Below are 54,825 nucleotides of genomic sequence, written 5' to 3'. Positions count from 1 at the left end.
GCCGGGGTCGAGGTCGCGGCTGATCGTGCACCCCAACCGGTCGCCGGGCTCGGAGGTGGGCTGGAAGCACCCGAAGCCCGGATCCGTGGACCCGGGGGGCCTGGCGTAGGCCGCGTAGTGGACGCTCGGGGAAGCGCCCACGAGCGGGTCCCAGCTGACGTGGATGCCCTGGGATGCGGTCTCGGCCCGGACGTTGGTCGGCGCGGCCAGCCCGTCCGCGCGGGCGCTCCGGTTCCCGGCCCACATCTGCGCGGCGCCGACGCTCGCAACGTCCGCTGCGGCAGGGGCTGCCGGCAGCCCGAACGCCGTGACGCACGCGAGAACCGCGGCAGCGCGCCGCAGACGACGGTGAGGTTTCCGTGACCCGAGCCGCTGTCGCATGAGTCCCCCGATCGGCAGGATCTGGTGCTCAGATGAGCCCACAGGGACCACGTTAGCCACATGTAGGACCGAAACTTGACAAATGCCATGAAATAGCCGATCCAGCGGTTTCATGAACGAACCTCGCATCAGTTGCCCGCTGATCTGGTGCGGCGCGTGCGGCCGGGTCATCGGTACCGGTGTTCGGCGAGGCGGACGAAGGAGCGCACGCGGCTCAGTAGGCTGTCTCGCGTGGTGGTCCGCGACCTGCCCTGCCGTCAGGCCGTACGGGCATGCAACGGCAGCCGGGCTTGCCCGGCACCGAGCCGCCCGGTCGACGATGGTGGGTGAGCGAGACGGACGGGAAGGCGCGAGGCGGCGATTCGGTCATCGGCTTCCGCCCCAGACGGATGTGGAGCTGGGTCACGCGGCGCTTGGCGGTGCGGGCGTTCGGCGGCGGCGTGGACCTGTCCGACCTGTCCCGGCTGCCGGACTCCGTGCTGTGGCCGTTGCGCCGCGACGGCCTGGATCCGGTCCCGGAGCTGTCACGTCGCCGCGAGCAGGAGCCGGTCAGCCCGTTGCCGCTGCCGTTCGGGGTGCGGGCGTGGCTGGTCACCGGCTACGACGAGGTCAAGGCGGTCCTCGGGCACGTCGACGGGTTCAGCAACGACTTCGCCAACCTCGCCGGGATCGGTGCGCGCCACGACCCGGGCGGGCTGGGTTTCGCGGACCCGCCGGTGCACACCCGGCTACGCCGCCTGCTCGCTCCGGAATTCACGATGCGGCGGTTGCGCCGCCTCGCGCCGCGCATCCAGACCATTGTCGACGAGGTGCTCGACGCGATCGAGCCCGGCGACGCCCCAGTGGACCTGTGGCGATCGTTCGCGCTGCCGATACCGTCGCTGACGATCTGCGAGCTGCTCGGTGTGCCGTACGGCGAACGCGAGCATTTTCAGCGGCTGGCCACCGCCCGATTCGATCTGACCGGCGCCGCCGGCGGCTCGTTGACCGCGATGAGCGAGTCGCTGTCGTACCTGAGCGACCTGGTCACCCGGCAGCGCCAGGCGCCCGGCGACGGGCTGCTCGGCATGCTCATCCGCGAGCACGGCGACGCCGTCGACGATCGGGAGCTCGCCGGGCTGGCCGACGGCCTGCTCACCGGAGGCCTGGAGACCACGGCGAGCATGCTCGCGCTCGGCGCGCTGGTCATCGCCCGCGAACCGCGCGCGAAACGCCTGCTCACCGGCGTCGACCCCGGCGACCACGGCTCTGTCGGCGGCGGTCCGGCGGGCCCGTTCGTCGAAGAACTGCTGCGCTACCTGAGCGTGGTGCAGGTCGCGTTCCCCCGGTGCGCCGTTCGCGACATCCAGCTCGGCAACGTACGGATCGCCGCCGGCGACTTCGTGGCGTGCTCGCTGAGCGCGGCCAACCGCGCCGACGTCTTCGGCGCCGATCCGCAGGCTTTCGACCCGGCCCGGCCGGCCCGCCCGCATCTGGCCTTCGGCCACGGCGCCCACCGCTGCATCGGCGCAGAGCTGGCCCGCATGGAACTGCACGCGGCCTACCCGGCGTTGGTCCGCCGGTTCCCCCGCATGCGCCTGGCGATCGACCCCGGGCAGCTGTCGTTCCGGGACGCCTCCATCGTCTTCGGGTTGCAGGCGCTGCCCGTCCTGGTGACCTGACGGAGGCGTTCACCCCCACGTGGGCTGTCGCCGACGGCCTCGGCTACTTCGGCAATTCGCCGGTTTCTGCCAGTTGCTGGGCGACGTCAGCGAGTTTGCGGTTCAGCCGCTGGGACACGCGCCGCAGCAGGTCGAAGGCGGCGCCCGCGGGCAGGCGCTGGCGTTCCATCAGAATGCCCTTGGCCTGCCCGATGACGTCGCGGGTGCTCAGTCCTCGATGGAGGGCGGCTTCGCGCCGGTCGACCTCGTCGCGGCGATGGGCCATGGCGACGGTGACGGACACGTACGCGGCCAGGATCGACGTGAACTCCTGGTCTTCATCGCTGAATGCGTCGGCGGTGGCACCGTAGAGGGTGAACGCACCGAGCGCCGACCACTGGGCCCGCTGGTGGACGAACAAGCCCTGCGACAGGGCGCTGGCCGCGCCGAGCTGCGCGGCGGTGGCGGCCAGCACCGGCCAGCGCGACGATTCGGCCAGCTCGGGCGCGTACGCCGCGTTCATGGTGTTCATGGCTTCCGGACCGGGGCCGATCCCGGTGGCGAACTGGATGTCGTCGAGTTCGGCGGCGACCGGGGAGGTGGTCACCTGATCGACGACCTGTTCATGGCGGTACAGGGTGATACTGGCCCAGTCGCACCCGGCCACCGCATCGACGGTGAACTTCAGGACCTGCGGGAGCATCTCGCTGAGATCGTCGGAGCCGCACAGCTGGCGGGCGAGCTGGGCGAAGCTGGCCACCAGCATCGGCCCGTACACCTGCGGTCCCCACGTCACCGCGGCGCGGGCCCGATCCTGCGCGGCAGCATGCCGGCCGGCGGCGGCGCTCTCGCGTTGACGCGCGTCGTGGGCGCGCCGGCGCGCGTACACGTCCGGAACTCGCGGCGCTCGGTGGCCGGCTCGTCGCCGCTGCTCGACACCGCGCTCCCGGTCCATCGACTCGCGCTCACGGTCGTCGGCCTGGCGTTCGCGCGCGCCCGCGGCCTCATCGCGCTGGTCGGCGACGTCGTCGCGTTGATCAGCCCGGTTGTCGCGTTCGGCGGCGACGAAGTTGCGCCGATCGGCCAGCCATGCGTTCTCCTCGGCGTCGAGCGTCTCCCCGGCCTGCTTGGCCGCGGCGGCCCGATCCCGGGTGGCGCTGCGGCGTGCGGCGCCTGCCTGGACCCGGGCGGCGGCCTCCCGGGCGCGTCCGAGCTCCGCCTCGGCCCGCTGCACCGCCGCTTCGGCGCGGTCCAGCGCTGCCTGCGTCGCGGCCTGCTCCGCCGCATCGTCCGCGTCGCCGGCCGAGGTGGCGTCCGTGAGCCAGGCGGTCTCCCGCCGGTCCAGCGTCTGGTCCTGCCGATCGGCGAGCGCTTCCCGTTCGTCGGCCAGCGCTTCGCGTTCGTTGGCCAGCCGTTCGCGTTCGTCGGCCAGCCGTTCGCGCTCATCCGCGCCGGCTTCCCACAGATCGGCGCGTCTGACCTGCTCTTGCAGCGGAACACTGCGGTCCGGCGACGCCGCCTGCCCTCCCGTTTCGGTCATCGGCATTCCCTCCGGAATCGGCGTCCAGCGCGCTGCAGGCGACGGTCTCCTCCACGCCCAGCAGACCGAATACCCGCGCCGGCATGCCGTGCAACCCGTCGACGCGCAGATCTCGGCCGCGCGATCTCGCCGCCACCCACGCGCGGATGATCAGACCGGTGCTCTGGGCATCGATGAAACGCACACCTGACAGGTCGAGCACGATCGTGGCGGCGGCGCCGGACTCTGCGACTCGCCGCAGGCACTCGCGCCACTCCGGGACCGTCGACAGGTCCAACTCGCCGGTCACATCGACAACGATGCGACCATCGACGTGCCGTTTCGTCCAACCAAAACGGTGCGGCCCGCAGACCTCACCATAGGATATTCCGGACACCAGCCATCCCCTCCCCGAGGATTGGCTGGATCATCAACCAACGGTCATTCTTACCCCTCACCCCGCCCCTGGCAAACCAGGCAGTCCGGGCCACTTCATGAGTACGGTCGGGGCGCGGCCACCTGGCAGCGCCGGGGACATGATCGCCGTCGGCGCGCGGTGTCCGGTTGATTTCCGGGTTCGGGCCGGTGCCGTCGAATCGGCGTAGATCATGATCTGATGGTGGTCCGGTGGCTGCCGGCATTCCGGTCGGGGCGGGCTCGTCGGCTGCGGCTGAGGCTGTGGGATGTCGTACGGCATCCGGCCCGGCTGGTGGTCCTCGGCTTCGCCGTGGCGGTGCTGGCGGGGTCGGCCCTGCTGTTGCTGCCGGTCGCCACGGAGAGCGGGCGGAGCGCGCCGATGGTGACGGCGGTGTTCACCGCCACCTCGGCGGTGTGCGTGACGGGGCTGGTCGTCGTCGACACCGGCACGTACTGGTCGGGATTCGGCGAGGCGGTGATCCTGGGCCTGATCCAGATCGGCGGGTTCGGGATCATGACGCTCGCGTCGCTGCTCGGCTTGCTGGTGGCGCGGCGCCTGCGGATGCGGATGCAGTTGGGTGCGCAGGCGGAAACCAAGGCGATCGGGATCGGAGAGGTACGCCGGGTCGTACTCGGCGTGCTCCGGGTGAGCCTGATCGTGGAGGTGCTCGTGGCGGCGGTGCTGACGTGGCGGTTCGCGGACGGCTACGGCGAGCCGTGGGGCCGCGCCGCGTACCTGGGGGTGTTCCACTCGGTGTCGGCGTTCAACAACGCCGGCTTCGGCCTGTTCTCCGACAGCCTGATGCGCTTCGTCGCCGACCCCTTCGTGTGCCTGCCCATCGACGCGGCGGTGATCATCGGCGGGCTCGGCTTCCCGGTGCTGTTCGAGTTGCGCCGGGAGCTGCGTACACCGCGGAGCTGGTCGCTCCACACCAAGATCACGGTGGGGACGACGGCTGGGCTGCTCGCCGCCGGGTGGGTGGCGATCAGCGTCGCGGAGTGGTCGAACCCGGGCACCCTCGGCGCCCTTGGACCGGGTGGCAAACTGCTGGCCGGGTTCACCACCGCGGTGATGCCCCGTACCGCCGGTTTCAACAGCCTCGACGTCGCCCAGTTCACCGACGTCACCCTGCTCGTACACGATGTGCTGATGTTCATCGGCGGCGGCAGCGCCGGCACCGCCGGCGGCATCAAGGTCACCACGTTCGCATTGCTCGCCCTGGTGGTCCTCGCGGAGATCCGCGGCAACCCGAGTGTGCACGCGCTCGGCCGCCGGCTGCCCGCGGACGTGCAACGGCAAGCGCTGACGGTCGCGCTGCTCAGCATGACCACCGTCACCGCATCCACGGTCGCCCTGCTGGCGATGACTCCGTTCCGGCTGGACCAGGTGCTGTTCGAGGCCGTGTCGGCGTTCGCCACGGTCGGGCTGACCACCGGCATCACCGCGCAACTCGGCACATCGGGGCATGTCATCCTGATCGTGCTGATGTTCGTCGGCCGGCTCGGGCCCATCACCGCCGCCGCTGCCCTCGCGCTACGGGAGCGGACCCGCCGATACGAACGACCGGAGGAGCGACTCATCGTTGGCTAGGAGACCCGCCACCGTCAACCGCATCGCCGTGCTCGGCCTCGGCCGCTTCGGCGGCTCGCTGGCCCTCGCGCTGATGCGCCAGGGCTGGGAGGTCGTCGGCGTCGACGCCGACCCGTCGGTCGTGCAGGAATACGCCGACCAGCTCACCCACGCCGCGGTCGCGAACACCACCGACGAGGTGGCGATGCGCCAGCTCGGCGTGCAGGACATGGCGCACGCCGCCGTCGGCATCGGCATCAACCTGGAAGCCGGCATCCTGACCACCGGACTGCTTGCCGACCTCGGCGTCCCCAACATCTGGGCCAAGGCGATGAGCCACCGGCACGCCGCCATCCTGCAGCGAGTCGGTGCGCACCACGTCGTGCTGCCGGAGCATGAGATGGGCGAACGCGTCGCCCATCTCGTCACCGGGCACAACCTCAACTTCATCGAATTCGAGGACGACTACGCCATCGTCCAGACCCACGCTCCGGCGGAGGCGTTCGACAGGACGCTCGCCGACGCGGCGCTGCGCGCCAAGTACGGCGTCACCGTCGTCTCCATCAAGCATCCCGGTGCGGAATTCACGTACGCCACCGCCGACACCACCGTCCACGCCGGCGACACCCTGATCGTGGCCGGCAGGACCCGTCAGGTCGAGGCGTTCGCCAGCCTGAGCTGACCGACCTGCGCCGACACAGCACATTCGGCATCCATCGCCGGCTGGCCGGCGTTATCCGACCAGCTGCGCGGTGCCTTTCCCGAGCGCATTGGCCTTCAGCTGCTCGTACTCGCTTGCGCTGATGGCGCCGGAGTCGAGCAGTGCCTTCGCCGATGCGATCTCGTCGGTGGCGCTGCCTTTGCCGTTCGACGCGGCGACCGACTTGATGTAGGCATCCTGCCGCTTCTGCATTTCGGCCTGGGTGGCGAGTGCCCGCTCGGTCATGCCGTTGCCGCGTGCCATCAGGTAGATCAACATGCCGAGCAGCGGCAGGAAGATGAGGAACAGCGACCACAGGGTCTTGGCCCCGCCACCGAGGTCCTTGCTCCGGAACAGATCTCCGAAGATCCAGAACAGGCCCATGAACCACGCGAGGAAGATGAAGAACTCGAAGACAGCCAGGAGGAACGAGCCGTTGTTGTCGAACACGGTGGGTGCCCTTCCGGATCGCCGCCGACGTCGTCGGCGGCACAGGGATCAGCGTCGCTCCATTGCACCGCGTTCGCGTCGCCCCGGCCTCATCCGCTGTGGGCTACTTCTCCTCCTCCCACGTCGCCGCGGCCGTCGGCGGCTCGAACTCCTCGAAGACCAGCAGGGTCCGCGTATTGACCACCTCGGGCATGCCCTGGATCTCGTCGAGCACGAGGCGGCGCAGGTCGGTGTTGTCCTTTGCCCGGACCAGCATGATGACGTCGAAGTCGCCGCCGACCAGGGCGATGTGCACGACGCCCGGCAGGGTCCGCAGCCGTTCGCCGACGATGCGCCATTCGGCCTGGCGCAGGTTGACCGTGACGTACGCCGACGTGCCCATCCCGGCGGCGACGTGGTTGACGTCGGCGCGGAAGCCTCTGATCACGTCCGTCTCCCGCAGCCGCTGCACGCGGGCGTACGCGTTGGCCCGGGAGATGTGCAGCGTCTCGGCGAGGGTACGGATCGACATGCGGCCGTCGCGGTTGAGTTCGACGAGAATCTGCCGGTCGATGTCGTCGAGTGTGCTGGCCACCTGTCTTGATCTCCCCTCTCCGGGTGGGACGCCCGCGGGACGTTTGGCCTCCGAAAGCCCCGGTTTGAACGCCATCTTCTCGTTCTTTGCCGTAGTGTGGAACACGAATGGCGGCGGTCACACAATTCCTCCATGACATCTGACCCCCGTCGGCTGTTGCCGTCCGAGGACCCGGTCACCCTGATCGATGCGCAGGGGCGGCCGGCCGACAGCTCGTACCCCGTCCCGGACGATGCGGACCTGCTGCGGTCGCTCGGGGCTCTGATCACCGCCCGCCGGCTCAACGACCAGGCGTACGCGCTGGTCCGGCAGGGCCGCCTGGCCGTCTACCCGTCCTCGCACGGCCAGGAGGCCTGCCAGGTCGCGGCGGCGCAGGTTCTCGACACCGGCGACTGGCTGTTCCCGACCTACCGGGACACCGTCGCGGCCGTGGTCAAAGGCGTCGACCCGGTCGAGGCGCTGAGCCTGCTCAAGGGCGACTGGCACTGCGGCTACGACCCGTACGAGCACCGGGTCGCCCCGCACGCGACGCCGCTGGCCACCCAGTTGCCGCACGCCGTCGGCGTCGCCCACGCGGCCCGGCTGCGCGGCGAACCGACCGTCGTCATGGCGATGTGCGGCGACGGCGGCACCAGCGAGGGAGACTTCCACGAGGCACTGAACTTCGCCGCGGTCTTCCGGGCCCCGGTCGTCTTCTTCGTACAGAACAACGAGTACGCGATCAGCGTCCCGCTGTCGCGGCAGTCCGCGGCGCCGTCGCTGGCACACAAGGGCGTCGGCTACGGCATTCCCGGCGAGCGGGTCGACGGCAACGACATGGCCGCGCTGCTGTCCGTGCTCGGCGCGGCGGTCGACCGGGCCCGCGCCGGTGAGGGCCCGCAGCTCATCGAGGCGCACACGTACCGGATGCAGGCGCACACCAACGCCGACGACGCGACCCGTTACCGCGACGACGCCGACGTCGCGGCGTGGGTGCACCGCGATCCGATCACCCGGCTGCAGACCCACCTGCGCGACCGCGGCCTGCTCACCGACGAGGCCGAGACCCGCTTCACGGCCGAGGCCGAGCGGGTGGCCACCCACCTGCGCGACGGCCTCAACAAGGACATCACCCCCAACCCCGACGACCTTTTCGCGTACGTCTACGCGGAGCCCACACCGCAGCTGCGGGAGCAGGCGGCGCTGGTGGCCGACGAGCTGAGCCGAGAGGGAGCGCACTGATGACGGTTCTCGACACCCGGCCCGTACCGAAGACAGAGGTCCGCACGCTGTCGATGGCCCAGGCACTCAACCAGGCGCTGCGTGACGCGATGGCCGCCGACCCGACCGTGGTGATGTTCGGCGAGGACGTCGGCGCGCTCGGCGGCGTCTTCCGGATCACCGACGGGCTGACCGCGGAGTTCGGCGACGCGCGCTGCTTCGACACGCCGCTCGCCGAGTCGGGGATCGTCGGCATGGCCGTCGGCATGGCGATGAACGGTATGCGCCCGGTCGTGGAGATGCAGTTCGACGCGTTCGCCTACCCGGCGTTCGAGCAGATCGTCAGCCACGTCGCGAAGATGCGCAACCGCACCCGCGGCCGGGTCGCCCTGCCGATGGTGATCCGGGTGCCCTACGCCGGCGGCATCGGGGGCGTCGAGCACCACTGTGACTCGTCCGAGTCGTACTGGGCCCACACACCCGGCCTGCACGTGGTCGCACCGGCCACCCCGGCCGACGCGTACGCGCTGCTGCGCGACGCCGTCGACTCCCCGGACCCGGTCGTGTTCCTGGAGCCCAAGAAGCTGTACTGGAGCAAGCAGGAGGTCGAACTCCCGGTCCGGGCGCCCGGCATCGGCACGGCCGTGGTGCGCCGCGAGGGCACCGACGCCACGCTGATCGCGTACGGGCCGGCCGTGCCGGTCGCGCTGGAGGCCGCCGAGATCGCCGCCCGTGAGGGCCGCAGCCTCCAGGTCGTCGACCTGCGGTCGATCGTGCCGTTCGACGACGAGACCGTCTGCGCCGCGGTCCGGTCCACCGGCCGTGCCGTGGTGGTCGCCGAGGCGGCCGGGTTCGCCAGCGTCTCCTCGGAGATCGTCGCCCGGGTCACCGAGCGGTGCTTCCACTCCCTGGCCGCGCCGATCCGCCGGGTCGCCGGCTTCGACATCCCGTACCCGCCGCCGAAGCTGGAGCACTTCCAGCTGCCCGGCGTGGACCGGGTGCTCGACGCCGTCGACGACCTGCAGTGGGAGCAGTGATGGCCGCACAGACGTTCCGCCTGCCCGACCTCGGCGAAGGGCTCACCGAGGCGGAGATCGTGCAGTGGCTCGTGGCCGAGGGCGACGAGGTGGTCGTGGACCAGAGCATCGCCGAGGTGGAGACCGCGAAGTCGGTGGTCGAGGTGCCGTCGCCGTACGCGGGCCGGGTCGCGGTGCTGCACGCCGCGGCGGGTACCACGCTCGCGGTCGGCGAGCCGCTCATCACGGTCGAGGCGGTGGAACCGGCGGCCGCGGCGTACCGCGAGGAGGAGAAGGCCGGCTCCGGCAACGTCCTCATCGGGTACGGCACGTCGGGCGGCCCGGCCACGACCCGTCGCCGCCGCGCCCGTACCGTGGCTGCCGCGCATGGGGAGCCCGGAACGCAGCGGGTGCCGAAGGTCATCTCGCCGCTGGTCCGCAACCTGGCCCGCAGCAACGGCATCGACCTGCGTACGGTCGAGCCGACCGGCCTCGGCGGTGTGATCACCCGGGCGGACGTCGAGCGTGCGTTGGCCGGATCCGCGCCTGCCGCATCGGCGTCATCCGCGCCGCCTGTTGCGTCCGCGTCGCTCGCTGCCGTCGCGCCATCCACGTCGCCCGCTGCGGTCGAGTCCTCGGCGGCGGTCGCGGGGGAGCGGCGTACCCCGCTCAACGGGTTCCGCAAGGCCGTGACGGCCGCGCTGACCCGCAGCCGCGCCGAGATTCCCGAGGCCACCGTGTGGGTCGACGTGGACGCGACCAAGCTGTGGGAGCTGCGGGAGAGCAACCCCGCCGGCCCGGGGCTGCTCGCCTACATCGCCCGCTTCGTGGTCGCCGGTCTGCGCGAGTTTCCGGTGCTCAACGCCCGGTTCGACGCCGACCGGCAGGAGATCGTCGAGTTCGACCGCATCAACCTCGGCATCGCGGTGCAGGGCGACCGGGGCCTGGTGGTGCCGGCCGTGATCGGCGCGGACGCGATGACCACCACGCGGCTCGGCGAGGAGATCAAGCGGCTCACCGCCACGGCCCGTGAGGGGCGGGCGACCGCGCAGGAGCTGTCGGCCGGCACGTTCACGCTCAACAACTACGGCGGGTTCGGGGTCGACGGCAGCGCCGCGATCATTAACTATCCGCAGGTGGCGATTCTGGGCTTCGGCCGCATCCTGGATCGGCCGTGGGTGGTCGACGGGCAGCTCTGCGTCCGTAAGATCACGCAGATGAGCTTCGTGTTCGATCACCGTGTGTGCGACGGCGGGGTGGCGGCCGGCTTCATGCGCAGCGTCGCCGACGCGATCGAGAACCCGGCCTCGGCGATCGCCCGGCTGTGACGACGGTTCTCCTCGACGAGGAGACGGCGGGTGGCCCGGCGCACGATGTGGCGCTCGGGCCGCTGCTGCTGCGGCACGGCGTGGGAGAGGCCCGCGACATCCTGCGGATCTACTCGCCGGAGCCGACCGCGGCGTTCAGCCGCCGCGACACGCGGCGGCCGGGCTACCCCGCGGCGGCCGACGCGGTACGCCGCTTCGGCTTCGCGCCGGTGGTCCGCCCGCAGGGTGGCAGCCTCGCCGCCTACCACCAGGGCAGCGTGGTCGTCGATCACGTGCACCGGGCCGAGCAGGCGGCCCCCGACCCGGTCGCACGGTTCCGGCGGTTCGCCGAGATGCACGCCGAGCTGCTCGTGTGGCTCGGCGCTCCCGCGCGGATCGGCCCGGTCGCCGGCGAGTACTGCCCCGGCGAGTACAGCATCAACGCCGGCGGGATGAAGATCGTCGGCTCGGCGCAGCGGGTGACCCGCGACGGCTGGCTGTTCAGCACGGTCATCCAGGTCACCGGCTCGGGGCGTCTGCGCGAGGTACTGAACGGCGCATACCGTGAACTCGGCTACGACTTCGAGCCGGCCACCGTCGGCGCCGTGGACGACGTCGTGTCCGGCGTGACCGTGCAGGCGGTGACCGCGGCGGTCCGGGCGGCCTACGGCCTGACCGGACCGGTCGTGCCGGTCCCCGCGGCACTGCAGGCGGGATCGAGCTGACCGGCTGACCTCAGGGGTATCCGGCCGTGGCCGATGCTGACGGTGCCAAGTGGCGGCCGGTCGACGGAGGGGGACCCATGGGCTCGACGTCGATGCTGCCCGCGCCCATCCTGTCCGCAGGACCGCTGGCGCCGCTGCTGGCAGCCCACGTGCACGACCTCTACCTGCAGGCCAGCTACGACGAAGCCCTCGACATCGCCGACGAGTACGAGTGGATCGCCCTCGCGTTCCACGACCGCGCAACCGCCCGGGGCGTGTTGCAGGCCCGCCTCTATGTGCTCACCGAGATGGGCCGCAACACGGAGGCCGAGGCGTTCGGGCGGGCGTTGCTGGGCCGCGCGGTGTCCCGGGTTGCCCGGGCGAAGGCGAGCGCCGATCTGGCCGACGTACTGGTCCGGCTCGGGCGCCTGGAGGACGGCCTGCACCTGCTCGCGGTGGCCATGAACATTCTGGAGACGTGCCCGCGGGACTGGCGCTACTACTCCGCGATGTCCTCGGTCGTCGAGCCGGCCCGCTGGGTCGAACTGTACGAGCTGGCCGAGCAGGCGTCGGTCGCCGACCCGCGGTTGCTGGCGGATCCCGAGCGGCGCGCCATCCATGCGGGCCAGCGCGCCGAGTCGCTGCTCGAATGGGCGCTGCGGCTCGAACACGTCGGCCGCACCGAGGAGGCGGATCTTCGCTACCGGGAGGTGATCACGCTGATGCGGCCGTGGGCGGATCCGGCGGCGGCCGCCGAGTTCGGCGGGGACCACAGCCTGCGCGTCGCCAAGCTCGCGTGCGCGCTCGCGAAGACCGGGGAGGTCGCGCAGGCCCGCGAGCTGGCCGTCGCCGCGATCGCCGCCCTGCACGCCAAGGGACGCGGGTTCGACGCCCGGCTGGCCCACCTCGCGTACGGGGTGGCATTGCGCAGCACCGGCGACTACGAAGGGGCAGCCCGGGAGCTGATCATGGGCGAGCAGGTGTGCACGGATCCGGGCGCACGCGGACACCGGCAGATCTTCCAGTACGAGCTGGGCCTGCTGGCCGCCGAGTCGGCGCCGGGACCGGCCACCCAGCACCTGATGACCGCGTTGCGTGCCTGCGCGGAGCAGCTGTGGCGGCTGCGGCTCGACCGGGTGGCGATGCTGCGCCAGGCCCGCCGCCGGGTGCAGCTCGAGGCCGCCCACGCCCACGCGGACCGCGCCGCCCAGACCGACCCGCTGACCATGCTGGCGAACCGGCGAGGCTTCGACCGCCGGATGGCCGGTCTCGCCGACGACGCGACCACCGGACCGATGTGCCTGCTGCTCGTCGACCTCGACCGGTTCAAGCAGATCAACGACGGCTTCTCGCACGCCGTGGGCGACGCCGTCCTGCGCGAGATCGGCCACGTACTGCGCTCCGAGTGCCGGGCAACGGACCTGGCCGCCCGGTTCGGCGGCGACGAGTTCGGCGTCTTCCTCGGCACCGACATCGAGACCGCGGCCCGGGTCGCGGCGCGGATGCGGGCCGCGATCCGCGACCGCGAATGGCACCGGATCGCCGTTGGCCTGCAGGTCACGGTCAGCATGGGCCTGGCCGCGCTGGACGACGGCATGACCGGCGAGGCCCTTTTTGCCGCCGCGGACGAACAGCTCTACCGTGCCAAGCGCGCCGGGCGCGACCGGCTGGCCGCGTAGCGAACGCGGGCTCTGCCCTCAGGTGATTCGGGCGGGAACGTGGCGCCGCCATCCCTGCGCGCCGGTCTCACTCCGCGGTGGCCCATTGCCGGGCGCCCAGCAGGATCAGCCGCAGCTGCCGGCCGGCGGTGTCGATGACCCGCTGTTCGGCGTCGGCGGAGTCCGGCGGGGCGTCGAGCAGCGCCGCGGCGGTGAACACCATGTGGTTGACGATCAGGCCGGTGACCATCTGCAGGTCGGCGGCGATCCATCGGTCGAACTGGGGGCCGCCGCGCAGCTTGTCGCCGGCGAAGTCGGTGGCCAGCTCGGCGGCGAACAGGTCGAGCTGCTCGGCGATCGCCGCGCGGACGGCCGGCACGCCGCCGTGGCGCTCCCGGGCCACGAACCGGAAGTGCTCCCGGTCGTGGTGCACCTGGCGGGCGAGGACGGCTATCGACCGGTTGATCACCTCGTCGCTGGAGCTGAGCCCGTCGCGTACGGAGCGGATGGTGGCCCGCAGGCTGCCGAGGCACTCGTCGACGAGGGCCACGCCGAGGCTGCCGACGTCGGGGAAATGGCGGTAGAAGGCGGTTGGGGTGACACCCGCGGCGCGAGTGATCTCGCGCAGGCCGATGCTGCCCAGGCTTCGATGTTCCATCAGGGCGAGCGCCGCGTCGAGCAGCGCCTGCCTGGTGCGCGCCTTCTGCTCCGGCCGGGTGAGCCGGTCGGGGGGCGCCGGGTGGCGGTGGTTCATGTCACTCAGTAAACACCTGTCCACTGAGTTGGCAGCGGCCTATGGTGATTCAGTAAACAACTGTCAACTGAAGGGAGGGTGGCACTGATGGTGGCACTGATGGCGGCGATCGCGCTGATCGCCCTGGTCCTCGGCCCGTCTGTGCTCGTCGGACAGCCACTACTCATCGCGGTCGGTGCGGTGCTGGCCGCCGCGATTCTCCTCGGTGCCCGGCGCGCCGCGACGCTCGCCCAGCGTCGCTGATCCAGGAAGGATCGCCATGAATTTCATCAAACGCGTCGGCAGCCTCGACGACCGCGCAGTGGGTTCGCTGGCGCTGGGCGTGGCCGGCCTGTTCTTCTTCAACGTCCTGTTCGGCCCGATCGCCATCGTGCTCGGCGCGGTCACCGCTCGCCGCCACGGTGCGGGCACGCCCAGCCGCAACGCGGGCCTGATCGGAATCGTGCTCGGGGTGGCCGACCTGATCGTGCTGGCCGCCCTGATGGCCTCCCAGCTCCACCACGGCAGCGTGCTCTGGCACGTCTAGCACCACGGTCGTCAATGCCAGTCGACGGACTCCAGCACATCCACGACCATGACGGGTTCCCGGCCGAGGACCGCGGACAGTGCCAGCGCCTTGTCCAGCGCTGACGCGTAGCCGTTCGTGGAGAGCATCTCCACGGCGTTCGCGGCCGGCTGGGGTCTGACCGGCCGACCCGCGCGAGCCTGTGCGAGCCACGACGGATCGTGAGCGGCCCACACCGTCCGTACGGTCTGGAAGGCCACCATGGGCACCAGGCGGCGCGGGCCGTCGTCCGCCCGCGCCGCGCCGGCGAAGGTCGGCGCGGGGCTGCGCGGCCACTCGGCGATCAGGATGCCGTCGTGTACGACGGCCAGCTTCTCCAGCAACGACAGCGCGGTGTACCCGTGGGGTACGGCGTCGGCCACTGCGCGGTCGTCGTACGCCCCGTAGTCCTCCTCGGCCGGAAAGGCCCGGGTGTAGCCGGAGGCGTAGTACATCCGCTGGGTGCGGCGTTCGGTCAGGTCGAACGGGTCGAGCCCCCGGGCGGGCCAGTCCACGCGCAGACCCGTGACCGGCAACGCCGGGGCCGAATCGATGATCCACGCATGCGGGGCCGGGCTCGCTTCCATCCGTGATCACTCCTGGTCTCGTCGTGTGCCGATGGTCGTCGGGCGTACTCACACCGAAAAGCGCGCCCGCACGCCTTTCATGAGGGCGATGTCGTCCGGGACGAAGATCTCGCCCTCGCGGGCCGACCGGAATCTGCGCCATCGAAAGTCGTTGTCGTCCCAACCCCGGAGCGATGCGAACTCGGCGCCGTTCGGGAACGTCAGGGTGAGGCGCAGGTCGGCCCACCGGCCGGGTTCATACGTGTCGTCCAGCGGCGCGGCGACCACGCAGACCGTGGCATACCGGGCTCCCGAGCGACTGCCGAGCCTCGGCGGAGTGCTCGCGCCAGGAGCGTTCGGACATCCGCTGAGCGTACCCAGCGCGACGCTCGCGGGAATGAACCGCGGCGCCGGGGTGCACGTACTCAGGGCCGGACAGCAACAAGCTGCCCGTGAGGTGCTTCGAGCCCGGCCGGAATGAGCGGTCCGGTGCTTTTCGAGGCGTTGCACTCCAGGACGCGGGATTGACCAACCTCAGCTCGACGAAAGCCACCCGGGGACCGTCCTCCGGCGCGGCTCCCCACGCCGACGCCGCCCGCGTCGGCGGGCTGGAGGGACTTCGCGGTCTCGCGGCTGTATATGTGGTCGTCTTCCACTGCTGGCTGCTCAACTTCCCCGGGTTCCCGGCGAACACCGGTCCCGCGGCTCTCGGCTGGCTGATGTACGGCCGCCTGGCCGTCGTGTTCTTCCTCGCACTGTCCGGGTTCTCGCTCGCGCTGTCGCCGGCCGCGTCCGGTTGGCGGCTCGGCGGCCTCACCCGGTACGCGCGCCGGCGCGCGTGGCGCATTCTGCCCCCGTACTGGGCGGCGCTGGCCCTCAGCCTGGTGGTCGCCGCGCTGGTCGTCCCGGCGTCCCACTTCGGGCCGCCGACCCGCGACACCGTGATCGTCTACGGGCTGATGCTCCAGGACGTCGCGGTCGCGCCGACACCCAACGGGTCGTTCTGGTCGATTGCGGTCGAAGTCGAGTTGTATGCGATCTTTCCGCTGCTCCTGTTCCTGCGCCGACGGCTCGGCGTCGTCGCCGTCGCGGCCATCGCGGTGGTGCCCGTCGCCGCACTCGCCACGACGGTGCCCCACGGCACCCCGGTGGAGGGAGTCAATCTCCTGGCGCCGAATCTCGCTCCGGTCTTCGTCGCCGGCATGATCGCCGCCGGGGCGGTGTCCGGCCGGGGGAGAGACCGGCGCATGCCGTGGTCGTGGCTGAGTCTTCTGGCCGCCGTGCCGGTTCTCGCCGTGATCGTGATGCGCGGGTCCGTCTGGACGGTGAACCACTACTTCTGGATCGATCTGGCGGTTTCGCCGTCGATGGTGCTGTTCATCGTCGCGGTGGCCCTCGGCCGGCCGGCCATCGTGCGGCGCCTGCTCGACAGCAGGCCGCTGCGGGCGCTCGGAGCGATGTCCTTCAGCCTCTACCTCATCAACATGCCGATGATCATGGTGATCAGCCGGAAGGTCGCGAAACCGTACGTGGGAAGCGGCCTGCCGGCGTTCCTGGTCACGCTCCTGATCGGGGTACCGCTGTCGCTCCTGTGCGCGTGGCTGTTCGCGAAGGCGTTCGAGCAGCCCTTCCTGCGTTACCGATCGTGGCGCGACCTTCTCGCCGGTCTGCGCGCGCTCGTCGCCGCGTGCAGTCATGGGTTGTCCGGGGCGGGCAGACTTGGCCGGTGATCAGATCCCGGGCCCACCGCTTTGCTGTCCCGTTCGCCCTCGCAGCGCTGCTCGCGGGCTGTGCCCGGCCGGCGCCCTCCGCCGCTCCGGAGGCGCCGACGTCGCACGCGGTCCCGGCGCCCTCGCAGTCCGGGCGCCCGGTCCCCCCGGTGCACGCCGTGACGTGCCCGCCCGAGGGTGTCCGTATCGAGGCGGGCCAGGGGGACGCCGCGGCGGGGCTGCGAGTGCTCGACATCATGCTGGTCAACTGCGGGTCGCAGACCTACCGGCTGAACGGCTACCCCGCTGTGCATTCCCTCGACAAGGACCGGGCGGCGCTTAAGGTGCGGGTTCTGCACGGGGTCAAGGAGATCGTCGGGCCGAACCTGCCGTGGGACGGCCCGCCGAAGCCGGTGGTTCTGAAGCCGGGACAGCGGGCGGGCGCCGCCGTGGCCTGGCGCAACACCTACACCGACATCCGGAAACCACCGGTGACGGTGAAGCTCCTCGACATCGCCCCACTGGCCGGGCGACCGTCGCAGATCGTCGAACCGGACGGCGGCCTCGACCTGGGCAGTACCGGCCGGATCGGGATCAGCGCCTGGACCCCGCTCCCCGACACCGATGCCACGGCGTCCCCGTCCGGCCCGCCCGCCCCCGCGGCCTCCGCCTCGACACCGGTGGAAACCAGCGGTCCATTGCCGTGACGACCACACGCCGGCTGCCGTCAGCTAGGGTCGGCCGGTGGTTCTTGCTCATGACGTGGCCGGGGCGGGCCCGGCGGTGATCCTGTTGCATTCCGCGGTCTGTGACCGCCGGATGTGGGATCCGCAGTGGTCGATACTGCTGGAGGCCGGATACCGCGCGGTGCGCTGCGACTTTCGTGGTCATGGCGATTCACCGGCGCCGACGGGACCGTTCAACGCGGCTGAGGACGTCCGGGATCTGCTCGATGCGCTGCAGGTACCGGAAGCCATCCTGATCGGCTCGTCCTACGGTGGCCGGGTGGCTCAGGAGTTCGCCGCGCGGTGGCCCGAACGGGTCGCGGCACTGGTCCTGCTGTGCGCGGCGACGCGGCTGCACCCGCCGACCGAGGCGATCCTGGAGTTCGGTTCCCGTGAGCAGGAACTGCTGGAGGCCGGTGACGTCGACGGCGCGGTGGCGCTGAACGTCACGACGTTCCTCGGACCGGCCGCATCGGCGGACACGCGTGCCGCGGTCGCGGCGATGCAACGGTCGACGTTCGAGATCCAGATCGCCGCCGATGACGCGGCGCAGTCGCGCAACTCCGGCCATGTACGCAACCACGACGTCGACCTGGCAGCGATCACCGCCCGTACGGTGGTCGTCTCGGGTGGGCTCGATGTCGACTACTTCCGGTCGACCGCCGACCATCTGGCCGAGTCGATCCCGGGGTCCACCCGTGTGGACCTCGCATGGGCCGGGCATCTGCCGTCCCTGGAGGACCCGGCCACCGTCAATCCGCTGATCCTGACCTGGCTGCAGGAAGGTCAGAGTGCCGTGACGTCGTGACGGGCACTTCGCGCAGCGCGAACCATGGGCCAGGGCAACCACAACAGGCTACGGCGCTTCTTCCAGGACGACGACCGGGATCTGGCGGGTGGTCTTCTGCTCGTAGTCGGCGAAGCCCGGGTACGTGGTCTTCTGCGCGCTCCAGATGCGTTCGCGCTCGTCCCCTTCGGCTACTCGGGCGACCAGCGCGAGCTTGTCCACACCGATCTCCGCCTGGACCTGTGGATGAGCGAGCAGGTTGAAATACCAGTCAGGATTGGTGGGTGCGCCGGCCTTGGACGCGAACACGGCATAGCCGCTGTCCACCTTCTGGTACATCATCGGGTTCACCCGAGGCCGGCCGGTCTTGGCGCCCACCGTGTGCAACAGCAGCAGCGGCGCGCCGGCGAACTGACCACCGACCTGCCCACCGTTGGCTCGGAACTCTTCCACGATTTTTTCGTTCCAGTCGCTCATGACATCTCCTCGCCCCGTGTTCCGACTCTTCGGTGCAATTCAGACAAACGCGTGGTGGTGCGACAAGGACCAGCATTGGTCCACGGTGGTCCCGGGCTGCGGGGCCAGGCTCGGCCGGTCAGAAGGTCACGACGATGCCGATCATCGGGGGGCGGCGCAGCCGTAGCAGGCGCGCGAACCAGTTCCCCGCTCGCGACATGACGTACCTGCGGGCCAGCATCTTTCGGGCCTGGGCTGTCTTGTCGTCGTCCAGCAGACGGGCTGTTCCCGTCGCGCTCGGCGCATCCGGCGCCACCGTCCCGCGCAGGGAGCACGGTGTCACCCGCACCTGCGGGTTGTTCCGGATCCGCTTGACCTTGCCCGAGTCCGCTTCGGTCACGATCCACAGTTCGGCGTTCTGCGGTACGTGCCAGACCGGCGTGGCTACCGGTGTGCCGTCCTTGCGGAACGTGGTCAGGCTGACATACCGGCTACGGATGATCTCATCGGACACGGTCACCGGGCCAGCGTAACGAACCGGGCTGCACCGTACGGGGATGTCACGGCCCGGGGAACAGTGCCGTCGCGATCGCCTCGGCGGTGCCGACCTCGCCCGACATGGGGAACGTGAGGTCGACGGGGTGGTGGTGCGCGTCGGCGACGAAGGCCACCCGCACCAGGATCACCGGCAGCGTCCGGCCAAGGAGGTATTGACGGCGCTCGACACGCTGATCCGAGTCTGCGCGGAGACCGACCGGACGTGACCGGTCAGCGGCCGTACTTGCGGTAGGGGACCGCCCAGTCGCCGAGCCCGTTCCCGATCTGGACCGGTCGAGGACTGTTCCGCACGTCGACGATGTCGCCGACCATGAAGTTCTCGTAGACCCACTTGGCGTCGGCCACGCTGAGGTTGATGCAGCCGTGCGACAGGTTCGCGCGGCCCAGCGAATGGTTCCACGGGGCCGCGTGCATGAACTCGCCCGTGTCGCTGATCCGGGTGCAGTACTCGACGTCCTCGGGCGCGTAGTAGTTCGGGTCCTTCGGGTCGGTGATCCCGTAGCTCTCCGAGCTCATGCTGTGCACCCGCTCCTTGGACAGCACGACGTGGGGACCGCCGGTCGTCCAGTAGCTGATGTGCTCGCCCTTTGCGCCCGTGGTGGTGCCGCCCTTGCCGAGGCTGCAGTTCATGGTGCGGACGAGCTTGCCGTCGATGTACACCTTCGTCACGTGCTTCTTGTAGTCGCTGACCGCGACGAGCTGACGCCCGATCTGGAAGTGGGTCGACGCGTTCTTTGCCCCGTACACCTCTTTGCCGAGCTTGACCCCGAACGCCTTGACGCTCACCTCGATCTTGGTGCCGCTGGTCCAGTACTTCTCCGGCCGCCAATGCACGGTGGAGTCGCTCGCCCAGTGGAACTTGCCCTCGACCGCGGGTGAGGTCGTGATCTCGATGGCTTTCTCGGCCGCGGCCTTGTTGACGGCGCGGCTGAACGCGATGATCACCGGCTGCCCCGCGCCGTACGTGTGGCCGGTCTTGAGCGCGCTCATCCCGTTGGCCTGGAACGTGATGCGCGCCAGGCTCTGCGGCGCCACCGTCTTGAACGTGGAGGTGTGCTCGTTCGTGGTGCCGGTGGCGTCGGCGGTCGTCGCGACCACCTTGTAGGTCTTGTCATAGTCGAGGTCGTCGTCCGAGCGCCAGGAGCCGTCGCTCTGCACGGCGCCGCCGACCTTCGTCTTGCCCGCGGTGACGGTGACCGACTGCAACGTGCCGCCCTCGGCGGTGACCACGACCGGCGTCACCGGTGCGACCCCGGTGGCCCCGCCGGCCGGTGTCACGGTCAGCCGGACAGGGGTGGCCGGCTTCTCGGTGTTGGCCACCGGCTCGACCCAGTTGGCGGCGCCGCGACCGGCCGTGCGGTGTGCGGAGCACCCGGCGGTCGCGGCGGCTGCGGCCATGCCCAGTGCGCCGATGATGACGTTACGTCGCTGAATCATGGCTCTCACAATCGAGGGGGTCCCGGTCGGCGCCATCCGTGGGCCGTACAAGACAAGACGCATCCGAGGCCGGAATCGTTGCCTGTCGGGAGACCGGCATCTCGGAAGACGTATTAAGTTGTCTGACTTGAGGGCTTATGTGGGTATTTCTTTGTGTCGATCAAGCGGCTGTGGAGGCTACCACTGCTGGGCCACCCACGGCATCTACCGGACGGCGCCGGTCCCGGGCACCATCGGGTGCCCGGGACCGCCGGGGGCCTATCCGAGGGCGAACTTCTGCGCGGCGCTGCCGTTGCAGTCCCAGATCTGCAGCCGGGTCCCGTTGGCCGAGGCGCCGCTCGGGGCGTCCAGGCAGCGGCCGGACTGCGGGTTACGCAGTGAGCCGTCCGCCTGCTGCTGCCAGACCTGGCCGCCGACGCCGTTGCAGTCCCAGAGCTCGACCGGGGTGCCGTTCGCGGTGCCGTTGCCGTTGATGTCGAGGCAGCGGCCCAGCGTCCGCAGCGCGCCGTCGGCCTGGTGGAACCAGTGCTCGTCGAGGGCGTACGACTGGCAGTCCCACAACTGCACGGCCGAACCGTTGCCACCGGTGTCGTCGGCCGCGACATCCACGCACGTGCCGGCCGGTCCGACGGTGGGGCCGCCGCCGTTGACCGCGAACTTCTGCGCCCCCGACGAGTTGCAGTCCCAGATCTGCAGGCGGGTGCCGTTGCCGGTGGCGCCGCTGGGCGAATCGAGGCACCGGCCGGACTGCGGGTTGCGCAGCGAGCCGTCGGCCTGCTGCACCCACTTCTGGCCGCCGACGCCGTTGCAGTCCCAGAGCTCGACCGGGGTGCCGTTCGCCGTGCCGTTGCCGTTGATGTCGAGGCAGCGGCCCAGCGTCCGCAGCGTGTTGTCCGCGAAGTGCGCCCAGTGCTGGTCGGATGCGTACGACTGGCAGTCCCACAACTGCACCGCGGCGAGGTTCTGGCCGGTGTCGTCGGCCGCCACGTCGACACACTTGCCACCCGGGCCGGTGATCGTTCCCTTCGGACCGTTGGGCACGCTGGTCTGCCCGGAGTAACCCACCGACACGATGTCGGCCTGCACCGCGTTGTCCGCGGCGTCGCTCGGGTAGCCCGAGGTCATCACGCCCTCGAAGAACGTACCCATGTTGCGGTTGCTGTTGTCGCCGCCGGTGCCGAGGATGATCGAGCCTTCCTGGTGCATCGGGAGGTAGCCGCCACGGTTGGGCAGGGCACCGTTCCACCAGGTGCTCAGTCCACCCGACTGGGAGTTGCCGCCCTTGAGCGCGTACGTCGTCTGGCCGTTGTTCTTCAGGAGCGCCGTGACGAATGTGCTGTTGTTGCCCAGGTTTGCCAGGTTCGAGCCGTTGGCGCCCTGGAACATGCCGTTCTCCAGGTCCGCCTCGACCCACGGCCCGGATCCGGTGCACGGCGCGAAATAGCAGGTCGTGGCAATGCTGACCGCGTCCATGTGCCCGTTGCCGGTGTCCGCGACCTGAGCCTCGGCGTTGCCGTAGTCGAAGCAGCAGTCGGCACCGACGTGGGTCCCGCTGGCCACCATGTACATGCCCTCGGGCGCGCCGTTCTGCGCGACGCCCGCGCCGACGTAGTGCCGGTAGCCGTGCTGCGGGGAGATCCAGACGCCGTACGCCTTGTGGCCGCCCGCCGTGATCGCGATCTCGCTCGCATCGGCGGCGTAGTCGGCCGGCCCGGCTGTCCCGGCGGGCGACACGGTCAGGTCGTTGTGCCGGGCGCTCTGGTCGTAAATCCTGGTGATGCTGCACGTGGTGCCGTTGCAGAACGCGTCGTGGTCGCCGGCGTCGGCGTAACCGCCGACGGTCAGCGGGCCGACGTCGTGGGTGGCGCGGTCGGAGGCGCGGGTGAGCTGGTAGAGCGGTCCGGCGTACGCCGCGGACAGCGCGCGTACGGTGCTGTGGGCGGCGACGCACGGCGTGCCGGCCGCGCCGTAGATGTCACAGGGCAGGGACGCGGCGGCGGAGGCCGCGCCGGGCAAGCCGACCAGAGTGCCGAGTACGAGAGCCAGTGTCGCGCCGAGGGTGAGGAGTGGGGAGCGGGGTTTGCGCATGGGGATGCACTCCTGACGACCGTCTGCGCAGTGCCGGCATGGCAGACATTGACGGAGGTCGACCTTGTCAACGAAAAGTTACGCTTGCTGGTCGATGCGGTCAATATTCGCTCGAAAATGTTGCTTTTTGTTCGAGTGGTGGCGCGCTTCAGGGCACGTCGCGGTCGCGGTAGGCGCGGGGTCGGCGTTCCGGCGGCAATCCCGCGACGACGCGGTTGCGCCCTTCGCGCTTCGCGACGTACAGGTTGCGGTCGGCCGTGGACAGGGCGCCGGACGTACTGGGCGGCGAGGCCTCCCCGGCTCCGGCGACGCCGACGCTGACCGTGACCGTGAGGTTGCCGGCGGTGCCCTGCCAGTCGTGCATGCTGATGGCCTGCCGGATGCCGTCGAGCCGGGCGGCCGCGACGGCGACCGGCGTGGCGGGCAGCACGAGCAGGAACTCCTCCCCGCCGAGGCGGGCGACGAACCCGTCCGGGGCAACCATGGCCAGGCCGTTCCTCAGCAGCTTCGCCACCTGTACGAGCACCCGGTCCCCGGTGTCGTGGGAATGCTCGTCGTTGATCCTCTTGAAGTGGTCGATGTCAGTGATCGCCACGGTCAGCCCGGGGTCCGCCGCGATCAGCGCGGGCAGCACCTCGTCGACGAAGCGGCGGTTGTACAGGCCGGTCAGGGGATCGCGGCGGGCCTCCTCGCGGAAACGCTCGGCCGCCGTACGGGCCTCGGCGGTCTCGAACTCGACATGCCGCGCCAGCACCTGCGCCTCCCGCGACGGCGAGCGCAGGCCGTCGCTGGCGGTCCGGAACGCCTTCTGCGCCGCGAACGCCGCGGCGAAGTCGCCGCGCGCGGCGTGCAGTTCGGCCTGCTCCTCCTGCACCCGTAGCAGGAGGCCCTGCTGGTCACTCTGGGCACACAGCGCCCGGCAGGCGTCCAGGCTGTCCTGCGCCCGGTCGGTGGCACCGAGGGCGCGCTGGACCTGAGCCAGGCTGAGCAGGTAGTACGGCAGGTCGCTGGCCTCGTCGACGTCCCCGGCCTCGTGCGCGGCGATGCACGTCTGCAACGTCTGCTCGGCGTCGGCGAACTCGCCGTTCGCGGCCTGGATGTCACCGATCGTGTGCAGGATTGCCGGAGCGAGCTCGATGCCGTGCGTTCCGGCGTGCTCCACCATCCGGCGGGCGACGTGCCCGGCCCGGGCGAAGTCACCGACCTTGTACTCCGCGTACGCCCAGTTGTTCAGCAGGAGCACCAGCCGGGTCCACTCGTTCGCGTCCCGGGCAAGGGTTTCCGCCCGCTGGTAGCGCAGCCGCGCCGCATCCATGTCGCCGGTGTACGCCAGCGCGTCGGCCAGCGTGACGCGGTGGCTGATCTGCAGGACCGCCGGGGCCGCGTCGTCCAGCAGTTCCACGCCGCTCAGCGAATGCTCCAGGAACCGGGCCGCATCACCGGAGATCCACCCGAGCGTCGCCCGGAGTATGTGGGTTCGGGCCTGCAGCAGGTGGTCGCCGTGCCGGACGGCCCACTCCATGACCTCGTCGAGCGGCCCGTCCACGCCCGCGGTGTCGCCGGTCCGCACGCGCATCGCGGCCTGCCAGAGCCGGGCCCGCATGAGCAGATGCTCGTCGCCCAATGCCAGGGCCTGCTTTTCGTACGCGACCGCGGCGGCGTGCGCGGTCTCGGCGTCCCCGGTCCGGTTCACCTCGAGCGCCAGCAGGGCGGCCGACAATTCCTCGGCGTCCATGGCGGCGTCGTCCACCGGTCCACCCCCAGCCGTCCCGTTCCTGTCGGCTCCGGGCCCTCCGCTCAGGCATGCATCTTATGCCGGGTTTGTGGTGCCGCCCGGGAAGGTCCGACCAAACCCCGCCGGTCCCTCGGCCGATTACGCTGCTGCGGACCGCGGCATGACCCCGCAGATTCGGCTGTAACACCGCGGGCCTCCCGGGCGTGCTTATGGCAGGAACACGAAGCAGTACGGGAACAGGAGCCGAGCAAGGATGTCGACCGAAGCAGAGTTCGACGCCTTCTACGCCGCCACGGCGAAACGGCTGGTCGCCACGGTCTATGCGATGACCGGGGACCTGGCCGAGGCCGAGGACGCGGTGCAGGAGGCGTATGCCCGCGCCTGGCAGCGATGGGGCCGGCTCACACAGCAGGGAGACCCGCTGCCATGGGTCCGGACGGTCGCGACCCGGCTGGCGATCAGCACCTGGCGGCGGACCCGCAACCGTCTGTTCGCCCAGTTGCGGCACGGTCCTGCACCGGACCTGCCCGCGCTGTCCGAGGACCGGGTGGCCCTGATCGCGGCGCTGCGCGAGCTGAGCCCGGACCAGCGCCGCGCCGTGGTGCTGCACCATCTGCTCGACCTGCCGGTGGAGGACGTGGCACGCGAGACCGACTCGTCGAGCGGCGCGGTGCGGACCAGGCTCAGCAGGGCTCGCAAGCTGCTCGGCGCGCAGCTCGCCAACATGGACACGTACGACGAGGGGGTTGTCGCAAATGGTTGACGTTGAGGAACTGCTGGACGGTGTCCCGGTGCGGCTGGCGCCGGCCCAGGCCGTACGCGCCCGGGGTGAGCGCCGCCGGACCCGGCAGAAGGCCGGCCTGGCCGCCGCGGCGGTGGTCGCCGTGGCGGCGGTGGGTGCCGCCGCGTGGCCGGGCCCGACACCCGTCTCGCACGGCACGAGCGCGGCGTCGAGCGGTGACGGCGCGGTTCCGGCAGGCAGCAACCCGTTCCTGTCGCAGGGTGTGGTGCGGAACCTGAAGCCCTCGGACCTGCCGAAGAACGCGGCCCTGCGCTGGAAGGTCGACTACCACGCTGACGCGTCCTACAGCACCGCCCTGCCGCAGGCCGGTATGGACGGCGTGTGCGGCGGCTTTCCCGGCGGCATCGAGACGCCGGAGCAGCAGTACACGAGCCTCTTCACCGGAGCGGGCGACGCGAAGGCCCGGTACCGCATCTCGAAGTACGCGGACCCCGGCCAGGCGCAGGACGCGATCCGTGGACTCGAGCAGGCCCTGCGCGACTGCGGCCTGAAGGGGCAGCTGGAGGGCGGCTACAGCGGCCGGACGAACGCCAACGGCCCGTGGCTCGAAGTCTCGGTGCGACAGTGGGGGGCGTGGGTCGGCGTGACCGAGGCGCAGTTCAGTCCGACGTCCTGATCGGGCCTCAGTCGTCGATCGCCTGGTAGACGGCGGTCCAGAAATCCTGCGACCGCGGCAGCCGCTGGTCGCCGGCGTGCGCCCGCTGCATGATCAGGATCGCCGTCATGTCCTCCGCGGGGTCGTTGTACCACGCGGTGCCGTAGAAGCCGGCCCAGCCGTAGCTGCCGGACGAGGGGCCGAGGTGCGTGCGGCGGGTCCGCACCGACATGCCGAAACCCCAGCCCATGGCGTCGAAGTACCCCGGCCAGAAACCGGAGACCGCCTTCTGTGCCGGGGTCAGCTGATCGCTGGTCATCAGGGCCACCGAGGCCCGGGAGAGCACCCGCTTCCCGTTGCGGGTGCCGCCGCCGAGCAGCGCCGTGGCGAACGCGAGGAAGTCGGCGGCGGTCGAGACGAGACCCCCGCCGCCCCCCTCGAACACCGGAGGCCGGCTCCACCGCCCGTCCGGGCCGTCCTCGACGACCGGCTCGCCGGTGGGAGCGTCGTCCCGCTCGTACGCCGTCGCGAGCCGGTCGACGCTCCCGGCGCCCACCACGAACGCGGTGTCCTTCATCCCGAGCGGGTCACAGATCCGCTCGCGCAGGGCTTCCCCGAAGGATTTGCCGGTGGCCCGCGCGATGAGGACGCCGGTCACGTCCGCGGCGGTGTCGTACATCCAGCGCTCGCCCGGCTGGTGGACGAGCGGTAGCGCGCCGAGCCGCCGGATCCACTCGTCCGGCGCCGGTGGCGGCTCCAGCGCATTCAGCGCGTCGGCGATCGGCGCCGTTCCCGGCTCGGCGAGGACCATGCCGGTGCCGAACGTGAAGGTGAGCAGGTCCCGCAGCGTGATCGGGCGTCCGGCCGCCACGGTGTCGTCCAGTGCACCGCCGGGGTCGGCGAGCACGGTCATGTCCGCCAGCTCGGGGAGGAGGTCGTCGACCGGGTCGTCGAGGCGCAGCGTGCAGTCCTCGACGAGCGTCATGGCACACGCGGCGGTGATCGGCTTGGTCATCGAGCCGAGGCGACAGATCGTGTCGGCGGCCATCGGCGTCCTCGACCCCACGCCCTCGAACGCGAGATGGCCCGTCGCCTCGACGTGCACCCGGCCGTGACGCGCGAGAACGGCCGCCATGCCCGGGACGAACCCGGAGTCGACCTGGCGTTCGAGGAACTCCCGCAACCGGGTCAGCCGTTTCGGCGAGAAGCCACCCGTGGTCATCTGTCGCCTCCTCACTCGGTCCCACTGTCTCAGGCGTTTGCCGCCGCCGGGTGGCGGCGTCGGCGGATCCGCCACAGCCGGCCGGCGCTGATCGTGATGACGGCCCACGCGACGTACGTGAACGGCGTCCATGCGCCGCCGTGCGTGCTGGCCGTGCCGTTGCTGAAGGAGTACGTGACCTCGGACTGCAGCAAGCTCACCCCGGACCAGAGGTACGTGCCGGTGGCGTGCGGATCGGCGGAGGTCACTCCACTCTGGAACGCGTTGTCGGCCTCGGCGAGGAAGAAGTCGAGCGTCAGCGGCACCAGGAACGCGGCATAGAAGGCGCCCATCCAGGAGTGGCGCGGGCGGTCGCCGAACTCGGCGGCCAGGTACTGCTCGGCGAGCCGGCGGCTGCTGCCCACCCGGCGCAGTGCCTCGGTGGTGCCCACGTCGGCGGCCGCCTCCCGCAGGTTGGCCCGCACGTCGCGGCGGGTGGCGATGCGCTGGGCCCGGGGCAGGTCGTAGAGGTGCTGGTCGAGGCCCCACACGCGACGCTCGATGCGCAGCCGGTCGAGCCAGTTGACGGTGTGTGTCATATCGGGTGTCCCTTCTCAGGAATGTGGCAGTGGCCGGGAGAGCACGGTGTCGACCGCGGCGGTGTGCCGTGCCCACGAGGCGGTCCCGTCGGCGAGTGCTTCCCGCCCCAGGGGGGTCAGGTGGTAGTACTTGCGGGCCGGCCCGGCGGGCGACGGCACGAGACGGGTTTCCACCCGTCCCTCGCGTTGCAGACGGGCCAGCGCGGGGTAGACGCTTCCCTCCAGCACGTCGGCGAAGCCGGCGGCCTGCAACCGCTGCACCACCTCGTAGCCGTACGACTCGTGCTCGGCCAGGAGGTGCAGCAGCAGCAGGGAAAGCACCCCTTTCAACAGTTGGGGGTCGTGTGTCTCGGTCACGCTGCTATACAACGACAGGTACTAGAGAATGTCAAGTAGAGGTCCGGCCCGCCCGAGTCGCTTTATCGATGCGTGACTATGCAGGCCTGGCCCGATGGTCCTATCGTTCCTGTCGTTTGGCCCTCCGCGCCGATGACAGGGGTTCCCGATGCCCGACGCCACGCCCACCGGTCTCACCGCCCAGGTCCGCGCCCTCGCCGAGGGCCGCGTCACCTCGCGTTTCCTGGTGCAGCAGGCGCTCGAGCGCATCGAGGCCACGCAGCAGACACTCAACGCGTTCCGCCGGATCCGCGGCGAGGCGGCACTGGCCGAGGCGGACGCCGCCGACCGGCGGCTCGCGGCGGGGGACCGGCTGCCGCTGCTGGGCGTACCGGTGGCGATCAAGGACGACATCGACCTCGCGGGCGAGGCGACCGCGTTCGGGTGCGGCGGGGACTTCGCGCCGAAGACGGTCGACGCCGAGGCGGTCCGGCGGCTGCGCGCAGCCGGTGCCGTCGTGGTCGGCAAGACCAACACGTGCGAGCTCGGCCAATGGCCGTTCACCGAGGGGGCGGCGTTCGGTGCCACCCGCAACCCGTGGTCACCGGCCCACACTCCCGGCGGCTCGTCCGGCGGTGCGGCGGCAGCGGTCGCCGCGGGTCTGGTGCCCGCGGCACTGGGCTCCGACGGCGCGGGTTCCGTGCGCATCCCGGCCGCGTGGACCCATCTGGTCGGGATCAAACCTCAGCGCGGCCGCGTGTCGACCTGGCCTGACCCGGAGGCGTTCCACGGCCTGACCGGCCATGGGCCGCTTGCCCGTACGGTCGCCGACGCGGCCCTGCTGCTCGACGCGGCGGCCGGCAGCCACCCCGGCGACCGGCACCGCCCCGCCCCTTTGACCGTGTCGCCCGCGGTGGGGCGCGACCCGGGGCGGCTGCGCATCGCGCTCTCGATGCGCAGCGCGTTCCACGGCGGCGTGCCGCGGCCGCTGGACCCGGCGGTGCGGCGCGCCGTGACGGGCGTGGCCGAGGCGCTCGCCCGGCTGGGCCACGACGTGGCCGAAGCGGACCCCCGGTACGGCCTGATCGGCCTGACGTTCGTGCCGCGGGCGACCGCCGGTGTCCGGGACTGGGCCAAACAGATGCCCGACCAGGCGCTGCTGGACCGGCGTACGCGGCACAACGCGCGGCAGGGCCGGATCCTCGGCGGCCCGGTCCTGCGCCTGTCCCGGGCGGCCGAGTCGCGGGCGCGGCGGCGGATCGGCGCCATCTTCAGCCGGTTCGACGTGGTGCTGACACCGACCACCGCGACCCCGCCGCCGATGATCGGCGCCCATGCGACGCTGTCGAGCTGGGGCACGGATCAGGCGATCATCGCGGCCTGCCCGTACGGCTGGCCGTGGAACGTCCTGGGGTGGCCCGGCATCAACGTCCCGGCCGGTTTCACGCCGGACGGGCTGCCGGTCGGCGCGCAACTGCTGGGCCCGGCCAACAGCGAACCGCTGCTCGTCTCGCTCGCCGCGCAGCTGGAGGACGATCAGCAGTGGTCGCGGCACTGGCCGGACGGGCGCGTCGACCAGGCCGTCCGGCAGGGCTGAGGCGTACGGGTCAGCGACGCAGTGAGCCGGTCGACGTGCCGGTCACCCGGTGCACGATGCACAGCACATCGCGGTTCTGGTCCTTGGGTGGGACCGTGAGCAACGTGAACGTGACATCGTCCGGCTTCTTCCCGGACCTGACGCCGTCCCCGGCGGCCGCTCGGCCCGGCGGGAGCCAAGGCTGACGGATATCGATGGATGACGATATCGTCGGGCGGGAATGGTCCCCGAACGCCGGAGGCGTCCTCGATGCGATCAGTCCGAGATGTGGTGCGCGCCTGCGTCACCGCCAGTGCCGTCCCGCTGCTCCTGACCGGTGCCGCGGTCGCCCGGGCCGCGGCCGTGCGCACCGCCACCGAGCCGGTGTACGACTACGCTCAGGCCGTCCGCGAGCAGGTCTGGGTGCAGAGCCCGGTCGACAGCGACGGCGACGGCCGGCCCGACCGGGTGGCGGTGCGGATCATCCGGCCCCGCACCGACGGCCGCAAGGTGCCGGTGATCTTCCAGGCCAGCCCGTACTACGCGGGGCTCAACGACGTGCCCAACCACGACGACATCGACCGGGACGCGGTCACGCTGCAGCACCATGCCGCCGCGAGCGCGGGGCGTGCCGCCGAGTCCATCCTGTTCGCCGGGTATCTCGACAACTACTTCGTGCCCCGCGGCTACGCGGTCGTCTTCGCCGACAGCCTCGGCACGGGTGACTCGCAGGGCTGCCCGACCTCGGGTGGCCGCAACGAGACGCTCGGCATGAAGGCGGTCGTCGACTGGCTGAACGGCCGGGCACCCGGCTTCGACGCCACCGGCGCACCGGTGCGGGCCGACTGGTCGACCGGGCGTACCGGAATGATCGGGGTGTCCTACAACGGCACCCTGCCCAACGCGGTCGCCTCGACCGGCGTCCGCGGCCTGGAGACGATCGTGCCGATCGCGGCCATCTCCCGGTGGTACGACTACTACCGCGCCGACGGCGGGGTGGTGGCGCCCGGCGGTTTCCAGGGAGAGGACACCGACGTGCTGGCCAAAGCGGTTCTCACACGCGCCCACCCCGAGGTGTGCGCCGGCGTGATGGCGGCCCTGGAACGCGGGCAGGACCGGGCCACCGGAGACGACAACGGCTACTGGGCGCAGCGCGACTACCTGCGCGACGTCGGCAACGTGCACGCCAGCGTGCTGCTCGTGCACGGCCTGCACGACGACAACGTGCGCACCCGGCAGGCCGGTCAGTGGTGGGACGCGCTCGCGCGGCGAGGCGTGCCGCGCAAGATCTGGCTGCACCAGGCCGGGCACGCCGACCCGTTCAACGTACGCCGGCAGGAGTGGCTGACCACGCTGCACCGCTGGTTCGACCAGTGGCTGTACGGCATCGACACCGGCATCATGCGCGAACCCATGGCCGATGTGGAGGTCGCCCCGGGCCGATGGCGTACGGCCGCCACCTGGCCGGTGCCCGGCAGCCGGGACACGACGATGTTCCTGGGCGGGTCCGGCCAGCTTCCCCGCCCGCCCCGGCCGGGAATGCGGCAGTCCTTCGTGGACGACCCGGCGCAGACCGCGGAACAACTCGCCGACGACGAGACGAGCACGGATCCGCACCGGCTGGCGTACCTGAGCGCGCCGTTGAGCCACGAGACGCGGCTGTCCGGGACGCCCGGCGTGACCGTGCGCGCCGATCTGGACGGCAAGTCGCCGTACCTGGCCGCGTTGCTGGTCGACTACGGTCCCGCGGACCGTTACGCCGGCATGCGGACCCTGAGCGAGCAGGACTGCATCGGCCCCGGCATCCCGGGCGATCCGGGTTGCTTCAACCGCCGCGAGTACGTGACCGCCGTGACCCCCTCGGAGATCGTCACCCGCGGCTGGCTCGACGTACGCAACCGGCACTCGGCCGCGCACAGTGAGCCGGTGCGGCCCGGTAAGGCGTACACGCTGCGTTGGGAGCTGCAGCCCACCGATCACGTGTTCGCGGCGGGGCACCGGATCGGGCTGGTGCTGATCTCCACCGACCGCGACCACACCCTGCGGTACCCGGCGGGCACCGAGGTCGGCGTGCGGCTCGGCGTGTCCCGGGTGGTGCTTCCGCTGGTCGGATGACCCGTCGCCGCGGATCCCGTCCGTGTCGTACCCGGGCCATACGGTGGACGGATGGACTGGAAGATCGAGCTGATTCCCGTTCCGGTGACCGACGTCGACCGGGCCAAGGCGTTCTACGAGACGGTCGGCTTCCACGCCGACCACGACCACCGGGTCCACGAGGGGCTTCGGTTCGTGCAACTGACCCCGCCCGGCTCCGCGTGCTCGATCGTGATCGGCGACGGCATCACCGACAAGGTGCCCGGCACGCAGGAGATCCAGGTCGTCGTCGCCAGCGCGGAGACGGCGCGTGCGCAGCTCGTCGAGGCAGGTGTCGAGGCCAGCGAGGTCGACGCGCAGCCGTGGGGCAACTTCGTCTACTTCCGCGACCCCGACGGCAACCGATGGTCGTTGCAGGCGGTGCAGTCGCGCCCCCACGGCTGAACCCAGGGGTTTCTGCCGCCCTGCCCTGACCGGATCCTTACGAAGCGCTCGCCGATCGCTGACGGTAGCTGCGCAGGATCTTCGGACATGAGAAGAACCCTCGCCATCACGCTGGTGGCCGCGGTGGTGCTGGTCGGCGGCTGTGCCCGCCACCGGGCGCCGGCCGAACCGGCCACCACCCGGCAGGCCGCGCCGGTGGAGTCGGCCACACCCCGCACCACGGCGCCGGTCACCCGCGCGTCGCACGCGCCTGCACCCTCGGCGCACGGCACGGCCACCGCGCCGGACGTCGACGGCCTGCTCGACGACGTCGATCGGCAGCTGGGCAGCGACGACCAGCCGGTCGAGGACCAGGACTGACAGAGAGGACCCCCCCGATGAACCGCATCCTGCGTACCACCGCGGTCGGCGCTGCCGCGCTGGCCGTCACCCTCGGTGCCGGCGCCCCGGCATGGGCCGACAATCCGGCGAAGCCGCTCGACGCAGCCAAGAAGGCGGTCACCGCCCGGATCGACAAGCGCCTCGCCGCTCTGCAGCACTTCGACACCGCACTGGGCAAGGCCGGCAAGGTTCAGGCCGCGCACCGCGCCACGTTGGACAAGCTGATCGACGACCAGACGGCCGGGCTCACCGCGCTGCGTACCAAGGTCGCGGGCGAAAGCACCGCGGCCGCGGTGAAGGCCGACGGACAGAGCATGGTCAACGACTTCCGCGTCTTCATCCTGACCGGCCCGAAGGTCCGGCTCACCAGGGCGATCGACACGGAGCTCGCCGTCGTGGAGAAGCTGCACGGCCGCTCGGGCGTCGACCAGGCCAAGCTCGACGCGGTGCAGAAGTCGCTGACCGGCAAGGTCGACGCGCTGCTGGCCGTACAGCCGGGTCCGGACGGCGACGCCATCCGCGCCCAGGTCAAGCCGGTCCGCGAGGCGGCCCACGAGGCCCGGGCGACGCTGCGGTCGCTGAAGAAGTGACCACCCGGTCCGGGCGGTAGGGCGGTACCGCCCGGACCGACCTGGGTGGGCTGGGCACCGGTGGGCTGACACCGGTGCCCAGCCCGGGGGCAGCCCGGGGTCAGCTGCCGAAGGAGTTCACCACGACCGCGGCGGTGTCCACCGCGGACCCGTGGCCCTGGTCGTGCGGCACGCCGACGGTCGCGGTGCCGGTGCAGGTGCCACCGTTGCCGTCGCTGACGGTGTAGGCGATGCGGTAGACCCGGCCGTCGCCGGTGCCGGCGCGTTCGGCGCGCAGCTGCACCTTGTCCTTGACGCCGGCGCTGACCCACGCGGCGTCGGGACCGGTGTCGCCGTCACCGGTGCCGTTCAGCGCCTCGTCCTGGGTCACACCGGTGATCGTGAGCGCGGTCGTGTCCCCGTCGGGATCGGTGGCGCCACCCAGCGAGACGGTCACGAACTTGTGGTTCGGCGGCCACAGCTCGCCCTTGCTCGCCTTGACACCGGTGCACACCGGCGGTTTGTTGATGATCGGCGTGATCGTGTTCGTCTCGACGTACGCCGCCCCGGCAGGCTGGCCGCCGAGCTGGAAGTCCACGGTGCACCCGAGCGGGGCCGTGCTGGACACTCCCGCACCGACGGTCAGCGTCTCGACGAACGTGGCGGCGTCGCCGCTGGTCACGGTCTTTTCCGGGGCGTCGAACGAGGCGCTCAGGCCGGCGTCACAGGTGGCGACCGGCTTGACCGTCACCGGCAGGCTCGTCAGCCCGGCCAGGATGGCGTCCGAGATGTCGCCCGGGGCCACGTCGTTGAAGACCCGGCCGCCGGTGGCGTTCGCGATCCGGGTCGCCTGACCGGGGGCACCGCCGGGTGCGCCACAGGCGCCGTACTCCGTCGACGACGAGACGGGGTCGCCGTCGAGGCCGTCCGGGATGCCGGTGTCGCTGGACACCGCGATGACCCGGACGTGGGCCGCCTGCAGTTCCGCGGTGACCGACGCCTCCGTGACGTCGCCCGGTTCGCCGGAGATCGCCGAACACACCGGATCGTGGCCCGGCGCGTCGCCGAACCACACCACGATCCGGCTGGAGTCGGAGCGGAACGCGGCCGCGGTCACCAGCTTGTGCAGCGCGAACAGGCTCGCCTCGGGGGCGTCGCCGCCACCGTCGGCCGACCACGCGTTGATGGCGCCGTGCGCGGCGGCACCGTTGTCGTCCGCGGCCGGGATGGCGGCGTCGTTCTGGTACGCGAAGCTGCCCAGCGTCGGGAAGTCGCGGTACTGGCCGGCGCCGAAACGGGCGTCAGCGGCGGCGCCGTCGACCAGCCCCACGATGGCCCCGGCGTTTAGCCGGACGTTGTCCAGCGCCGGATTCATGCTGCCGGTCGTGTCGGCCAGGAAGTACACGTCCGGCTTGGGCAGCACCTGCGGGGTGTGCACGGTCTTGTTGATCGTCACGTGGTCGCCGGGCTTCAACGACCCCGTGTACGTCGACGGCGTCACGCCGTCCGCGGCCAGCGCCGGAGTTGCCGGGGCCAGCACGGTGACCACGGCCGCCCCGGCCGCCAAGGCCCAGCGCGGTACTCGAACAGTTGACACTGCGGTCCTTTCCGGGGGCGCCGGGCAACGCCCGACCGGCACGAGGGCGCGGTGGGGAACGGGCGGCCGGCGCAGGTGATGTGGGGGAGCGTCCGGATGGGGGAACAGGTTCCGGAGCATGCGCCGCGCTGCGTCCAGCGCGACAGTGCGTCACCCTACAAGGGACGTTGCGTCATGGCCGTCGGCAACACGCCGGGTCACCCGTTCGGTGCGGGCGGGTTCTGCGCAGCGAGCAGTCCGGCGATCGCGTCGGACGCCTTCAGGGCGGAGCCGGTCAGCACCGCCACGATCGTGTCGCCGTTGCGCAGGGCACCGCGGCGCCTGAATTCGCGGATCGCCGGGACGACGATCGCGCTGGTCGGTTCCGCGTACAGGCCGCGGTGGGCGAGCTCGGCGGTGGCGGGGCCGATGTCTGCCTCGGCGACCGCCGCCATGTCGCCGCCCGATGCCCGGACGGCGTGCAGGACCTCCCGGTCGCGGACCGGGCGGGCGATGGCGGTGCCCTCGGCCACGGTCGCCTGCCACGCGCCCGGTACGACCGCGTCCGCTCCGGCCGTGAACGCGGCCACCAGCGGGCTGCAGTGCTGCGGCTGCGCCACGAGCAGGCGAGGTCGTCGCCGGATCGCCCCGGCCGCGAGCAGTTCACCGAAGCCCAGGTGACAACCGAGCACCAGGCTGCCCGCACCGGCCGGCAGCACGACCGCGTCCGGCGCGGAGAACCCCAGGTCCTCCCAGATCTCGTACGCCAGCAGCTTCGTGCCCTGCAGGAAGAACGGGTGCCAGTTGTGGCTGGCGTAGAACGTGGTCGCGGACCGGCGCACGGCCTCGTCGGCGATCGCCTGCCGGGGGCCGGGCACCAGTTCGACCGTCGCGCCGTGGAACCGGCTCTGCTGGATCTTGGCGGCGGACGTGGCGGCGGGGGCGAGGATGGTGGCCCGGATGCCCGCGGCGGCCGCGTACGCGGCGACCGACGACCCGCCGTTGCCGCTGCTGTCCTCCAGCACCTCGCGAACCCCTTGCTGGGCGAGGACCGAGATCATCACGGTGGTGCCGCGATCCTTGAAGCTCGCGGTCGGGTTGTGCCATTCCGGCTTGACCGCCAGCTCCAGGCCGTCGATCCGCAACGGCAGCAGCGGCGTCACGCCTTCGCCCAGGCTCACCGGTTGCGCGACCGGAATCGGCAGGGCGGCCGCGTAGCGCCACTGGGACCGTACGGTCGTGTCGACGTCGTCGCGGGTCAGGCCGCCGAGCGCGGTGACGGCCAGCGGGGAGCCGTCCGCGCCGCACCAGCGCGGCTCGCCGAGCGGGTAGCGCCGCCCGCCGCGATCGACGAGGGCCGGTTCCGTGGTCACGGCCGGGATTCCGCGGCCCCACCTGTTTCCTGGGCCGTGCTCGGGGTCTCCGCGGCGACGCGGGCCGCGATGCGGGCCACCTCCTCCACGGTGAGCGCGATGATCGGGAAGTCCGGGCCGCCCGCCGCCATGCCACGCTCGGCGTGCGGGACGTTGATCTCGGCGCCCACGCGCTGGTCGAGCGTCTCGTGGAGCCGGGCGGCGATGCGCTGTGCGAGATCGGTCATCATGCCGACCACGGTAAGGGCAGCACCGCCCCGGTCCGCCGGGCGGGCAGCGATTCGGGTACAAGGCGAAACTCGGACGTTCCGTCGCCGATCACACCGGCCGTGAGGGTTCTGCCGGTGTACCTGTTCATTGCCGCGACCGTGGTCGCCGCGATGATCTCGGGCGTGACCGCCGGCGACGACACGGGCGACGTGATCTACCTCGTCGCGCACGCGGGCATCTGCGTGATCGGACTGGCCTGCGCGCTGCGTCCGCGCCGCCGCGAGGACCGGCGCCCGTGGCTGTGGATCGCCGGCGGGCAACTGCTCTGGCTGGCCGGCAACGCCGCGTACCCGATCGCCCGGCTCCTCGGGCATGCGGAACCCGGGCTGCTGGAATCCGTCCTGTGGACGCTCGGGTACGTGGCGTACGGCGCGGGGCTGGTCAGCATGGCGCGCAGGCGGGCGGGCCGGTGGCTGCGACCCGCGGTGCTGGACATGCTGACGCTGACCACGGCGGTCGGCATCGCCATCTGGGTCGCGTTCATCTCGCCGTACCTGGCGGATCTGGCGGCGGAGCCGGTCTACGCGTACCTGGTGATCATGGCACCGCTCGGGGACGTCATCATCACCGCCGGAGTGCTGCTGCTCGTCCTGTCACCCGGGGTCCGGGGGACGCCGACCCGGCTGCTGCTCGCCTCGGCTGTGCTGCGCATCGCCGCGGATCTCGGCACCACCTACATCCCGAGCGACGCCGTCGCGGTCATGGTCCCGACAGGGATCATCCTGTTCAGCAACGGGCTGCTGATCGCCGCCGCGCTGCACCCCGGCAGCGGTGAACTGACCCGGCCGGCGCAGGCCCGGCGCACGCTGCACCCGGCGCGCCTCTGGTTCCTCGGCGTGGGCCTGCTCACCGCGCCCACGATCACGTTCGCGCGGCAGGGATACGCCCCGGCCGAGCGGATCGCCCTGTTCACCGCGACCGTGATCACCCTGCTGTTCGTGTTCGTCCGGTTCGCCAGCGCACTGCGCTCGCTGGAGCGCGCCGAGCGGCAACTGAGCTACCAGGCGCTGCACGACCCGCTCACCGGGCTGGCCAACCGGGCGGCGCTCGGCGAGGTCCTGGACAGCGCGCCGCCCACCACCACGGTCCTCTACCTGGACCTCGACGGGTTCAAGGCGATCAACGACGCGGCCGGGCACGCCGCCGGTGACGCCATCCTGCGTGAGGTGTCCGTCCGGCTGCGCGCCGCGGTCCGCGACCGGGACACGGTCGCCCGGCTCGGCGGTGACGAGTTCGTCATCGTTCTGCCCGATCTCGACGCACGGTCGGCCGTACCGATCGCGGAGCGCATCCTGCGCGACGTGGCCGCGCCGGTGCTGCACGAGGGCGCGGCGTACTCGGTCGGGACGAGCATCGGCATCGCGGGCGCCGGCACCGGGCACGCCGACGCCACGTGGCGGCCGTCGGCGTTGCTGCGCGCGGCCGACGCCGCGATGTACTCCGCGAAGGGGCTCGGCCGGGGCCGTTTCGTCATCGCCGGGACCGCGGCGTAGCACCAGTCCGGTTATCGCCGGGGATCGCGGCGTAGGCGCGTCCAGCCGTCGCCGGGGCGGCGGCTCGGCGCCCGCACGGCACCCGTCCGCGAGCGGCTCCGGCAACCGGGCCGGGCCGTTCGGCTATCGCAAAGTGCCTGTTCAGCTTGGTAGGCTCCCGCGCGGATCATGGCCAGCGCTCCAGCCCGGACGGCCTTCGGGAGCGTCCGCGGTGCGTCCGAATCCGACCCGCGGCCGGAGCGTTTCGGCCCGCCGCGGGTGCCCACGTACGTATGGAGGTCCGTGTGACTGACAACCGGATGAAGGTGATCCTCGGAACGTCTCCCGACGGCGTGACCTCGGAGCACGTCCTGATGACCCCCACGGCCGGTCACCCCAACCAGGCCCTGCAGGTTCTCACGCTCGCCCAGCGCACCGCGGAGGAGCACGTCGCCACCGCACACCGGCAGGCGGACAAGATCCGGACGGACGCGCTGGCCGCGGCCGAGCAGATCGCCCGCGAGGCCGAGCAGCACGCCCACGCCGTACGGCGGGAGGCCGACCACGTGCTCGCCGAGGCCCGCGCCACCGCCGAGCGGGGCGCGATCGAGGCCCGTACGCGGGTCGAGGAGGCGCAGCGCAACGCCGACCTGATCGTGTCCGACGCGCAGGCGCGGGCCGAGTCCGTCGACGCCGACGCCCGCGCAAACGCCGAGGCGCTGCGGGTGCAGGCGCAGCGCCGCTTCGACGACGTGGTGGGCAGCCTCAGCGCCAAGCGGGAGGACCTGCAGGACCAGATCGAGGCGCTGGAGCAGTTCGACCGGGAGTACCGGGCCCGGCTCGCCGCGTTCATGCAGGGCCAGCTCCGCGCGCTGTGGCTGGACCAGCCGCAGGTGAACGGCGAACTGGAGCTCGACGAGCCGGAGGAGCCGCGGCACGCGGCGGAGGAACGGGCGGGCCAGCCCGCGGCCGTGCCGCCGGCGGCGATGCCCCCGCAGCCGGTGTCCCCGTCCGCTGCCCCCACACACCCGGCCGCTGCACCCACAAACTCCGCCGCTGCACCGGCCCAGCCCGCGGCTGCACCCACGCAGCCCGGCGGCCCGCTCGTGCATCCCGCGGCGGCGGCGCCCGCGCGCCCGGCGGCAGCGCCGTCGATGCCCCCGCTTCCGGAACTCATGGTTCCCGGGCCGCGGCGCAGCGCCGAGGCCGAACCCGCCGCGGAGGCCGAAGATCATTCGGCCTAGGCTGGGCCCGTGACCTGGCTCGACATCATCGGCTGGGCCGGCTCGGCGCTCCTCGTGTGGTCGCTGCTGCAGAGCCGGCTGCTGCGCCTGCGCGCCCTCAACCTGGTCGGCTGCGTGGTGCTGATCGGCTTCAACGCGGCACTGGGCGTCTGGCCCATGGTCGGGCTGAACGTCGTCCTCTGCGTGATCAACATCTGGTACCTGTGGCGGATGCTGTCGACCCGCCACGACGAGCGGGCGTACCGGGTCGTGCAGGTGCGCTCCGACGACGAGATGCTCGGGTACGTGCTGGAGCGGCACCGTGACGACATCGCCCGGTTCAACCCGGGGTTCCGCCCGGCCGGGCCGAGCCCGGACCGCGCCGCGTTCCTGGTGGTCAACCGGGACGAGGTGGTCGGGGCGGTGGTGTTCCGGTCCAGCGGCGACGGCGTCGCCCAGGTGGAGCTGGACTACGTGACCCCGCCGTACCGGGACTTCACGCCGGGGGAGTTCGTCTACCGGGAGAGCCGGTACTTCCTCGAGCACGGCTGCAAGACCGTGGTGACCCCGCCCGGCATGCTCGCGCCGTACTACGGCCGGTTGGGCTTCCACCGCGCGGGCGACTCGTACGTGCTGGACCTGGCCGGCTGATCGGGCCGGGTCCCGCTGACAACCCTAAGGACGCCTCCGCGCCGGTCGATGAGCTTCGACGTTCTGTTCTCGTCGCTCACCGCGCCCCCGGGAGGTCCGTATCGTGCTGCGCCGTCTCACCGCCGCGCTCGCGGCCGCGCTCGTCGCCGTGCCCCTCACCGCCGCCCCGGCGTCCGCCGCGATGGGCGCGTGCCTGCCCGTGGCGGGCAGCCCGCGCTGCCACGTGTGGACCGGCAAGGTGGCCTGGGTCGCCGACGGCGACACGGTGCTGGTCGACATCAACGGCGACGGCACGAAGACCCCCAAGTCGGTACGGATCATCGGCATGCAGGCGATGGAGCAGCACGTCTACTCGCCGAACCCGAAGAAGCGGCGCGGTGACTGCCACGCGCTGGCCGCCACCGCGCGGGTCGAGCAGCTCGTCAGGGCCGGCGGCGGCGTCGTCCGGATGACCGCGCTGCACGCCTCCAGCAGCAGCCGGAACCGGCCGCTGCGATCCATCTCCGTCAAGATCAACGGCCAGTGGCGGGACATCGGCACCGACCTGGTGCGCCGCGGGCTCACGCTGTGGCAGCCGTTCGGCGGCGAGTGGGCGGCGGACTCGACGTACCGCCAGATGGAGGCGCTGGCCGCCAACGACGGGATCAACCTGTTCGACACGGACAGCTGCGGGTCCGGGCCGTACCAGAGCAGCAAGATCAGCGTGTGGGTCAACTCCGACGCCGACGGCGAAGACGCCAAGAACCTCAACGGCGAGTGGGTGCGCGTCGGCAACGACTCGCCCGCCGACGTGCGGATCGGCGGCTGGTGGGTCCGCGACTCGGGGCTGCGGCGCTACACGTTCCCGTCCGACACCGTGGTGCCCGCAAACGGAGCAGTGTTCCTGCACGTCGGCCGCGGCACCAACACCGCGACGCACAAGTACTGGGGACTCACGGGTCCGGTCTTCGAGAACGTGGGTGCGGCGTCCCACACCCTGGGCGACGGGGCGTACCTGTTCGACCGGCAGGGCGACGTGCGCGCCTGGATGCAGTACCCGTGCATGCTCAACTGCACCAGCCCGCTGGCGGGCAAGGTGACCATGGAGCTGGACCCGGATGGCCGCCCGGAGCACGTCGACCTCACCAACACCAGCACCGAGGCGGTGGACCTGTTCGGGCACATGCTGGTCAACCGGCCGTACCGGTACCAGTTCCTCACGCACACCGTGCTGCAGCCCGGCGACACGCTGACGGTCTACACCGGCACGGGCACCAACTCCGGGCTGACCCGCTACTGGGGCGAGAGCGGCGACATCTTCACCCACGCCGCGGATGCGGTGTCGTTGCAGACCGCGGCCGAGACCATCGTGTTGTGCCAGCAGTGGGGCGGCGTCCGCTGCTGAGCGGGACGCGGTGACCCCCGGGTAGCGTACCGTTATCGATCTCCGTCACCGGCCGGCGCGGGCCTGGCCACGGGGCGGTAGCTTGTGACGGGACGCGAGCGAGGGAGCGTGGGACGCGATGACGACCGGGAGGAACCGTTCGACCGGGCGGCCCACCCTGGACCAGGTCGCCCTGCGGGCCGGCGTGGGCCGCGGCACGGTGTCCCGGGTGGTCAACGGCTCGTCCCAGGTCAGCCCGCAGGCAAAGCAGGCGGTCGAGGACGCGATCGAGGAACTCGGGTACGTGCCGAACCGCGCCGCCCGCGCGCTGGTCACGCAGCGTACGGACTCGATCGCGTTGGTGATCTTCGAGTCGGGGGAGCGGTTCTTCGCGGAACCGTTCTTCGGGCGGATCGTCCAGTCGATCTCCTCGGCGCTGATCGTGCGCAACCTGCAGATGCTGCTGATGATCGCCCAGTCGCCGCAGGAGCGGCAGCGCCTGGAGGGCTATCTGACCCGCCAGCATGTCGACGGGGCGCTGCTGCTGTCGCTGCACGGCGATGACCCGCTGCCCGCCAAGCTGGAGGAACGCGGCCTGGCCACGGTGCGCGCCGGGCGTCCGACCTATCCCGCCCCCGGCTGCGTCGTCGACGCGGACAACCGCGGCGGCGCCCGCGAGGCCGTGCACTACCTGCACCGGCAGGGCCGCCGCCGGATCGCGGCCATCGCCGGCCCGCAGGACATGGCTGCCGGACTGGCCCGCCTCGACGGCTACCGCGACGTCGCCGGGCACGGGCCGGTGGCGGTGGGCGACTTCAGCGAGGAGAGCGGCGCCGCGGCGATGCGGTGGCTGCTGGACCACTATCCGGACGTCGACGCGGTCTTCGCGGCCTCGGACATGATGGCCGCGGGCGCCATGCGGGTGATCCGCGAGCGCGGCCTGCGCGTGCCGCAGGACATCGCGGTCGTCGGCTTCGACGACTCGGTGATCGCCCGGCACACCGAGCCTCCGCTGACCAGCGTGCATCAGCCGATCGAGCAGATGGGCCAGGAGATGGTCCGGCTGCTGCTGGCCAAACTCGACGGCGAGGCCCTGGACGACAGTGAGATCGTGCTGCGGACCCGCCTGGTGCTGCGCGGCTCGGCCTGACCCCGCGGCCTGGGCGGTTCAGGTCCGGGCGGCCCGGGCCAGGTCGGTGAGCCGGGCCTGAAGGACGTCCGCCCGGTCCGCAGTGATGCCACCCTCGGCCGCCCGTTCACGCACCTTGCGGCGCAGGTCGGCGACCCGGTCCGCGACGTCACCGGCCGATGCGCCGGCCAGCGGGCGCAGCAGGTTCGCCAGGTCGGTGGCCACGTCGGGGCGGATGTCCCCGGCGGCCCTGCCGTCCTGCACCGCCGCGCCGACCCGGCGCAGCGCGACGTCGACGTCCAGCGGGGCCTGAGTGGGCGGGCTGCGCCGGGCGCGGGGAGCGGTCGCCGACGGCGCCGCCGAGGACGGTACGGGCGAAAGCGGCGCAGCCACCGCCGGGGGAGGCGCGGCCCGCCCCGGCTCGTCCGCGCGGTGGACGACCCCCAGCACCACGAACGTGACGCCCGCCGCCAGGGCCAGCCCGACCGCGGCAGCGCGTACGGGCCGGCGGCGCCGCCGTGGCCGGGTCAGCGCGACCGTGTGCGCGGGGGCGCGGCCGGCGGTGTACCCGACCGGGTCGCGCCCCGCGTTCCGGCTGCCGCGGGCGGGCGGGGCCAGCGCGGTCAACCGGTCGCGGGCCTGCGCGGCGGTGGGGCGCGCGGCGGGATCCTCGTCCAGGCACCGGTGCACCAGTTCGCGGAACTCCGCGGGCAGGTCGGCGGGCAGTGGCGCGGGCGGGTACCGGCGGGCGGCGTCCAGTTCCTCCCACGTGTCCACCGGGTACGGCGGGTCGCCGGTCACCATCTCGTACAGCAGGATGCCCAGGCCGTAGACGTCCGTGGCGGGCTCCGCGGGACGTCCGTCGAGCCGTTCCGGGGACACGTACGCGGGGGTGCCGAACGTCCGGCCGGTCTCGTCGTCGTCCGGATCGCCGGTGGCCGCGCTGATCCCGAAGTCGAGGATCTTGACGCCGGTCGGGGTGAGCATCACGTTGCCCGGCTTGATGTCGCGGTGCACGACCCCGGTGGCGTGCGCCGCGGCCAGCGCGTCCGCGACCGCCGCCCCGACCGCTGCGGCCTCCCGCCACGGCAGCGGGGCGTCGGCCAGCCGGGCCGCCACGGTCTCGCCCGCCAGGAGTTCCATCACCACGAACGGGGCCAATGACCCGTCCGGACGGATCGCCTCGGTGTAGTCGTGCACCGCCGCCACGTGCGGGTGCGACAGCCGGGCCGCGGTACGCGCCTCCTTCCAGGCGAGCTGCAGCAGCTCGGCCGCGGAGGCGGTGAGGTTGGTGGGCAGCTTCAGCGCGACCGGGCGGCCGAGCAGTTCGTCGTCGGCGCGCCAGATCTCGGCCATCCCGCCGGTTTCCAGGCGGGTCGTGAGCCGGTACCGGGAGGCCAGCAGGGTGCCCGCGGTCGGCCAGTCGTCGCTCACGCGGCAAACCCTCGTCGAACGGTGACCGGCGTGTCAACCGCACAGTGCCTGATCACGGCCGCTACGGTGCATCGATCCCGGTCGGCGTCTCGGCCCGATTTGCCCTGGTCCCGCCCCTGTTGGCGTGGCGAGCACCGCCATTTCAGCCCTTGCGGATCGTGGCCGCGGAGCCGACCATAGTCTGTCGCGGTCACCGTCGGCGATCGGGGATGGGAACGGATGTCCACAGAGGATGGCTCGCGGCTTCGCCAGGCGACGCTCACCGGCTCCGCCGTGCTGCTCGCCGTCGCGATCGCCGTGCCCATGCTGCTCGTGCGCGAGTCGCGGTCGGCCGCGCCCAGTCGTTTCATCGTGCCGTCGTCCCCGGCGCAGCCGGTGATCCCCGTCACTGCCGGGGTGCCGGGCCGTTCCGCGGCCGCGCCCGGTTCCCGGACGGCACCGCCGCCGCCGCGGACCACCTCGGCGCAGGCGGACCCGGCCGGCCCGTCGACCCCCGACCAGGCCACGTCCCCCACGACCCCGGCCGTGACCCCGCCTCCCACGACCCAGGCCGCGACCACGGTCGCACCGTCGCCGCCCCCGCCCGCACCGGTCTTCGCGGCGGGCGCGGTCATCGGGCTGGAGCCTGCCGCCAGCCCGGGCCACCGCGTCGGCAGCGGCCGGGAGCGGACGCTGATCGACGTCGCGCGGCCTGGCGACAAGGCCGAGGACCGGCTCGCCACCCGCTTCGTCGTGCGCCCCGGACTGGCCGACCCGGCGTGCGTCTCACTGGAGTCCGCCGCCCGCCCGGGTCGTTTCCTGCGGCACCACGCCTTCCAGATCCAGGTGGACCGGGAGAAGCCCGGGGACGGCACGTTCGCGGCCGACGCGACGTTCTGCCCGGGGTCGGACAAACCGGGCGAACGGGTGACGCTGCGCTCCGCCAACCTCCCCGACCAGTACGTGACCGTCCGGCACGGCAAGCTCGTGCTGGCGCCCGAGGCGGCAGGGGACGCGGCGACGTTCGTCGTGCGGCCACCGCTGTAGCGGCGCAGCGCCGGCGATGAGCCCCCTCAGCCCGGGCGGCGGAAGATCGTGATGGAGTGGCCCACCTCGTCGACCGGGCGGCTGCCGTCGATCAGTGCCTTGAGCTGCTTGCCCGGCCGATCGATCCGCGAATCCGACACCACGAGCAGCCCGCGCACCTGATCCGCCGGGACCGCGAGCGGATTGCGGGCGGTGATCCCGTACGCGGCCGGGATCCCACTGCCCTTGTAGACCAGCCACACCTGCTCGCCCGGATACCGCTCGCGCAACCGGTCGGCCAGCCGGCCCAGGTCCTGGCCCCAGTCGACGTTCGAGTCGTGCAGAGACCGGTAGGTCCGGGCCGGCCCGCCGAACGCCTCGTTGGAGTACGGCAGGTAATACGGGAACGTCCGCAGTGAGCTGACCGCCACGAACACCACCAGCGCCGCCGTGACCGGGCGTGCCCAGCGGGGACGGCGCAGCGTGACCAGCGTGCCCGCGGCGACCGCCAGGAACAGCGGCAGGAACACCGCGTACCGGGTGCCGTAGTCGCGGGCGCCGCTCATCGCCGCCAGCAGCAGCACCGCGGCCGGGACCACCACGTACGCCGCCGCGGGCCACAGCCGCCGGGTCGTCACCATCCGCAGCGCCCCGGCCGCCCACAGCGCCAGCATGCCCAGTGGGGTCTTCACCAGCAGTGCGGCGGGCAGGTAGTACCAGAGCGCGCCGCGGTACTGCCGCCCGAACAGGAACCCGCGGTACGTGTCGTCCTCGAAGCCGAACTGGATCCGCATCCCGTCCCGGTACGCCCGGGGCACGGGCAGCCAGTCCGTGATCAGGCCGCGTAACCCGCCGATGACCGGCACGTCCGGTGGTGTCACCCAGTGCAGCCGGGGGTCCACGGCCAGGTAACTCGCCCACACCACGGCCAGCGCGCACGCCGCCACCACGGCCGGGCCTGCCGCGATGCGGATCACCCGCCGCCACCGACCGTCCCACGCCGGTTTCGCGGCTTCCGTGCCGGATTCGGGGTCGCGCCGGGCCGCGGACCACACGGACACCGCGGCCAGACCCAGCATCACCGGTACGGCCGCGAGCGCGCTCATTTTCGTGGCCAGCGCCGCCCCCAGCGCCAGCCCCGCCAACGGCAGGTACCGGCCGGGGCGGCCCCGGGCACGCCAGAGCAGCCATGCCGCGGTGAGCAGGAACCCCGCCACGGGAACGTCCAGGGTGGCCAGTGCGCCGTGCGCGATGACGTCGGGCGAGAACGCGTACAGGCCGAGCGCGAGCAGGCCCGCCCATCGGCCCGCGAGGTCGGCCGCGAACGCCAGCACCACCAGGCCGAACAGCAGCGTCAGCAGGATCACCGGAAGCCGGGCCAGCAGCATCAGCCGGTACGGGTCGTTGCCGGAGGCGTACAGCAGCCGCTGGCCCATCTGCTCCTGGGTGTCACCCGGCGCGGGCGCCAGCCGCGGATGCGCGAACGCCGTCCCGGCACCGATCAGCAGCTTGCCCAGCGGCGGGTGTTCCGGGTTGTACCGCAGGCTGTGCTGCTGCTGGTAGACGACTGCGGTGCCGACGTACACCGGCTCGTCGATCGTGGGTGTCTGCTGCACCGCCGTGGTCAGCATCGCGACCGCCATCTGGGCCAGCAGAGCCACCGCCGCCAGCACGAACGGCCACCGCCGCCGCCGCGGGCCGCGCCCGGGGGCGGGCGCGTCGGCCGGGTGTTCGAGGGTCGTCTGCTGGGTCATCGTCCGTATGGTCGCTCGGGGGCTGGCTGGCCGGGGTCCTGCGGGATGCGTGGTCCGTCCCCGGTGACGGTACCCGGGCCGGGCCATGCGGGCCGGTGCCACCCGGCCGGGCGCGGCCCGGGCCGACGCGGCGTGGTCGGGTGCCACCCGGCCCGGCCCGGGCCGACGCGGCGCGGCGCGGCGGGGTGCGACCCGGCCCGGGCCCACGCGGCGTGGTCGAGTGCGACCCGGCCGGGCGCGCCTTCACCCGGGCCGCGCCCGGCGTCGCGGTCAGGTCAGGGAGAGCAGTTCGACGGGGCGGTCCGGCCGCCAGCTGACCGGGACCACGGCCAGCGCGTCGGCCTGCGCCGCATCGCCCAGATGCCGTGCCTGCGCCGCGGCATGCCCCAGTACGCACGCGCCCTGCCGGACGACCGGCAGCAGCCGGGTGCCGCGCGGGTCGGCGCGGACGTCGCCGATGAGCAGCGCCTGCGCCGAGGGCGCCGCGGGCCGTCCGGTGAGGCCGCCGATCAGCGGTTCGAGCAGGGTGAGCGCCGCGACCAGCGCCGCGTACGGGTCGCCCGGCACGCCGACCAGCCAGCGGTCGCCGAACTGGGCGAGCACCTGCCGCTCGGCCGGCCGGCACGCGACGCCGTCGACGTGCACGCACGCACCGAGCAGCCGCAGCGAGCGGTGCAGGCCGTCGGCGGGCCCGGCCGACGACGCGCCGCACACCACGGTGACCTCCGCGTCGTGGACGGCCGCAGCGATGGCGGCGGTCCCGGCGATGGCCGGCTGATCCGGCACGTACCGCGGCGGCTCGACGTCGGCGCCCCAGCCCCGCAGCAACGGGGCGAGCATCGGGGCCACCGCGTCGCGGACCGTGCCCGGCGGGGGCGTGCCCGCGGCGACGATCTCGTCGCCGGTGACCAGCAGGCGCACCACGGGCCGGCGCCGTACCGTCACCGTATCGAGGCCCACCGCGGCGGCCAGGCCGATCGCGGCCGGGGTGAGCAGGGCACCGGCGGGCAGCACCGGTTCGCCGGCCGAGACGTACTCACCGGTGCCGCGGATGTGCCGGCACGCGGTGACGCTGGCGGTGCACACCAGGTCGCCGTCGCGCTGCGCCTCCTCGTACGGCACCACCCGGTGGGTACCGGCGGGGATGGCGGCGCCCGCGGCGATCTCCACGGCCTCACCGGCGGCGACCGTGGGCGGGCCGCCGTGCCCGGCCAGGGCACGTCCCACCACGCGCCACGGGGCGATGCCGCGGACCGCGTATCCGTCCACCGCGGCGTCGTCCGTGCCCGGCAGGCTGGTCCGGGCGACGACCGCGGTCGCGAGGGTACGGCCGGCCGCGGCGTCCAGCGGTATCCGTTCGGTGCCCGTGGCCCCGGGCAGCCGTCGCGCCAGCGCGCGGGCCTGCGCCCACGGCGTCAGCGCCGGGGCGCTGCGGCGTAGCCGCCGGGCACGGGGGGCCCGGGCCGTCCCGGTCGTCATCGGTGGGCGGCGCTGCGGCGCCGGCGCTCGGGTGTCCTCATGGAAGTGGCCTTCGACGTGCGGCACGCCACGGCCGTGGCGCGGACGGGAGGGAACCCCCAGAGTCAGGCTCGCGCCCGGACGGGAAGGTCAGTAGGGACCTTCGGCCCCTTCAGGCCGCCCCGGGCCGGCCGGTGCCGCGGATGGCGGTGGTTCCGCGACCGCAGCGGGCGGTGCGGGCGAGGGCGGTGGTTCCGGGGCGGCCGGGTGGCACCAGGGCGGCAGGCCGGTGCCGGTCAGCCGCAGGCGACCCCACGGGTCGGGCTCGGCCAGCCGGACCGCGACCGCCGGGCCGGATCCGATGAGCAGGGTGCCGTCGCGCAGGCCGGCCCGGAACCGGGCGTGCAGGTCGTCGCTGGTGCCGGTGCGCCCGGCCCATCGGTAGCGGCCCTCGACCGGCTCGAAGCGGGCGGACAGCCGCACGATCACCGGGATGTCGCGGCCGTCGATGCGCAGCACCGCGGCGCCGGAGTACTCCTCGTCGAGTCCGTGCAGATGGTCGGTCATCGCCCGGTCACCGCCAGCCCCCCGGGCAGGTCGGCGGCGGCCTTGACGCCGGACACGCCGCTCCACAGCAGGGTGGTGAGGTAGTCGCTGAGCGCCGCCCGGCTGATCGGTTTCTGCCGGCGCAGCCACCAGTCGGCGGTGGTCTGCACGTAGCCGACCACCCCGTACGCCCAGGGCAGGGCGGGGCCGGTATCGAGGCCCAGGGCGCGCAGCCGGTCGCCGAGGATGCTGGCGAGCCCGCTGGCCACGGTGTCGACGACCTCGGCGACCACGTCGCGGGGGCGGGCGATGCTGGCCTGGTGCACCACGAACAGGTACAGGTTCGGGTCCGCCTCGATGTGCGCCAGGTAGGCGTCGATCGCGGCGTGGATGACGTCGCGCTCCTCGCGGACCGCGGCCACGGCCGGGCCGATGGCGGCCACCGCGAATGCCGCGCCCTGCTGGCCGACCGCCTGCCAGAGCTCGGACTTGTCCGCGAAGTAGCGGTAGAGCACCGGCTTGCTCACCCCGGCGTGGGCGGCGATCGTGTCCATCCCGATCTCGGGGCCGAGCTGCCGGATGGCCTCGATCGCCGCGGCGGTCAGCTCGGCGCGGCGCTGCTCGCGGTGATCGGCCCAGCGTCCCCGGCGGCCGTCGCGCGGGGTGTTGACGGAGGCATCCACGGAGTTCATAGTACGAGAAGTAACTGTTACTTCGGGTAACGTCAACCCCCCGATCCCGGAGGCACGTCATGGTGACCCCACCCCCCGCCCGCGACGTCACCGCCACCCGCCTGCTGCGCACCTCCCCGGCCCACACGTACGACCCGGACGTGGAGATCGACTGGGACGCTCCGCTCGCGCCCGACCGCTACTTCGTGCCGCCGCACCGGTGCAGCCTGTACGGCACCGAGCTGTGGGAGTCGCTGACCGAGGCGCAGCGGATCACGCTCACCCGTCACGAGGTCGCCAGCGTGGCCGGTCTCGGCATCTGGTTCGAGACGATCCTCATGCAGTTGCTGCTGCGCGACTACTACCGGCAGGACCCCACCGAGGCACACGCCCAGTACGCGTTGACCGAGGTCGCCGACGAATGCCGGCACTCGGTGATGTTCGGCCGGATGCTGACGAAGCTGGGCTGCCCGCCGTACCGGGTCGGCATGGTGGACGACCTGCTCGGCCGGTTCCTGGCCGCGACCGCGACCGGTCCGCGGATGTTCGCGGCGATCCTCATCGCGGAGGAGGTGCTCGACGCGTTGCAGCGCGAGTCCGCCGCGGACGAGTCGTTGCAGCCGCTGGTCCGGATGGTGTCGCGCATCCACGTCATCGAGGAGGCCCGCCACGTCCGGTACGCCCGGGAGGAACTGGCCCGGCAGGTCCGTACGGCCGGGCGGTCCCGGCTCGCGTACGACCGGCTGATCATCGCCCGGTCCGCGTACCTGACGGGGACCAGAATGGTGGCCCCGGAGGTGTACCGCTGTGTCGGGATCTCACCGGAGGTGGGGCGGCGGGCCGCCCGCACCAACCCGCACCACCTCGCGACGCTGCGCTGGGCCGGCCAGCGCGTGGTCTCCTACCTGGACGAACTGGGTCTCATCGGTGGTCCAGGGGTCGCCCTGTGGCGCCGTTCCGGCCTGATCTGATCCCGCCTCAGCGGGCAGCCTGCGATCGTGCGCTCAGGCCCGGCAACAGGGTCAGCCCGGCCACGAACGGTCCCGCCACCATCGCCAGGTACGCCAGCAGCACCAGCGGCCCGATCTCCGACGTGAGCAGCACCCCGGCAACCATCAGCAGGAACCCGCACAGGGCGGGCACGGCGGACAGCACCCACGCCGCCGCCTTCGCCGCGGGCGTCCATCGCGGCGACCCGCTGACCAGGGCCATCCCGGCCAACGGCGCGACGAGCGGGAGAAACACGCCGCCGACGGTCAGCAGCGTGACCGCCACGTAGTCGGTGGTGGCCGCCGCCGGTGCCGGGACCGCTGCGACGGGTGCCAGCGCGGGCAGGCGCAGGTGCGGGGGCATCCGGCCGCGGCGTACGGCCGCGGCCAGGTCCTCGGGCGGCCCCAGCCGCCGCACGATCCGTTCGGGGTCCTCCCCGCCGGCCGCCCGTCGCCGGGCAACGTAGTCGGCCACGGTGGTCATCAGCTCGTCGCGCAGTTCCGGCGCGAGGTCCTCGGTCTCGGCCCACAGGGCGGCGAGATAGTCCAGGACAAGGACGTCGGTGTGCGCGAGCGGTGCCGTGTCCGCCATCGTTCCCCCCGGTGTGTCGGTGCGTGGTGGTGTCCCTCAGCGTGCTGCCCCGGGGACCGGCCGGGTATCTGACCGGGGACGGATTGCACGCGACACGCTCCGCCTTTCGGTGGATCCGCAGTGGTGAGGTCTGCGGTTTCGCGCGCCGCGCGCGCCGTCGGTGGGACACCCTGATGGCGTGGTGGCGCAGCGCGACGGACGGCATCCGGAGAGCTGGTGGGCGCAGTTCCCGGTGGCGTCCGAACGCTTCGACCTGGCGTCCGCGGTGGACGGGATCGGCTACCTGATCCTGCCGCACATCCCGTCGCCGCTGCTGCGCCGCGAGGCCGAGATCGCCACGGACATCGTGGTCCGCCGGCTGGAGCGGCCGGCCAGTCCGGAGGCGGCGGAGCGGGCGGATGTCGCGCTGCGGCGGTTCGTCGCCACACTGGATCGCATCACCCACAGTGACACAAGTACGGGTTCGCTCACCGAGGCACTAGCTCTGCGTGACGTCCTGCAGGGCCGCTGCGCCGCCGCGGCGGCCGCGTCCGAGCCGTACGTCGGTACGGTCAAGCTGGAGAAGGTGTTCGTCACAGCGCTGCGCCTGGAGCATTTCGACATCCCGTTGACCCACCGGCTGCTCGCGGGCGGCCAGGAACCCGCCCAGGCCGTACGGTCGGGACTGCTCATCGGGCACTACAGCTGGTGGCCCGCCTGGCTGTTACGTATCGTCACCGAGCGGGCGCTGGCCGGCACCCTCGACGAGGAGACGATCGTCGCGCTGGACACCTGCGCGTACGCGTCGCTGAGCCCGGCCCAGGCGCGCCTGGCGCGCCAACTGCTCGACGGTGATCCCGGGCTGATCGAAACGGCCGTGAAGCGCCTCGAGGCGCAAGGGGAGCGGGACGCGGCCGAGAAGCTGCGCGAGGGAGACCTCAAAATGGTGGCCCTCGCGGTCCGGCTCACGCCGCGGTGACCGGTAAGGACCGGACCCCGCATGACGGCGAACGAATGGTTAACGAGGCAGCCTCGCCGACATGAATCATCACGCAAGGTAATTGAAAAACTACTCAACGTAGGACTTAGGGAAACAATAGGCAAACAAACTCGGAACACCTTTACATGTGTGGTTCACCTACTGGAATTACGCCGCCCGGGCAGGTCATCATCGCCGCGTGACAACCACATCGGTGATCCTTGCGCTGGTCATCGTCGCCGCGCTCGCGTTCGATTTCACGAACGGATTCCACGACACCGCCAACGCGATGGCCACCTCCATCGCCACTGGTGCACTACGGCCCAAGATCGCCGTCGCGCTGTCCGGCACCCTCAACCTGATCGGTGCGTTCCTGTCCGTGGAGGTGGCCCTGACGGTCACCAACGCCGTGGTGAAGATTCAGGGCAAGACCGGTGCCCCGAAGCCCGAGCTGCTGTCCGACGGCGGGTCCGCGCTCCTGCTGATCATCCTGGCGGGGCTGGCCGGCGGCATCCTGTGGAACCTGCTGACATGGTTGCTCGGCCTGCCGTCGAGCTCGTCGCACGCGCTGTTCGGTGGCCTGATCGGCGCCACGGTCGCCGGTCTGGGCTGGGCCGGGGTCAACTGGGCCGGTGACGGCAGCAAGCTCGACGGGGTGATCGGCAAGGTCCTGCTGCCCGCCGTCATGTCGCCGGTGATCGCCGGTGCCGTGGCCGCCGCCGGGACCTGGCTGGTCTACAAGGCCAGCGTCGGCGTGGCGCAGAGGTTCACCGACTCGGGCTTCCGCTGGGGGCAGATCGGCAGCGCCTCGCTGGTCTCGCTCGCGCACGGCACGAACGACGCGCAGAAGACCATGGGAGTCATCACGCTCGCGCTGATCGCCGCCGGGCAGTGGCACGACACGTCGAGCATCCCGCTCTGGGTCAAGGTGGCGTGCGCGGTCGCGATCGCCCTGGGTACGTACCTGGGTGGCTGGCGCATCATCCGAACCCTGGGCAAGGGGGTCGTGGAGATCACCCCGCCGCAGGGGATGGCCGCACAGTCAGCCGCGGCCACGGTCATCCTGGCCTCCAGCCACCTCGGCTTCGCGCTGTCCACCACGCACGTGGCCACCGGGTCCATCATCGGCGGCGGCCTCGGCCGCCGCGGGGCTGCGGTGCGCTGGGCCGTGGCCGGCCGGATGGTGGCCGCCTGGCTGATCACGCTGCCCGCGGCCGGGCTGGTCGGGGCGGCGATGTGGTGGATCGGTCACCTCGTCGGTGGCGTCGGCGGTGCGCTGGCCATCTTCACGCTGCTCGTCATCGGCTCCGGGGCCATGTACCTGCGCGCGCGGCGTACCCCGATCGGCCACCACAACGTCAACGACGAGTGGGAGCCCGCCCCGGCGCCGGTCATCGCCACGCCGCCCGTCCCCGCTGCGACCGTGAGCTGAAGGAGCCGTACGACATGCACAACCTGGGTTTCGCACTCAACGGCGCGTGGCGGGTCCTGCTCGCGAGTCTGCTGCTGGGTGCCGGGCTGCCGACGCTGTTCGCGCTCGGGGTGCGGTCCCTGGCGTGGGGCAGCGGCGGTGACGCCGAGGTGCACGAGACCGGCGTGACCGGGCCGACGCCCCGCCCGCTCGGCACCGTGGTGGGCTGGGCCTGCTTCGGGGTGGTGCTGCTCGGCGTCGGGCTGGGCATCACGTTCATCGTGGCCAGCGGCTTCGGCAAGGCGCTGAGCTTCGCGCACGGCTTCCCGACGATCGTCGACAAGTGACGGGTTGGGCACGGTCCGTGCCCAACCTGAAGTGAGCCTTAAGAAAGGTCGAAGAAACCTCGTGCGGTGAACCGTTATGGGAGCGCTCCCGTAACTATCGGGGAAGCCGGTTCCCCGCACAGGAAGGCTCCTCGCCCTCATGTATACCTCTCGAACGAACGTACGTCGCTGGCAGATCGCCGGCGTTGCCGCCGTCGCCGTGACCATGGTCGGCGTCGGCCTCGGCGTGGCCGCCGCCGACGAGACCGCTGCCCCCACGGTCAACTGTCCCGCGGTGGCGGGCAAACTGCCTGCGGTGCCCGCGCAGGCGCAGGCGGAGATCGGGCGCAACCTGGCGCTGCTCAACACCCAGATCGCCGAGGCCAACCGGCGACTGGCCACCAGCGTCGGGCAGGGCGGGCCGAACTTCATCCAGAACGCGATCCTGGGGCCGCTGAAGGACAAGCGGGTCGCCACGATCAACCGGATGGCGACCGCGATCGGGCGTAACGCCCCGCGCCCGCAGCTCGACGTGCAGGGCCTGGCCACGTGCACGCTGAACCAGGGCGGTGGCGCCTCCGCGGCCGAACCCACCGCCGTACCCAGCAGCAACCGGGCGGGTGGGGGCTCCACGGCCGCCGCGCCCACGGTCAACTGTCCCGCCGTGGCGGGCAAACTGCCTGCGGTGCCCGCGCAGGCGCAGGCGGAGATCGGGCGCAACCTGGCGCTGCTCAACACCCAGATCGCCGAGGCCAACCGGCGACTGGCCACCAGCGTCGGGCAGGGCGGGCCGAACTTCATCCAGAACGCGATCCTGGGGCCGCTGAAGGACAAGCGGGTCGCCACGATCAACCGGATGGCGACCGCGATCGGGCGTAACGCCCCGCGCCCGCAGCTCGACGTGCAGGGCCTGGCCACGTGCACGCTGAACCAGGGCGGTGGCGCCTCCGCGGCCGAACCCACCACGGTGGCCACCCAGGCCGCCGGCGCGGTCGCTGCGCGTACGGTCAACTGCCCCCGGGTGGACGGCGCGCTGCCCGCGATCCCGGCGCAGGCGCAGGACGAGGTCACTCGCAACCTGGCGCTGCTGGACACCCAGATCGCCGAGGCGAACCGGCGGCTCGCCACCAGCGTCGGCGAGGGCGGCCCCAACTTCGTGCAGAACGCGATCCTCGGGCCGCTGAAGGACAAGCGCGTCGCCACGATCAACCGCATCGCCACCGCCATCGGCCGGCACGCCGCCCGGCCGCAGCTCGACGTGGCGACGCTCGCCCCCTGCGCCCTGAACAACTGAGGCCCCGGCTGACGGGCCCCCGTTAACCCGTCAGCCGAACTGCGGCGTGGTCAACGACCCCGACCACACGCCGCCGAACGTCGCCGCAGCCTCCGCGTCGACCACATAGCGGCACCGCAGCACGAGCGGGCCGGCCGGCAACGACGCACCCCCGTTGACCGGCCGGCCCGCCCAGTGCCGCAGATCGGCCGCATGCTTGAGCGACCCGCCCGGCTCCAGGCGGGCACGCTCCACCGCC

At 72.1% G+C, this 54,825-nt stretch carries 57 protein-coding genes (2 of these 57 only partly in view); 31 read left to right on the top strand and 26 right to left on the bottom strand.

Annotated elements, in window-relative coordinates:
- Nucleotides 1-423: the start of a fibronectin type III domain-containing protein gene (locus ACMCNK_RS08655; protein ID WP_412735879.1), read on the bottom strand. Its footprint begins 813 nt before the window's first position; only the first 423 of its 1,236 coding nucleotides appear in the window; it begins with the start codon at nucleotides 421-423; its stop codon lies beyond the left edge, outside the window.
- Between the two features lie 284 nt (nucleotides 424-707).
- On the opposite strand from ACMCNK_RS08655, the gene ACMCNK_RS08650 reads away from it, so the two are divergent.
- The gene (locus tag ACMCNK_RS08650; RefSeq protein ID WP_412735878.1) at nucleotides 708-2,042 is read left to right on the top strand and encodes a cytochrome P450; all 1,335 of its coding nucleotides are present in this window, start codon (nucleotides 708-710) and stop codon (nucleotides 2,040-2,042) included.
- 43 nt (nucleotides 2,043-2,085) lie between these two features.
- Here the strand turns inward: ACMCNK_RS08650 and ACMCNK_RS08645 are convergent, their stop codons facing one another.
- The gene (locus ACMCNK_RS08645) at nucleotides 2,086-3,561 is read right to left on the bottom strand and encodes an ANTAR domain-containing protein (protein ID WP_412735877.1); all 1,476 of its coding nucleotides are present in this window, start codon (nucleotides 3,559-3,561) and stop codon (nucleotides 2,086-2,088) included.
- On the bottom strand, nucleotides 3,464-3,937 hold the full coding sequence (locus ACMCNK_RS08640) for an anti-sigma factor antagonist (RefSeq protein WP_412735876.1): 474 nt from the start codon (nucleotides 3,935-3,937) through the stop codon (nucleotides 3,464-3,466). Before ACMCNK_RS08640 ends, ACMCNK_RS08645 begins: the two co-directional genes overlap by 98 nt.
- Nucleotides 3,938-4,156: 219 nt before the next feature.
- Between ACMCNK_RS08640 and ACMCNK_RS08635 the strand changes: the two genes are divergently transcribed.
- Complete coding sequence (locus ACMCNK_RS08635) at nucleotides 4,157-5,548, top strand: TrkH family potassium uptake protein (protein WP_412735875.1); 1,392 nt, start codon at nucleotides 4,157-4,159, stop codon at nucleotides 5,546-5,548.
- On the top strand, nucleotides 5,541-6,209 hold the full coding sequence (locus ACMCNK_RS08630; RefSeq protein WP_412735874.1) for a potassium channel family protein: 669 nt from the start codon (nucleotides 5,541-5,543) through the stop codon (nucleotides 6,207-6,209). Before ACMCNK_RS08635 ends, ACMCNK_RS08630 begins: the two co-directional genes overlap by 8 nt.
- 51 nt (nucleotides 6,210-6,260) lie before the next feature.
- Here the strand turns inward: ACMCNK_RS08630 and ACMCNK_RS08625 are convergent, their stop codons facing one another.
- Nucleotides 6,261-6,677, bottom strand: coding sequence for an SHOCT domain-containing protein (locus ACMCNK_RS08625; protein WP_412735873.1), 417 nt, complete (start codon nucleotides 6,675-6,677; stop codon nucleotides 6,261-6,263).
- A gap of 103 nt (nucleotides 6,678-6,780) precedes the next feature.
- Entirely contained in the window at nucleotides 6,781-7,326 is a 546-nt protein-coding gene (locus ACMCNK_RS08620; RefSeq protein WP_412735872.1) for an Lrp/AsnC family transcriptional regulator, read from the bottom strand.
- 57 nt (nucleotides 7,327-7,383) lie between these two features.
- On the opposite strand from ACMCNK_RS08620, the gene pdhA reads away from it, so the two are divergent.
- The 5 genes from pdhA (at nucleotide 7,384) to ACMCNK_RS08595 (ending at nucleotide 13,157) form a co-directional block, all read left to right on the top strand.
- Complete coding sequence (gene pdhA, locus ACMCNK_RS08615; RefSeq protein WP_412735871.1) at nucleotides 7,384-8,472, top strand: pyruvate dehydrogenase (acetyl-transferring) E1 component subunit alpha; 1,089 nt, start codon at nucleotides 7,384-7,386, stop codon at nucleotides 8,470-8,472.
- Nucleotides 8,472-9,488 carry an alpha-ketoacid dehydrogenase subunit beta gene (locus tag ACMCNK_RS08610; RefSeq protein ID WP_412735870.1) on the top strand — a complete coding sequence of 339 codons (1,017 nt, stop codon included), beginning with the start codon at nucleotides 8,472-8,474 and terminating at the stop codon, nucleotides 9,486-9,488. Before pdhA ends, ACMCNK_RS08610 begins: the two co-directional genes overlap by 1 nt.
- The gene (locus ACMCNK_RS08605; protein WP_412735869.1) at nucleotides 9,488-10,795 is read left to right on the top strand and encodes a dihydrolipoamide acetyltransferase family protein; all 1,308 of its coding nucleotides are present in this window, start codon (nucleotides 9,488-9,490) and stop codon (nucleotides 10,793-10,795) included. Before ACMCNK_RS08610 ends, ACMCNK_RS08605 begins: the two co-directional genes overlap by 1 nt.
- Nucleotides 10,792-11,499 carry a biotin/lipoate A/B protein ligase family protein gene (locus tag ACMCNK_RS08600; protein ID WP_412735868.1) on the top strand — a complete coding sequence of 236 codons (708 nt, stop codon included), beginning with the start codon at nucleotides 10,792-10,794 and terminating at the stop codon, nucleotides 11,497-11,499. Before ACMCNK_RS08605 ends, ACMCNK_RS08600 begins: the two co-directional genes overlap by 4 nt.
- Before the next feature lie 77 nt (nucleotides 11,500-11,576).
- Nucleotides 11,577-13,157 carry a diguanylate cyclase gene (locus ACMCNK_RS08595; protein ID WP_412735867.1) on the top strand — a complete coding sequence of 527 codons (1,581 nt, stop codon included), beginning with the start codon at nucleotides 11,577-11,579 and terminating at the stop codon, nucleotides 13,155-13,157.
- A 67-nt stretch (nucleotides 13,158-13,224) separates the two neighbouring features.
- Here the strand turns inward: ACMCNK_RS08595 and ACMCNK_RS08590 are convergent, their stop codons facing one another.
- Nucleotides 13,225-13,890: a TetR family transcriptional regulator gene (locus tag ACMCNK_RS08590; protein ID WP_412735866.1), complete on the bottom strand. Its 666-nt coding sequence runs from the start codon at nucleotides 13,888-13,890 to the stop codon at nucleotides 13,225-13,227.
- Between the two features lie 87 nt (nucleotides 13,891-13,977).
- Here ACMCNK_RS08590 and ACMCNK_RS08585 point away from each other — a divergent pair, with 87 nt between their 5' ends.
- Nucleotides 13,978-14,133 (top strand): hypothetical protein, encoded by a 156-nt coding sequence (locus ACMCNK_RS08585; RefSeq protein WP_412735865.1) that lies wholly within the window; start codon nucleotides 13,978-13,980, stop codon nucleotides 14,131-14,133.
- Between the two features lie 16 nt (nucleotides 14,134-14,149).
- Nucleotides 14,150-14,416: a hypothetical protein gene (locus tag ACMCNK_RS08580; RefSeq protein ID WP_412735864.1), complete on the top strand. Its 267-nt coding sequence runs from the start codon at nucleotides 14,150-14,152 to the stop codon at nucleotides 14,414-14,416.
- A gap of 11 nt (nucleotides 14,417-14,427) precedes the next feature.
- Here the strand turns inward: ACMCNK_RS08580 and ACMCNK_RS08575 are convergent, their stop codons facing one another.
- Both ACMCNK_RS08575 and ACMCNK_RS08570 read right to left on the bottom strand, forming a co-directional pair.
- Entirely contained in the window at nucleotides 14,428-15,021 is a 594-nt protein-coding gene (locus ACMCNK_RS08575) for a hypothetical protein (RefSeq protein ID WP_412735863.1), read from the bottom strand.
- Between the two features lie 48 nt (nucleotides 15,022-15,069).
- A complete protein-coding gene (locus tag ACMCNK_RS08570; protein ID WP_412735862.1) occupies nucleotides 15,070-15,288 on the bottom strand; it encodes a hypothetical protein in 219 nt (72 codons plus the stop codon).
- A gap of 236 nt (nucleotides 15,289-15,524) precedes the next feature.
- On the opposite strand from ACMCNK_RS08570, the gene ACMCNK_RS08565 reads away from it, so the two are divergent.
- The 3 genes from ACMCNK_RS08565 to ACMCNK_RS08555 are packed head-to-tail and all read left to right on the top strand — an operon-like array spanning nucleotide 15,525 to nucleotide 18,242.
- The gene (locus ACMCNK_RS08565) at nucleotides 15,525-16,730 is read left to right on the top strand and encodes an acyltransferase family protein (RefSeq protein WP_412735861.1); all 1,206 of its coding nucleotides are present in this window, start codon (nucleotides 15,525-15,527) and stop codon (nucleotides 16,728-16,730) included.
- Nucleotides 16,727-17,416: a DUF4232 domain-containing protein gene (locus ACMCNK_RS08560; RefSeq protein WP_412735860.1), complete on the top strand. Its 690-nt coding sequence runs from the start codon at nucleotides 16,727-16,729 to the stop codon at nucleotides 17,414-17,416. Before ACMCNK_RS08565 ends, ACMCNK_RS08560 begins: the two co-directional genes overlap by 4 nt.
- A gap of 37 nt (nucleotides 17,417-17,453) precedes the next feature.
- Nucleotides 17,454-18,242, top strand: a complete 789-nt coding sequence (locus ACMCNK_RS08555; RefSeq protein ID WP_412735859.1) for an alpha/beta fold hydrolase — start codon at nucleotides 17,454-17,456, stop codon at nucleotides 18,240-18,242.
- A 48-nt stretch (nucleotides 18,243-18,290) separates the two neighbouring features.
- On the opposite strand, the gene ACMCNK_RS08550 is transcribed toward ACMCNK_RS08555, so the two are convergent.
- From ACMCNK_RS08550 to ACMCNK_RS08530, 5 genes are all read right to left on the bottom strand, one after another.
- Nucleotides 18,291-18,698, bottom strand: a complete 408-nt coding sequence (locus tag ACMCNK_RS08550; RefSeq protein ID WP_412735858.1) for a nitroreductase family deazaflavin-dependent oxidoreductase — start codon at nucleotides 18,696-18,698, stop codon at nucleotides 18,291-18,293.
- Between the two features lie 118 nt (nucleotides 18,699-18,816).
- The gene (locus tag ACMCNK_RS08545) at nucleotides 18,817-19,197 is read right to left on the bottom strand and encodes a PPOX class F420-dependent oxidoreductase (protein ID WP_412735857.1); all 381 of its coding nucleotides are present in this window, start codon (nucleotides 19,195-19,197) and stop codon (nucleotides 18,817-18,819) included.
- A gap of 248 nt (nucleotides 19,198-19,445) precedes the next feature.
- Nucleotides 19,446-20,672: an Ig-like domain-containing protein gene (locus tag ACMCNK_RS08540; protein ID WP_412735856.1), complete on the bottom strand. Its 1,227-nt coding sequence runs from the start codon at nucleotides 20,670-20,672 to the stop codon at nucleotides 19,446-19,448.
- Nucleotides 20,673-20,930: 258 nt separating this feature from the next.
- Nucleotides 20,931-22,760, bottom strand: a complete 1,830-nt coding sequence (locus ACMCNK_RS08535; protein WP_412735855.1) for an arabinofuranosidase catalytic domain-containing protein — start codon at nucleotides 22,758-22,760, stop codon at nucleotides 20,931-20,933.
- 148 nt (nucleotides 22,761-22,908) lie between these two features.
- Nucleotides 22,909-24,510 carry a diguanylate cyclase gene (locus ACMCNK_RS08530; protein ID WP_412735854.1) on the bottom strand — a complete coding sequence of 534 codons (1,602 nt, stop codon included), beginning with the start codon at nucleotides 24,508-24,510 and terminating at the stop codon, nucleotides 22,909-22,911.
- Nucleotides 24,511-24,748: 238 nt separating this feature from the next.
- Here ACMCNK_RS08530 and ACMCNK_RS08525 point away from each other — a divergent pair, with 238 nt between their 5' ends.
- Both ACMCNK_RS08525 and ACMCNK_RS08520 read left to right on the top strand, forming a co-directional pair.
- Complete coding sequence (locus ACMCNK_RS08525; RefSeq protein ID WP_412735853.1) at nucleotides 24,749-25,258, top strand: SigE family RNA polymerase sigma factor; 510 nt, start codon at nucleotides 24,749-24,751, stop codon at nucleotides 25,256-25,258.
- Entirely contained in the window at nucleotides 25,251-25,913 is a 663-nt protein-coding gene (locus ACMCNK_RS08520; RefSeq protein WP_412735852.1) for a hypothetical protein, read from the top strand. The genes ACMCNK_RS08525 and ACMCNK_RS08520 overlap by 8 nt, the downstream gene beginning before the upstream one ends.
- A 7-nt stretch (nucleotides 25,914-25,920) precedes the next feature.
- Here the strand turns inward: ACMCNK_RS08520 and ACMCNK_RS08515 are convergent, their stop codons facing one another.
- Genes ACMCNK_RS08515 through ACMCNK_RS08505 form a run of 3 tightly spaced genes read right to left on the bottom strand, consistent with a single transcriptional unit; the run spans nucleotide 25,921 to nucleotide 28,049 of the window.
- Complete coding sequence (locus ACMCNK_RS08515) at nucleotides 25,921-27,114, bottom strand: serine hydrolase domain-containing protein (RefSeq protein ID WP_412735851.1); 1,194 nt, start codon at nucleotides 27,112-27,114, stop codon at nucleotides 25,921-25,923.
- 29 nt (nucleotides 27,115-27,143) lie between these two features.
- Nucleotides 27,144-27,692, bottom strand: a complete 549-nt coding sequence (locus tag ACMCNK_RS08510) for a hypothetical protein (protein WP_412735850.1) — start codon at nucleotides 27,690-27,692, stop codon at nucleotides 27,144-27,146.
- 15 nt (nucleotides 27,693-27,707) lie between these two features.
- Nucleotides 27,708-28,049, bottom strand: coding sequence for a PadR family transcriptional regulator (locus ACMCNK_RS08505; RefSeq protein WP_412735849.1), 342 nt, complete (start codon nucleotides 28,047-28,049; stop codon nucleotides 27,708-27,710).
- Between the two features lie 148 nt (nucleotides 28,050-28,197).
- Between ACMCNK_RS08505 and ACMCNK_RS08500 the strand changes: the two genes are divergently transcribed.
- The 5 genes from ACMCNK_RS08500 to ACMCNK_RS08480 all read left to right on the top strand — a co-directional run bounded on the left by ACMCNK_RS08500 (nucleotide 28,198) and on the right by ACMCNK_RS08480 (nucleotide 33,113).
- On the top strand, nucleotides 28,198-29,625 hold the full coding sequence (locus ACMCNK_RS08500; RefSeq protein WP_412735848.1) for an amidase: 1,428 nt from the start codon (nucleotides 28,198-28,200) through the stop codon (nucleotides 29,623-29,625).
- Nucleotides 29,626-29,874: 249 nt separating this feature from the next.
- Nucleotides 29,875-31,719, top strand: a complete 1,845-nt coding sequence (locus ACMCNK_RS08495; RefSeq protein ID WP_412735847.1) for a Xaa-Pro dipeptidyl-peptidase — start codon at nucleotides 29,875-29,877, stop codon at nucleotides 31,717-31,719.
- A gap of 51 nt (nucleotides 31,720-31,770) precedes the next feature.
- Entirely contained in the window at nucleotides 31,771-32,142 is a 372-nt protein-coding gene (locus tag ACMCNK_RS08490; RefSeq protein WP_412735846.1) for a VOC family protein, read from the top strand.
- A gap of 87 nt (nucleotides 32,143-32,229) precedes the next feature.
- The gene (locus ACMCNK_RS08485) at nucleotides 32,230-32,502 is read left to right on the top strand and encodes a hypothetical protein (protein ID WP_412735845.1); all 273 of its coding nucleotides are present in this window, start codon (nucleotides 32,230-32,232) and stop codon (nucleotides 32,500-32,502) included.
- A gap of 17 nt (nucleotides 32,503-32,519) precedes the next feature.
- Nucleotides 32,520-33,113: a hypothetical protein gene (locus tag ACMCNK_RS08480; RefSeq protein ID WP_412735844.1), complete on the top strand. Its 594-nt coding sequence runs from the start codon at nucleotides 32,520-32,522 to the stop codon at nucleotides 33,111-33,113.
- 100 nt (nucleotides 33,114-33,213) lie between these two features.
- Here ACMCNK_RS08480 and ACMCNK_RS08475 read toward each other — a convergent pair whose 3' ends face one another.
- From ACMCNK_RS08475 to ACMCNK_RS08465, 3 genes are all read right to left on the bottom strand, one after another.
- A complete protein-coding gene (locus tag ACMCNK_RS08475; RefSeq protein WP_412735843.1) occupies nucleotides 33,214-34,689 on the bottom strand; it encodes a vWA domain-containing protein in 1,476 nt (491 codons plus the stop codon).
- Between the two features lie 197 nt (nucleotides 34,690-34,886).
- On the bottom strand, nucleotides 34,887-36,041 hold the full coding sequence (locus ACMCNK_RS08470; RefSeq protein ID WP_412735842.1) for a threonine synthase: 1,155 nt from the start codon (nucleotides 36,039-36,041) through the stop codon (nucleotides 34,887-34,889).
- The gene (locus ACMCNK_RS08465; RefSeq protein WP_412735841.1) at nucleotides 36,038-36,271 is read right to left on the bottom strand and encodes a hypothetical protein; all 234 of its coding nucleotides are present in this window, start codon (nucleotides 36,269-36,271) and stop codon (nucleotides 36,038-36,040) included. The genes ACMCNK_RS08470 and ACMCNK_RS08465 overlap by 4 nt, the downstream gene beginning before the upstream one ends.
- Before the next feature lie 99 nt (nucleotides 36,272-36,370).
- Here ACMCNK_RS08465 and ACMCNK_RS08460 point away from each other — a divergent pair, with 99 nt between their 5' ends.
- The 5 genes from ACMCNK_RS08460 to ACMCNK_RS08440 all read left to right on the top strand — a co-directional run bounded on the left by ACMCNK_RS08460 (nucleotide 36,371) and on the right by ACMCNK_RS08440 (nucleotide 42,170).
- Entirely contained in the window at nucleotides 36,371-37,804 is a 1,434-nt protein-coding gene (locus tag ACMCNK_RS08460) for a diguanylate cyclase domain-containing protein (protein WP_412735840.1), read from the top strand.
- 284 nt (nucleotides 37,805-38,088) lie between these two features.
- Nucleotides 38,089-39,027: a hypothetical protein gene (locus tag ACMCNK_RS08455; RefSeq protein WP_412735839.1), complete on the top strand. Its 939-nt coding sequence runs from the start codon at nucleotides 38,089-38,091 to the stop codon at nucleotides 39,025-39,027.
- Nucleotides 39,028-39,036: 9 nt separating this feature from the next.
- Nucleotides 39,037-39,657: a hypothetical protein gene (locus ACMCNK_RS08450; RefSeq protein WP_412735838.1), complete on the top strand. Its 621-nt coding sequence runs from the start codon at nucleotides 39,037-39,039 to the stop codon at nucleotides 39,655-39,657.
- 103 nt (nucleotides 39,658-39,760) lie between these two features.
- The gene (locus tag ACMCNK_RS08445; protein WP_412735837.1) at nucleotides 39,761-41,041 is read left to right on the top strand and encodes a lamin tail domain-containing protein; all 1,281 of its coding nucleotides are present in this window, start codon (nucleotides 39,761-39,763) and stop codon (nucleotides 41,039-41,041) included.
- Nucleotides 41,042-41,159: 118 nt separating this feature from the next.
- Nucleotides 41,160-42,170, top strand: a complete 1,011-nt coding sequence (locus ACMCNK_RS08440; protein WP_412735836.1) for a LacI family DNA-binding transcriptional regulator — start codon at nucleotides 41,160-41,162, stop codon at nucleotides 42,168-42,170.
- 18 nt (nucleotides 42,171-42,188) lie between these two features.
- Here the strand turns inward: ACMCNK_RS08440 and ACMCNK_RS08435 are convergent, their stop codons facing one another.
- Nucleotides 42,189-43,583 carry a serine/threonine-protein kinase gene (locus tag ACMCNK_RS08435; protein WP_412735835.1) on the bottom strand — a complete coding sequence of 465 codons (1,395 nt, stop codon included), beginning with the start codon at nucleotides 43,581-43,583 and terminating at the stop codon, nucleotides 42,189-42,191.
- Nucleotides 43,584-43,802: 219 nt separating this feature from the next.
- Here ACMCNK_RS08435 and ACMCNK_RS08430 point away from each other — a divergent pair, with 219 nt between their 5' ends.
- Nucleotides 43,803-44,609, top strand: coding sequence for an AbfB domain-containing protein (locus ACMCNK_RS08430; protein WP_412735834.1), 807 nt, complete (start codon nucleotides 43,803-43,805; stop codon nucleotides 44,607-44,609).
- 26 nt (nucleotides 44,610-44,635) lie between these two features.
- On the opposite strand, the gene ACMCNK_RS08425 is transcribed toward ACMCNK_RS08430, so the two are convergent.
- The 4 genes from ACMCNK_RS08425 to ACMCNK_RS08410 form a co-directional block, all read right to left on the bottom strand.
- Nucleotides 44,636-46,342: a phospholipid carrier-dependent glycosyltransferase gene (locus tag ACMCNK_RS08425; protein WP_412735833.1), complete on the bottom strand. Its 1,707-nt coding sequence runs from the start codon at nucleotides 46,340-46,342 to the stop codon at nucleotides 44,636-44,638.
- Between the two features lie 270 nt (nucleotides 46,343-46,612).
- On the bottom strand, nucleotides 46,613-47,887 hold the full coding sequence (locus tag ACMCNK_RS08420; RefSeq protein ID WP_412735832.1) for a molybdopterin-binding protein: 1,275 nt from the start codon (nucleotides 47,885-47,887) through the stop codon (nucleotides 46,613-46,615).
- A gap of 63 nt (nucleotides 47,888-47,950) precedes the next feature.
- Nucleotides 47,951-48,367, bottom strand: a complete 417-nt coding sequence (locus tag ACMCNK_RS08415) for a DUF4873 domain-containing protein (RefSeq protein ID WP_412735831.1) — start codon at nucleotides 48,365-48,367, stop codon at nucleotides 47,951-47,953.
- Entirely contained in the window at nucleotides 48,364-49,038 is a 675-nt protein-coding gene (locus ACMCNK_RS08410) for a TetR family transcriptional regulator (RefSeq protein WP_412735830.1), read from the bottom strand. The genes ACMCNK_RS08415 and ACMCNK_RS08410 overlap by 4 nt, the downstream gene beginning before the upstream one ends.
- A 59-nt stretch (nucleotides 49,039-49,097) precedes the next feature.
- On the opposite strand from ACMCNK_RS08410, the gene ACMCNK_RS08405 reads away from it, so the two are divergent.
- Entirely contained in the window at nucleotides 49,098-49,988 is an 891-nt protein-coding gene (locus tag ACMCNK_RS08405; protein ID WP_412735829.1) for an AurF N-oxygenase family protein, read from the top strand.
- Nucleotides 49,989-49,995: 7 nt separating this feature from the next.
- On the opposite strand, the gene ACMCNK_RS08400 is transcribed toward ACMCNK_RS08405, so the two are convergent.
- A complete protein-coding gene (locus ACMCNK_RS08400) occupies nucleotides 49,996-50,598 on the bottom strand; it encodes an HAAS signaling domain-containing protein (protein WP_412735828.1) in 603 nt (200 codons plus the stop codon).
- A gap of 178 nt (nucleotides 50,599-50,776) precedes the next feature.
- Here ACMCNK_RS08400 and ACMCNK_RS08395 point away from each other — a divergent pair, with 178 nt between their 5' ends.
- The 4 genes from ACMCNK_RS08395 to ACMCNK_RS08380 all read left to right on the top strand — a co-directional run bounded on the left by ACMCNK_RS08395 (nucleotide 50,777) and on the right by ACMCNK_RS08380 (nucleotide 54,587).
- Nucleotides 50,777-51,556: a hypothetical protein gene (locus ACMCNK_RS08395; RefSeq protein ID WP_412735827.1), complete on the top strand. Its 780-nt coding sequence runs from the start codon at nucleotides 50,777-50,779 to the stop codon at nucleotides 51,554-51,556.
- Nucleotides 51,557-51,755: 199 nt separating this feature from the next.
- Nucleotides 51,756-52,988: an inorganic phosphate transporter gene (locus ACMCNK_RS08390; protein WP_412735826.1), complete on the top strand. Its 1,233-nt coding sequence runs from the start codon at nucleotides 51,756-51,758 to the stop codon at nucleotides 52,986-52,988.
- Nucleotides 52,989-53,002: 14 nt separating this feature from the next.
- A complete protein-coding gene (locus tag ACMCNK_RS08385) occupies nucleotides 53,003-53,314 on the top strand; it encodes a hypothetical protein (protein ID WP_412735825.1) in 312 nt (103 codons plus the stop codon).
- 139 nt (nucleotides 53,315-53,453) lie between these two features.
- Nucleotides 53,454-54,587 (top strand): hypothetical protein, encoded by a 1,134-nt coding sequence (locus tag ACMCNK_RS08380; protein ID WP_412735824.1) that lies wholly within the window; start codon nucleotides 53,454-53,456, stop codon nucleotides 54,585-54,587.
- Nucleotides 54,588-54,617: 30 nt separating this feature from the next.
- Here ACMCNK_RS08380 and ACMCNK_RS08375 read toward each other — a convergent pair whose 3' ends face one another.
- On the bottom strand, nucleotides 54,618-54,825 hold the end of the coding sequence (locus ACMCNK_RS08375) for a hypothetical protein (RefSeq protein ID WP_412735823.1). 212 nt of this gene lie beyond the right edge of the window; the window shows 208 of its 420 coding nt (coding positions 213-420); its start codon lies beyond the right edge, outside the window; the stop codon is at nucleotides 54,618-54,620.

Source organism: Krasilnikovia sp. MM14-A1259, assembly GCF_047159535.1.
Taxonomy (GTDB): Bacteria; Actinomycetota; Actinomycetes; order Mycobacteriales; family Micromonosporaceae; genus Actinoplanes.
The sequence above is the reverse complement of the archived record's forward strand: the minus strand, read 5'-3'. Positions and strand labels throughout refer to the sequence as shown.

Excerpts from the sequence above, each read along its gene's own strand:
- ACMCNK_RS08645 (WP_412735877.1), bottom strand. The coding sequence starts at position 3,561 with ATGACCGAAACGGGAGGGCAGGCGGCGTCGCCGGACCGCAGTGTTCCG.
- ACMCNK_RS08635 (WP_412735875.1), top strand. The coding sequence starts at position 4,157 with ATGGTGGTCCGGTGGCTGCCGGCATTCCGGTCGGGGCGGGCTCGTCGG.
- ACMCNK_RS08620 (WP_412735872.1), bottom strand. The coding sequence starts at position 7,326 with ATGGCGTTCAAACCGGGGCTTTCGGAGGCCAAACGTCCCGCGGGCGTC.
- pdhA (WP_412735871.1), top strand. The coding sequence starts at position 7,384 with ATGACATCTGACCCCCGTCGGCTGTTGCCGTCCGAGGACCCGGTCACC.
- ACMCNK_RS08610 (WP_412735870.1), top strand. The coding sequence starts at position 8,472 with ATGACGGTTCTCGACACCCGGCCCGTACCGAAGACAGAGGTCCGCACG.
- ACMCNK_RS08605 (WP_412735869.1), top strand. The coding sequence starts at position 9,488 with ATGGCCGCACAGACGTTCCGCCTGCCCGACCTCGGCGAAGGGCTCACC.
- ACMCNK_RS08595 (WP_412735867.1), top strand. The coding sequence starts at position 11,577 with ATGGGCTCGACGTCGATGCTGCCCGCGCCCATCCTGTCCGCAGGACCG.
- ACMCNK_RS08590 (WP_412735866.1), bottom strand. The coding sequence starts at position 13,890 with ATGAACCACCGCCACCCGGCGCCCCCCGACCGGCTCACCCGGCCGGAG.
- ACMCNK_RS08585 (WP_412735865.1), top strand. The coding sequence starts at position 13,978 with ATGGTGGCACTGATGGCGGCGATCGCGCTGATCGCCCTGGTCCTCGGC.
- ACMCNK_RS08580 (WP_412735864.1), top strand. The coding sequence starts at position 14,150 with ATGAATTTCATCAAACGCGTCGGCAGCCTCGACGACCGCGCAGTGGGT.
- ACMCNK_RS08575 (WP_412735863.1), bottom strand. The coding sequence starts at position 15,021 with ATGGAAGCGAGCCCGGCCCCGCATGCGTGGATCATCGATTCGGCCCCG.
- ACMCNK_RS08550 (WP_412735858.1), bottom strand. The coding sequence starts at position 18,698 with ATGAGCGACTGGAACGAAAAAATCGTGGAAGAGTTCCGAGCCAACGGT.
- ACMCNK_RS08540 (WP_412735856.1), bottom strand. The coding sequence starts at position 20,672 with ATGATTCAGCGACGTAACGTCATCATCGGCGCACTGGGCATGGCCGCA.
- ACMCNK_RS08535 (WP_412735855.1), bottom strand. The coding sequence starts at position 22,760 with ATGCGCAAACCCCGCTCCCCACTCCTCACCCTCGGCGCGACACTGGCT.
- ACMCNK_RS08525 (WP_412735853.1), top strand. The coding sequence starts at position 24,749 with ATGTCGACCGAAGCAGAGTTCGACGCCTTCTACGCCGCCACGGCGAAA.
- ACMCNK_RS08520 (WP_412735852.1), top strand. The coding sequence starts at position 25,251 with ATGGTTGACGTTGAGGAACTGCTGGACGGTGTCCCGGTGCGGCTGGCG.
- ACMCNK_RS08515 (WP_412735851.1), bottom strand. The coding sequence starts at position 27,114 with ATGACCACGGGTGGCTTCTCGCCGAAACGGCTGACCCGGTTGCGGGAG.
- ACMCNK_RS08510 (WP_412735850.1), bottom strand. The coding sequence starts at position 27,692 with ATGACACACACCGTCAACTGGCTCGACCGGCTGCGCATCGAGCGTCGC.
- ACMCNK_RS08500 (WP_412735848.1), top strand. The coding sequence starts at position 28,198 with ATGCCCGACGCCACGCCCACCGGTCTCACCGCCCAGGTCCGCGCCCTC.
- ACMCNK_RS08495 (WP_412735847.1), top strand. The coding sequence starts at position 29,875 with ATGCGATCAGTCCGAGATGTGGTGCGCGCCTGCGTCACCGCCAGTGCC.
- ACMCNK_RS08490 (WP_412735846.1), top strand. The coding sequence starts at position 31,771 with ATGGACTGGAAGATCGAGCTGATTCCCGTTCCGGTGACCGACGTCGAC.
- ACMCNK_RS08485 (WP_412735845.1), top strand. The coding sequence starts at position 32,230 with ATGAGAAGAACCCTCGCCATCACGCTGGTGGCCGCGGTGGTGCTGGTC.
- ACMCNK_RS08480 (WP_412735844.1), top strand. The coding sequence starts at position 32,520 with ATGAACCGCATCCTGCGTACCACCGCGGTCGGCGCTGCCGCGCTGGCC.
- ACMCNK_RS08465 (WP_412735841.1), bottom strand. The coding sequence starts at position 36,271 with ATGATGACCGATCTCGCACAGCGCATCGCCGCCCGGCTCCACGAGACG.
- ACMCNK_RS08440 (WP_412735836.1), top strand. The coding sequence starts at position 41,160 with ATGACGACCGGGAGGAACCGTTCGACCGGGCGGCCCACCCTGGACCAG.
- ACMCNK_RS08430 (WP_412735834.1), top strand. The coding sequence starts at position 43,803 with ATGTCCACAGAGGATGGCTCGCGGCTTCGCCAGGCGACGCTCACCGGC.
- ACMCNK_RS08425 (WP_412735833.1), bottom strand. The coding sequence starts at position 46,342 with ATGACCCAGCAGACGACCCTCGAACACCCGGCCGACGCGCCCGCCCCC.
- ACMCNK_RS08415 (WP_412735831.1), bottom strand. The coding sequence starts at position 48,367 with ATGACCGACCATCTGCACGGACTCGACGAGGAGTACTCCGGCGCCGCG.
- ACMCNK_RS08410 (WP_412735830.1), bottom strand. The coding sequence starts at position 49,038 with ATGAACTCCGTGGATGCCTCCGTCAACACCCCGCGCGACGGCCGCCGG.
- ACMCNK_RS08405 (WP_412735829.1), top strand. The coding sequence starts at position 49,098 with ATGGTGACCCCACCCCCCGCCCGCGACGTCACCGCCACCCGCCTGCTG.
- ACMCNK_RS08400 (WP_412735828.1), bottom strand. The coding sequence starts at position 50,598 with ATGGCGGACACGGCACCGCTCGCGCACACCGACGTCCTTGTCCTGGAC.
- ACMCNK_RS08385 (WP_412735825.1), top strand. The coding sequence starts at position 53,003 with ATGCACAACCTGGGTTTCGCACTCAACGGCGCGTGGCGGGTCCTGCTC.
- ACMCNK_RS08380 (WP_412735824.1), top strand. The coding sequence starts at position 53,454 with ATGTATACCTCTCGAACGAACGTACGTCGCTGGCAGATCGCCGGCGTT.